Annotated in this window: 40 protein-coding genes and 1 riboswitch; of the genes, 24 read left to right on the forward strand and 16 right to left on the reverse strand. The window is 70.9% G+C overall.

The window, feature by feature from the left end:
- The first annotated feature begins 100 nt into the window (after positions 1–100).
- Positions 101–1171, forward strand: coding sequence for an MBL fold metallo-hydrolase (locus ACFQUZ_RS29955; RefSeq protein ID WP_377448296.1), 1071 nt, complete (start codon positions 101–103; stop codon positions 1169–1171).
- A gap of 129 nt (positions 1172–1300) precedes the next feature.
- Here the strand turns inward: ACFQUZ_RS29955 and ACFQUZ_RS29960 are convergent, their stop codons facing one another.
- Both ACFQUZ_RS29960 and ACFQUZ_RS29965 read right to left on the reverse strand, forming a co-directional pair.
- A complete protein-coding gene (locus ACFQUZ_RS29960) occupies positions 1301–2812 on the reverse strand; it encodes a deoxyguanosinetriphosphate triphosphohydrolase family protein (protein WP_377448229.1) in 1512 nt (503 codons plus the stop codon).
- Between the two features lie 72 nt (positions 2813–2884).
- Entirely contained in the window at positions 2885–4369 is a 1485-nt protein-coding gene (locus ACFQUZ_RS29965; RefSeq protein WP_377448231.1) for an APC family permease, read from the reverse strand.
- 275 nt (positions 4370–4644) lie between these two features.
- On the opposite strand from ACFQUZ_RS29965, the gene ACFQUZ_RS29970 reads away from it, so the two are divergent.
- Together ACFQUZ_RS29970 and ACFQUZ_RS29975 are read left to right on the forward strand one after the other, a co-directional pair.
- Positions 4645–5289 carry a GPP34 family phosphoprotein gene (locus ACFQUZ_RS29970; RefSeq protein WP_377448233.1) on the forward strand — a complete coding sequence of 215 codons (645 nt, stop codon included), beginning with the start codon at positions 4645–4647 and terminating at the stop codon, positions 5287–5289.
- Between the two features lie 132 nt (positions 5290–5421).
- Positions 5422–7908 carry a Tex family protein gene (locus tag ACFQUZ_RS29975; protein ID WP_377448235.1) on the forward strand — a complete coding sequence of 829 codons (2487 nt, stop codon included), beginning with the start codon at positions 5422–5424 and terminating at the stop codon, positions 7906–7908.
- Positions 7909–8002: 94 nt separating this feature from the next.
- Here ACFQUZ_RS29975 and ACFQUZ_RS29980 read toward each other — a convergent pair whose 3' ends face one another.
- The 6 genes from ACFQUZ_RS29980 to ACFQUZ_RS30005 form a co-directional block, all read right to left on the reverse strand.
- Entirely contained in the window at positions 8003–8938 is a 936-nt protein-coding gene (locus ACFQUZ_RS29980; protein WP_377448237.1) for an NAD-dependent epimerase/dehydratase family protein, read from the reverse strand.
- 22 nt (positions 8939–8960) lie between these two features.
- Entirely contained in the window at positions 8961–10079 is a 1119-nt protein-coding gene (gene wecB / locus ACFQUZ_RS29985) for a non-hydrolyzing UDP-N-acetylglucosamine 2-epimerase (protein ID WP_377448239.1), read from the reverse strand.
- A 71-nt stretch (positions 10080–10150) separates the two neighbouring features.
- On the reverse strand, positions 10151–11284 hold the full coding sequence (locus ACFQUZ_RS29990; protein WP_377448241.1) for an NAD-dependent epimerase/dehydratase family protein: 1134 nt from the start codon (positions 11282–11284) through the stop codon (positions 10151–10153).
- Entirely contained in the window at positions 11281–12321 is a 1041-nt protein-coding gene (locus ACFQUZ_RS29995; protein ID WP_377448243.1) for a polysaccharide biosynthesis protein, read from the reverse strand. The genes ACFQUZ_RS29990 and ACFQUZ_RS29995 overlap by 4 nt, the downstream gene beginning before the upstream one ends.
- 116 nt (positions 12322–12437) lie before the next feature.
- Positions 12438–13100: a sugar transferase gene (locus ACFQUZ_RS30000; protein ID WP_377448245.1), complete on the reverse strand. Its 663-nt coding sequence runs from the start codon at positions 13098–13100 to the stop codon at positions 12438–12440.
- Positions 13097–14251, reverse strand: a complete 1155-nt coding sequence (locus ACFQUZ_RS30005) for a DegT/DnrJ/EryC1/StrS family aminotransferase (protein WP_377448247.1) — start codon at positions 14249–14251, stop codon at positions 13097–13099. Before ACFQUZ_RS30005 ends, ACFQUZ_RS30000 begins: the two co-directional genes overlap by 4 nt.
- A 120-nt stretch (positions 14252–14371) precedes the next feature.
- Here ACFQUZ_RS30005 and ACFQUZ_RS30010 point away from each other — a divergent pair, with 120 nt between their 5' ends.
- The 7 genes from ACFQUZ_RS30010 to ACFQUZ_RS30040 all read left to right on the forward strand — a co-directional run bounded on the left by ACFQUZ_RS30010 (position 14372) and on the right by ACFQUZ_RS30040 (position 22847).
- Entirely contained in the window at positions 14372–15625 is a 1254-nt protein-coding gene (locus tag ACFQUZ_RS30010; RefSeq protein WP_377448249.1) for a glycosyltransferase family 4 protein, read from the forward strand.
- On the forward strand, positions 15622–16302 hold the full coding sequence (locus ACFQUZ_RS30015) for a GNAT family N-acetyltransferase (RefSeq protein WP_377448251.1): 681 nt from the start codon (positions 15622–15624) through the stop codon (positions 16300–16302). Before ACFQUZ_RS30010 ends, ACFQUZ_RS30015 begins: the two co-directional genes overlap by 4 nt.
- A gap of 155 nt (positions 16303–16457) precedes the next feature.
- On the forward strand, positions 16458–17792 hold the full coding sequence (locus ACFQUZ_RS30020; protein WP_377448253.1) for a glycosyltransferase family 4 protein: 1335 nt from the start codon (positions 16458–16460) through the stop codon (positions 17790–17792).
- A 135-nt stretch (positions 17793–17927) separates the two neighbouring features.
- A complete protein-coding gene (locus tag ACFQUZ_RS30025; protein ID WP_377448298.1) occupies positions 17928–19745 on the forward strand; it encodes a polysaccharide biosynthesis protein in 1818 nt (605 codons plus the stop codon).
- A gap of 5 nt (positions 19746–19750) precedes the next feature.
- The gene (locus ACFQUZ_RS30030; RefSeq protein WP_377448255.1) at positions 19751–20437 is read left to right on the forward strand and encodes an O-antigen polymerase; all 687 of its coding nucleotides are present in this window, start codon (positions 19751–19753) and stop codon (positions 20435–20437) included.
- Between the two features lie 31 nt (positions 20438–20468).
- On the forward strand, positions 20469–21836 hold the full coding sequence (locus ACFQUZ_RS30035; protein WP_377448257.1) for a lipopolysaccharide biosynthesis protein: 1368 nt from the start codon (positions 20469–20471) through the stop codon (positions 21834–21836).
- A 105-nt stretch (positions 21837–21941) separates the two neighbouring features.
- On the forward strand, positions 21942–22847 hold the full coding sequence (locus tag ACFQUZ_RS30040; protein WP_377448258.1) for an FkbM family methyltransferase: 906 nt from the start codon (positions 21942–21944) through the stop codon (positions 22845–22847).
- A 47-nt stretch (positions 22848–22894) separates the two neighbouring features.
- Here the strand turns inward: ACFQUZ_RS30040 and ACFQUZ_RS30045 are convergent, their stop codons facing one another.
- A complete protein-coding gene (locus ACFQUZ_RS30045) occupies positions 22895–24022 on the reverse strand; it encodes a glycosyltransferase family 4 protein (RefSeq protein WP_377448259.1) in 1128 nt (375 codons plus the stop codon).
- Positions 24023–24132: 110 nt separating this feature from the next.
- Between ACFQUZ_RS30045 and ACFQUZ_RS30050 the strand changes: the two genes are divergently transcribed.
- The 3 genes from ACFQUZ_RS30050 to ACFQUZ_RS30060 are packed head-to-tail and all read left to right on the forward strand — an operon-like array spanning position 24133 to position 26481.
- Positions 24133–24738: a DUF2243 domain-containing protein gene (locus tag ACFQUZ_RS30050; protein ID WP_377448261.1), complete on the forward strand. Its 606-nt coding sequence runs from the start codon at positions 24133–24135 to the stop codon at positions 24736–24738.
- Positions 24735–25553 (forward strand): cytochrome c oxidase assembly protein, encoded by an 819-nt coding sequence (locus tag ACFQUZ_RS30055; RefSeq protein ID WP_377448263.1) that lies wholly within the window; start codon positions 24735–24737, stop codon positions 25551–25553. Before ACFQUZ_RS30050 ends, ACFQUZ_RS30055 begins: the two co-directional genes overlap by 4 nt.
- Positions 25554–25557: 4 nt before the next feature.
- Entirely contained in the window at positions 25558–26481 is a 924-nt protein-coding gene (locus tag ACFQUZ_RS30060; protein WP_377448265.1) for an NAD(+)/NADH kinase, read from the forward strand.
- A gap of 81 nt (positions 26482–26562) precedes the next feature.
- Here ACFQUZ_RS30060 and pgm read toward each other — a convergent pair whose 3' ends face one another.
- Together pgm and glgC are read right to left on the reverse strand one after the other, a co-directional pair.
- A complete protein-coding gene (gene pgm / locus ACFQUZ_RS30065; protein WP_377448267.1) occupies positions 26563–28209 on the reverse strand; it encodes a phosphoglucomutase (alpha-D-glucose-1,6-bisphosphate-dependent) in 1647 nt (548 codons plus the stop codon).
- Positions 28210–28280: 71 nt separating this feature from the next.
- Complete coding sequence (gene glgC / locus ACFQUZ_RS30070; RefSeq protein ID WP_377448269.1) at positions 28281–29513, reverse strand: glucose-1-phosphate adenylyltransferase; 1233 nt, start codon at positions 29511–29513, stop codon at positions 28281–28283.
- Positions 29514–29585: 72 nt separating this feature from the next.
- On the opposite strand from glgC, the gene glgA reads away from it, so the two are divergent.
- Positions 29586–30803, forward strand: a complete 1218-nt coding sequence (glgA, locus tag ACFQUZ_RS30075; protein ID WP_377448271.1) for a glycogen synthase — start codon at positions 29586–29588, stop codon at positions 30801–30803.
- 280 nt (positions 30804–31083) lie between these two features.
- Here glgA and ACFQUZ_RS30080 read toward each other — a convergent pair whose 3' ends face one another.
- Together ACFQUZ_RS30080 and ACFQUZ_RS30085 are read right to left on the reverse strand one after the other, a co-directional pair.
- Positions 31084–31539, reverse strand: a complete 456-nt coding sequence (locus ACFQUZ_RS30080) for a type II toxin-antitoxin system VapC family toxin (protein ID WP_377448273.1) — start codon at positions 31537–31539, stop codon at positions 31084–31086.
- A complete protein-coding gene (locus tag ACFQUZ_RS30085) occupies positions 31529–31768 on the reverse strand; it encodes an AbrB/MazE/SpoVT family DNA-binding domain-containing protein (RefSeq protein ID WP_377448275.1) in 240 nt (79 codons plus the stop codon). Before ACFQUZ_RS30085 ends, ACFQUZ_RS30080 begins: the two co-directional genes overlap by 11 nt.
- Positions 31769–31879: 111 nt before the next feature.
- On the opposite strand from ACFQUZ_RS30085, the gene ACFQUZ_RS30090 reads away from it, so the two are divergent.
- Together ACFQUZ_RS30090 and glgB are read left to right on the forward strand one after the other, a co-directional pair.
- Entirely contained in the window at positions 31880–34000 is a 2121-nt protein-coding gene (locus ACFQUZ_RS30090; RefSeq protein WP_377448276.1) for an alpha-1,4-glucan--maltose-1-phosphate maltosyltransferase, read from the forward strand.
- A complete protein-coding gene (gene glgB / locus ACFQUZ_RS30095) occupies positions 33988–35898 on the forward strand; it encodes a 1,4-alpha-glucan branching protein GlgB (RefSeq protein ID WP_377448278.1) in 1911 nt (636 codons plus the stop codon). The genes ACFQUZ_RS30090 and glgB overlap by 13 nt, the downstream gene beginning before the upstream one ends.
- Positions 35899–36065: 167 nt before the next feature.
- Here glgB and ACFQUZ_RS30100 read toward each other — a convergent pair whose 3' ends face one another.
- Positions 36066–37109: an App1 family protein gene (locus tag ACFQUZ_RS30100; protein WP_377448280.1), complete on the reverse strand. Its 1044-nt coding sequence runs from the start codon at positions 37107–37109 to the stop codon at positions 36066–36068.
- A 153-nt stretch (positions 37110–37262) separates the two neighbouring features.
- On the opposite strand from ACFQUZ_RS30100, the gene ACFQUZ_RS30105 reads away from it, so the two are divergent.
- Complete coding sequence (locus tag ACFQUZ_RS30105) at positions 37263–39044, forward strand: hypothetical protein (RefSeq protein WP_377448282.1); 1782 nt, start codon at positions 37263–37265, stop codon at positions 39042–39044.
- Here ACFQUZ_RS30105 and ACFQUZ_RS30110 read toward each other — a convergent pair.
- Both ACFQUZ_RS30110 and ACFQUZ_RS30115 read right to left on the reverse strand, forming a co-directional pair.
- Positions 38983–39681, reverse strand: coding sequence for a hypothetical protein (locus tag ACFQUZ_RS30110; RefSeq protein WP_377448284.1), 699 nt, complete (start codon positions 39679–39681; stop codon positions 38983–38985). The two genes, ACFQUZ_RS30105 and ACFQUZ_RS30110, sit on opposite strands and share 62 nt — an antisense overlap.
- 228 nt (positions 39682–39909) lie before the next feature.
- Positions 39910–40767, reverse strand: a complete 858-nt coding sequence (locus ACFQUZ_RS30115; protein ID WP_377448300.1) for a C39 family peptidase — start codon at positions 40765–40767, stop codon at positions 39910–39912.
- Between the two features lie 255 nt (positions 40768–41022).
- A riboswitch (cyclic di-AMP (ydaO/yuaA leader) is annotated at positions 41023–41163 on the reverse strand.
- A gap of 441 nt (positions 41164–41604) precedes the next feature.
- Here ACFQUZ_RS30115 and ACFQUZ_RS30120 point away from each other — a divergent pair.
- The 7 genes from ACFQUZ_RS30120 to ACFQUZ_RS30150 all read left to right on the forward strand — a co-directional run bounded on the left by ACFQUZ_RS30120 (position 41605) and on the right by ACFQUZ_RS30150 (position 49061).
- Positions 41605–42687 carry a WD40/YVTN/BNR-like repeat-containing protein gene (locus ACFQUZ_RS30120; protein ID WP_377448286.1) on the forward strand — a complete coding sequence of 361 codons (1083 nt, stop codon included), beginning with the start codon at positions 41605–41607 and terminating at the stop codon, positions 42685–42687.
- A 1-nt stretch (position 42688) separates the two neighbouring features.
- A complete protein-coding gene (locus ACFQUZ_RS30125) occupies positions 42689–42973 on the forward strand; it encodes a MoaD/ThiS family protein (RefSeq protein ID WP_377448288.1) in 285 nt (94 codons plus the stop codon).
- Positions 42970–43587 carry a hypothetical protein gene (locus ACFQUZ_RS30130; RefSeq protein ID WP_377448290.1) on the forward strand — a complete coding sequence of 206 codons (618 nt, stop codon included), beginning with the start codon at positions 42970–42972 and terminating at the stop codon, positions 43585–43587. The genes ACFQUZ_RS30125 and ACFQUZ_RS30130 overlap by 4 nt, the downstream gene beginning before the upstream one ends.
- A 114-nt stretch (positions 43588–43701) precedes the next feature.
- A complete protein-coding gene (locus ACFQUZ_RS30135; RefSeq protein ID WP_377448292.1) occupies positions 43702–45027 on the forward strand; it encodes a uracil-xanthine permease family protein in 1326 nt (441 codons plus the stop codon).
- Positions 45028–45365: 338 nt separating this feature from the next.
- Positions 45366–45890, forward strand: a complete 525-nt coding sequence (locus ACFQUZ_RS30140; RefSeq protein ID WP_377448293.1) for a PadR family transcriptional regulator — start codon at positions 45366–45368, stop codon at positions 45888–45890.
- 35 nt (positions 45891–45925) lie between these two features.
- Positions 45926–46648: an ABC transporter ATP-binding protein gene (locus ACFQUZ_RS30145; protein WP_377448301.1), complete on the forward strand. Its 723-nt coding sequence runs from the start codon at positions 45926–45928 to the stop codon at positions 46646–46648.
- Between the two features lie 136 nt (positions 46649–46784).
- The gene (locus ACFQUZ_RS30150) at positions 46785–49061 is read left to right on the forward strand and encodes an FtsX-like permease family protein (protein ID WP_377448295.1); all 2277 of its coding nucleotides are present in this window, start codon (positions 46785–46787) and stop codon (positions 49059–49061) included.
- Positions 49062–49411: the final 350 nt, after the last annotated feature.

The raw sequence follows: 49411 nt of genomic DNA on the forward strand, positions 1-49411 counted from the left end.
GGGGGGGGGCGGGGGCGGGGGACAGGGGGCGGCGGGGGGCTACGGTTGGTCGGTGAGCGATGTGCGGGCGAGGCGGCGTTGGCGGCGCGGGTTGGTGGCGGTGGCGGCGCTCGGCGTCGCGGCATGGGCCGTGCGGGACGTGCCGGCGGCGTTCGGCGGCCGGGCCACCGGCACCCGCGCCGGCCGGGTCGCCCGGTCCCCGCAGTTCCGGGGTGGCGCCTTCCGCAATCCGGTGGGGACCCGCACGGTGGTCGGAGCCGACGACCGCAGCCTGCTGCGGGAGCTGCTCTTCGGTGACCGGCGGCGGCGCCGGCCCGGCACGGCGGTCCCGGTCCGCCGGCCAGCCACCGGCCCGCGCCCGGAGGGGCTAGGCATCCTCTGGTACGGCCACGCCTCGGCCCTGATCGAGATCGAGGGTCGGCGGGTGCTCGTCGACCCGGTGTGGAGCGACAGGTGTTCGCCGTCCCGGCTGGTGGGCCCGCGCCGCCTGCATCCGCCGCCCGTCCCGCTGGACGAGCTGCCGCCCGTCGACGCGATCCTGATCTCCCACGACCACTACGACCACCTCGACATGGCGACCGTCCGCGGCCTGACCCGTGGCCAGTCGGCGCCGTTCCTGGTGCCACTGGGCGTCGGAGCGCACCTGGAACGCTGGGACGTGCCAGCGGACCGGATCATCGAGCTGGACTGGGACGAGACGATGCCGGTCGCCGGCCTGGAACTCACCCCCACCGCGGCCCGGCACTTCTCCGGCCGTGGCCTGCGCCGCGACCGGACCCTGTGGGCGTCCTGGGTCATCGCCGGCCGCCACCGGCGGGTGTTCTACACCGGTGACTCCGGCTACTTCGACGGGTACGCCGAGATCGGCGCGACGCACGGCCCGTTCGACGCGACGCTGATGCAGATCGGGGCGTACGACGCAGCCTGGCCGGACATCCACATGTTCCCCGAGGAGGCCGTCGCTGCCCACCTCGACCTGCGCGGTGACCTGCTGATCCCGGTACACTGGGGCACCTTCAACCTTGCCCTGCACCCCTGGGACGAGCCGGTGAACCGGCTCTGGCGGGAGGCGAAGGCGCGCGACGTGCGGCTGGCCGTGCCCCGGCCCGGCGAGTGGGTGGACGCCGACGACCCGCCGGCGGTCGACGGCTGGTGGCAGACGGTCGCCTGACCCGTCCAGCGGGCGAAGACGTCGACCCACGACGAGACCACCGCGCGGAGACGTCGACCCACGACGAGACCAGCGGACAAGGGCATCGGTCCGACGAGAGCAGCGGACGAAGGCATCGGCCGGACGAGTTCAGAGGACGAAGGCGTCGGTCCACAGAGCGCCGGAGCGGCCGGACATGGCGTCCAGCAACGCCACCGCCTGACCGTCGGTGAGCGCGGCGACGAAGTCGATCGTCGCCCGGCCGCGAGCCTTGCCGATCCGGTCGGGGGTACGCGGATGCAGTTCCGCCTCGGCCAGCTCCACCAGGTCGTGCAGCCGCTGCGGCAGCCGGGTCGACTCGTCCGGGTCGGCCAGCCACTCCGACAGTGCCTCCACCAGGGCGGCCAGCAGCCGACCCTGGCCGCGCTGGTGCAGGGCCAGGTCGGGCCGGTCCAACACGAACCGGTGGTGCACCAGCTTGAGCACCTGCACCTCGTGCCACTGGGTGGGGCCCAGCAGCACGTGGCCCGAACGGTGCGGCGGGTCGGCGGTCACCGTGATCGCGTCGACCAGCCGCCGGGTCCACCGGGACGAGAACCCGGCCACGTACTGCTCTGCCTCGATCGAACCGTCGAACGGCGCCGCCAGCAGACCATCCACCAGGTCGGCGCGGACGTGCTCGACGGCCTCGGCGAACGCGTCGCCGTCGCCGATCCAGCCGTCCTTGCGGTGCACCTGGCGGCGCAGCCGCTCGATCGACGCGCCGGGCCGCCGCCTCGGCACCGCGAGCGCGGCGTCCGTCAGCCCGCGGAAGGCGCCCCGCTCCCGCTGCCAACCGGTAAGCTCCGCCGCCACCGTGCCCTGCTGGAGCACCCCCACCCGGTGAAAGTCCTCCACGTCGTGGATGGCGTACGCGATGTCGTCGGCGATGTCCATCACCGACGCCTCGACGGTCTGCTGCCATTCGGCGATCCGCCCGGCGAACGGTTCCCGGGCCTGCCGCAGGTCGGCCGTCTCGGTGTCGTACGCGCCGAACTTCGTCGAGCCGCTCTCCGGATCGTCGGCCGGCGCGCCCGCCCCGCGCGGCGGCGGATCGAGCAGCCGGGGATGCGGCTCGGGGAATCCGCGCCGGGTCCACGGGTACTTCAGCATCGCGGCCCGCACCGCCGCGGTCAGGTCCAGCCCGATGGTCGCGGCCTTGCGGATCTCGGTGCTGGTGACGATCCGGTACGACTGGGCGTTGCCCTCGAAGCCGTCGGGCAGGCCGATCCGGTGGCGGGCCACCCGGTCGAGCACGCGCTCGCCGAGGTGCCCGAACGGCGGGTGGCCGAGGTCGTGGGCCAGTGCCGCGGCCTCCACCACGTCCGGGTCGCAGCCGCCGAGGCGGGCCAGGAGATCGGCGTACCGAGGATCCGCAGCCAGCCGTTCGGCAATCGCCCGGCCCACCTGGGCCACCTTGAGGCTGTGCGTGAGCCGGTTGTGCACCAGCAGGCCGGAGCCGCCGGGGCTGACCACCTGGGTGACGCCGGCGAGTCGGGCGAAGAACGGCGAGCTGGCGATCCGGTCCCGGTCGATCCGGTACGGATTGGTGGCCAGGTCGCCGGGCGCGCCGGTGCTGCCGCCGAACAGCCGGCGGGCCCGGGATTCCGCAGGTCCTTGCATGATCACTACGCTAACGCAGGCCGGCGGGTGGCGGAGCCGCGCTCCGCCACCCGCCGCCGACAACCGGCGCGGTCAGGCGCCGACCGGGACGTACTCGTCTTCCCGCGTGTCGACCTGCGTCGCCGAGCGGCCGATGCCCTCGTACACCTCGGGGCGGGTGGTGCGCAGCATGGCGCCCCAGATCAGGCCGACCACGGCGGCCAGGCCGACCAGGCCGGGCAGCACCCAGCGCAGGTAGCTCGGGTTCTCCGGGGCCAGCAGGGCGTTGAAGTTGAACACCAGGATGGCCAGCAGGGCGCCGAGCAGGATGGTGGCGATCACCGGGGCGACAAGCGTCTGGAAGGCGCTCTCCTCGGCCGGGCGGCGGCGGAAGAAGCCGACCACCGAGGCGGAGGTGAGCGTCATCAGCAGCACGAGGCCGACGGCCGAGGTGCCGCTCATCCAGGTGAACAGGTCGGCGACCGGGTCCCGGTTGGCGACCACGAACAGGATCACCACGACCAGCGCGAGGGTGGTCTGGGTCAGCGATCCGGCGACCGGCGCGGCCGAGCGGACGCTGGTGCGGCCGAGGAAGTCGGGCAGCACCCGCTCCCGGCCCAGGGCGAACAGGTAGCGCGCCACGCCGTTGTGGAAGGACAGCTGCGCGGCGAAGATGCTGGTGATGAACAGCACGGTGGCCACGTCGGCGAGCGTCGCGCTGCCGAACTGGGCGAGCGCCCCGAAGATCGCTCCCGGACCCTGCTCGGCCACCACACCCTGCACGTTGGCCGGGCCGTAGAGCACGCTCAGCGCCCATGCGGAGAAGGCGTAGAACAGACCGGTGAAGGCGATCGCGACGAAGGTGGCCCGGGCGACGGTGCGCCGCGGGTCGCGGACCTCCTCACTGTAGATGGCCGCCGACTCGAAGCCGGCGAAGGCCGCGATGCCCAGGGCGAACACCGCGCCGACCCCGGTGGAGAACAGGTTGCCCAGGTTGAGCCCGTCGAAGGCGACGGCGCCGCCGGCCGGGTTGCTGAAGGCGAAGAAGTCGAAGATGCAGACGGCGATGATCTCGGCGATCAGCAGGACGGCGAGAATGGTGGCGTTCAGGTCGACGCGCAGCACGCCGAGCAGGCCGACCAGGGCCAGCGCGCCCAGACCCCAGATGTACCACGGTGCGTCGACGCCGAACTTCGTGTTCATGAAGTCACCGAAGACCGCGCCGAACAGGCCGTACAGGCCGATGTTGATCGTGTTGTAGGCGACCAGCGCGATGAACGATCCGGCGACGCCCGCGGCCCGGCCGAGCCCGTTCGCCAGATACGAGTAGAACGCACCGGCGTTGGAGACGTACCGGCTCATGGCCGCGTACCCGACGGCGAAGGTGGCCAGGATGGCGGCCAGTACGAGGAAGGACACCGGGACACCCGTGTTGCTGGTGACCAGGAAGGTGGTGGTTACGCCACCGCCGAGCACGGTGAGTGGAGCCGACGCGGCGACCGTGAAGAAGACGAGGTGGACGACGCCGAGCCGGCGGCGCGCCAGTCCACTGTGGGAGGGGGGGTGGTTGGTAGACAACGAAGTCTCCGCACGTGAGGGGGTCGGGCTGGAATGACGACAACGGATCGTACGGGTGCAGTCGGTAATGTCTCAAGGTGCAGGCCGATAGGACAAACATTTCATCCGTTCGGCGCAGGAAGCATATGACGAGGGCGTAAAACACCGGTGACGGCGGGAGGCCGGTGCTTGAAAGGGCCGGTGGCATGCCGTAGGTTCTCGGCGGACCGTGCCGTGTCGATCACTGTACGGCTCCGTGCGCGGCCCCCCTCCGCCGGTGTCACCCAAGGAAGGCCATGACCGAATTCCGCCTTGCTGACGAACTGTTCCTGATTGGACATGACGAGTACACCGGCAAGACGCGGGTGAACGAGGAACTGCTGGCCACCGGCCTCGCTGGCGCGGTCCTCGGTGAGCTACTGATCAACCGCCGGATCAGCTGTCTGGGGGGCAAGGTTTCGGTCGTCGACCAGCGTCCCTGGGGCGAGACCGTCAGCGACGCGGCCCTGGGCGAGCTGCAGCGACGGATGGGCAGCTACGTCGTCCGGGCGTGGGTCGAGCACCTGCGCGACAACGCCCGGGAGGCGGTCGGCCGGCGCCTGGTGAACGCCGGCGTCGTCCGGCGTGAGGAGAGCCGCGGCATGCTCGGCCGTCGCAACGGCGTCCGGTTCCCCGGCGTCGAGCCGATGGTCTGCGCGCAACCCCAGGTCAAGCTGGCCTACCAGCTCGAACGTCCCGGCGTCATCCACCCCCAGATGGCCACCCTGGCCGCGTTGCTGCTCGCCGTCGGCCTGGAACACCTCCTGGTGGTCACCATGTCCCGGCAGGAGTGCAAGGAACAGCTCAGCCAGATCACCGCGAGCCTGCCCGAGGAACTGCACACCCTGGTCACCGGGGTGCAGGCGGCGACCGCGGCACTCGCCCTCACCGTCCGCCGCTGATCGGCTCGTTGCCGTCGGCGTAGCCATCGGGCAGTCCCGCCCCAGCAGGCGGCGCCGGCGGGGCGGTGCCGGCGGCGTCACCCCGGACCGGCAGAATGCTCGGCGGACAACCGGCGAGGGGCGGATCGGATCGTGACCCAGGCAGTACACCAGCGGATCGCCGACGAACTCGGCGTACGGGAGCGGCAGGTGCAGGCGGCCGTCGACCTGCTCGACGGCGGGTCGACCGTGCCGTTCATCGCCCGCTACCGGAAAGAGGTCACCGGCGGGCTGGACGACACGCAGCTACGCACCCTGGAGGAGCGGCTGCGCTACCTGCGGGAGTTGGAGGAACGCCGCGCCGCCGTGCTGGAGTCCATCCGCTCGCAGGGCAAGCTCGACGACACGCTCGCCGCGCAGATCCTCGCCGCCGACTCCAAGGCCCGGCTTGAGGACATCTACCTGCCGTACAAGCCGAAACGCCGGACCCGAGCGCAGATCGCGCGGGAGGCGGGCCTGGAACCGCTCGCCGACGGCCTGCTCGCCGACCCGACGGTGGAGCCGCGGTCCGCGGCGGCGGCGTTCGTCGACGCCGAGCGCGGCGTCGCGGACGCCATCGCGGCCCTCGACGGCGCCCGCGCCATCCTCGTCGAACGCTTCGCCGAGGACGCCGACCTCATCGGGTCGCTGCGGGAACGGATGTGGGCGCGGGGCCGGCTGGCCTCCCGGGTACGCGACGGACAGGTTCAGACGGGCGCCAAGTTCGCTGACTACTTCGACTTCGCCGAGCCGTACCCGAAACTGCCGTCGCACCGCATCCTGGCCATGTTCCGCGGCGAGAAGGAGGGCGTGCTCGACCTGACCATGGAGCCGGACGACGGCGCGGTGGACGCGACACAGACCGGACCCAGCGAGTACGAGGTCCAGATCGCCGCCCGGTTCGACGTGGCCGACCGGGGCCGACCCGCCGACCGGTGGCTGCTGGACACCGTGCGCTGGGCCTGGCGTACCCGCATCCTCATCCACCTCGGCGCCGACCTGCGGACGCGGCTGTGGCAGGCGGCCGAGGAGGAGGCCGTCCGGGTGTTCGCCGCCAACCTGCGCGACCTGCTGCTGGCCGCGCCGGCCGGCAGTCGGGCCACCATGGGGCTCGACCCCGGCCTGCGCACCGGGGTCAAGGTGGCGGTCGTCGACGCCACCGGCAAGGTGTGCGCCACCGACACCATCTATCCGCACGAACCGCGCCGGCAGTGGGACGCCTCCATCGACACCCTCGCCCGGCTGGCCGCGGCGCACCGGGTCGACCTGGTGGCGATCGGCAACGGCACCGCCTCCCGGGAAACCGACAAGCTGGCCGCCGAGCTGATCCGCCGGCATCCCGAGCTGAACCTGACCAAGGTGATGGTCTCCGAGGCCGGCGCGTCGGTCTACTCCGCCTCCGCGTATGCCTCCCAGGAACTGCCCGACCTGGACGTCTCACTGCGCGGGGCGGTGTCCATCGCCCGCCGGCTCCAGGACCCGCTCGCCGAACTGGTCAAGATCGACCCGCGTTCCATCGGGGTCGGGCAGTACCAGCACGACCTGTCCGAGATCAAGCTTTCCCGATCGCTGGACGCGGTGGTGGAAGACTGCGTCAACGGCGTCGGGGTGGACGTCAACACCGCCTCCGCGCCGCTGCTCGCCCGGGTCTCCGGCATCGGCTCCGGGCTCGCCGAGAACATCGTCCTGCACCGGGACGCCAACGGCCCGTTCCGGTCCCGGTCCGCGCTCAAGCAGGTGCCCCGGCTGGGCCCCAAGGCGTTCGAACAGTGCGCCGGCTTCCTGCGCATCCGCGACGGCGAGGACCCGCTCGACTCCTCCGGCGTGCACCCCGAGTCATACCCGGTGGTCCGCCGCATCCTCGCGAAGACCGGCGGCGACCTGCGATCGCTGATCGGAAGGAGCGCGATCCTGCGCGGCCTGCGGGCCACCGACTTCGTCGATGAGCGGTTCGGCCTGCCCACCGTCACCGACATCCTCGCCGAGCTGGAGAAGCCGGGCCGGGATCCGCGACCGGCGTTCCAGACCGCCACCTTCGCCGAGGGCGTGGAGAAGCTGACCGACCTCTCCCCCGGCATGCTGCTGGAGGGCGTGGTCACAAACGTCGCCGCGTTCGGCGCGTTCGTCGACGTCGGCGTGCACCAGGACGGGCTGGTGCACGTGTCGGCCATGTCGAACACCTTCGTCAAGGACCCGCGGGACGTGGTCAAGCCCGGTGACGTCGTACGCGTCAAGGTGATGGACGTGGACGTGCCGCGCAAGCGGATCTCCCTCACCCTGCGGCTGGACGACGAAGCTGGCGGTGGCTCGGGTGCCGGCCGGGACGGTGCCGGGTCCGCCGGCGGGCGGGACCGGTCCGCCGGCGGGCGGGACCGGCGCGGCGGCGGGTCCGGGTCCGGTGACTCCGGATCCGGCGGGTCCCGCGCCGACAGATCCGGATCCGGCGGATCCCGGTCGGGTGATTCCGGTACCCGGGCCGGCGGATCCGGCCGGGGCGGACAGCGGCAGGGCCGGGGCTCCGGCGGCTCGGGCTCCGGCGGCGGGGCGATGGCCGACGCGCTGCGGCGGGCCGGCCTGGACAAGGGACTCGACCGGCGCTGACCCTCGCGTTCCTATCGCGATGACGGCGCCGCGGGGCCTTCAGCTTGCCGTCGAAGGCCCCGGCGCGAAACCCCGGAAGTGGCCCATTTGGGGTTTACCCACGGCCGCCCGGCAGGCTGGTCCCCGAATCGCCGGGGACCGGCTCGGTGTCGGCCCAGAGGAACTTCAGGGAGTCGATCAGCTCATACGTCGGACGCCACGCCAACTCGCGCGCGATGGTGGTGATGTCCCCGCGCATCCAGCCGACGCCCGCAGAACGGGCGGCGTGCGCCGAGGGCGTACCTGTGCGCACCTCGCCGGGGAAGCCGCTGACCGTGACGAGCGTTTCCACCGCCTCCCTCAGGGTCACCGTGCGGCCGCTGGCTACGTTGAACACCCGGGAGGAGATGTCGGACGGTGCGAACACCGCCGCCCGAACCGCCGACGCGACGTCCCGCACGTCGACGAAGTCCCGATGTGAGTCGAGCAGGCCGATCTCAACGTAGTCCGAACCCCGTGCCATCGCCCGGCGTAGCGAGTGGGCGGTGTGGCCAAGGAGGCTCGTAGCCGGCAGACCCGCACCCACCGGGTTGAAGACCCGCAGGACGATCGTGTCGACCCGCCCGGACCGTCCGGCGATGTCCGCCAAGTGTGTCGCGGCGAGTTGGCTCACCCCGTATTCGCTGATCGGGACAGCGGTATGGTCCTCGCGGACCACCGCACCGTGCGGCACCCGGCCGTACTCGGCAGCCGAACCGATCCGGAGGAACCTGGCTCCTGGGGCAGCGGCCACCACGGCGTCGATCAGCTTGGCTGTCACGACGGTGTGTGCCTGGATCAGGTCGGAGCCGCTGCCGGAGACGCGTCCGGCGCAGTTGACGATCGCGTCCGGCCGCGCCGCGCGGATGGCCGAGGCCAGCGCGGTGACATCCGAGGCCACCAGGTCACACGCGGAACGGCTGGGACAAACCAGGTCGGCGTGCGGTGCGAGCGACGCCCGGACGTACCGGCCGAGGAACCCCGACGCACCGAAGAGCAGAACCGTCGTCACGGACCCTACCCCCAACCGATACTCATCGGCGTATACCCGCCCACTCGTGGTGCCGACGGACGGTGGACAGGATGAAGTCGACAACGCGTCGGGACGTGTCCGGAACGAGGTAGTCGTCGGGACAGGGCACCCCCTCAACCGCCGCCTGGTCCACGGCGATCCGCACCGCCTCGACCACACCGCCGGGGTCCAGGCCGGACATGATGATCCCGCCGGCGTCCAACGCCTCCGGCCGTTCGATGGACTCCCGCAGGGTGACCGCCGGAAATCCCAGGATCGCCGACTCCTCGCTGATGGTGCCGCTGTCGGACAGGGTGCAGAATGCCTGGGTCTGCAGCCGCACATAGTCGATCAGGCCGAACGGCTCGTGGAACGTCATGCCGTCGAACAGGGTGGCCTCGATCGCCTCGAGGCGTTTCCGGGTACGCGGATGGGTCGAGACGAGGATCGGCAGGTCCCACGTGGAACGCACGGCGGTGAGGCACTCCAGTAGCCGACGCAGTCGGGCCGGATCCTCGACGTTCTCCTCGCGGTGGGCGCTGACCAGGACGTATCGGCCGGGGCTCAGTCCCAGTTGAGTCAGGACCGTGGACCGCTCGATGGCGGGCCGGTAATGCGTCAGCACCTCCCGCATGGGCGACCCGGTGTGCAGGATCCGGCGGGGGTGCAGGCCCTCGGCGAGCAGGTTCCGCCGGGCGTGCTCGGTGTAGACGAGGTTGAAGTCGGAAACGTGGTCGACGAGTCGACGGTTCGTCTCCTCCGGCACGTTGAGGTCGAAGCACCGGTTGCCGGCCTCCATGTGGTACACGGGCACCCGCATTCGCCGGGCCATCAGGGCGGCGATGCAGCTGTTGGTGTCCCCCAGCACCAGCACCGCGTCCGGTCGCAGCTCGGTGATCGCCTGCTCCACCCCGACGAGCACGCCACCCAGCACCGCGCCGAGCGACCGGGTGTCGACCCGGAGGAACCGATCGGGATCCCGCAGGCCGAGTTCGGTGAAGAACACATCCGACAGGTTCCGGTCCCAATTCTGGCCGGTGTGCACGAGCACGTGGTCCACCGTACGGTCCAGCCGGCTCATCACCCGGGACAGTCGGATGATCTCGGGCCTGGTGCCCACCACAGTCATCACCCGGGTCATGCTTATCAGTACTCCACTCGACTCGCGGACGGTCAGTGGTGAGTCGGTCCCACTCCCCCGGACCTCCGGCCTCACGGTGCGGGATGGACAGATTCGACAACCCGCTGATCAACCGGCTCCGGATAAGTGTCGGGTCGGCTCGGGTCGTACAGCTCGTTCGCCCAAAACAAGGTCACCAGATCGGCCGTTCCCGTGTTGGTGATGTGGTGGACCCAACCGGTCGGCATGTCGACGACGACTGGCCGATCCCCCGACACGGGGAATCTGAGGACCTGGTCGTCCTCGACGCGCCGGAGGCTGATCCGGCCCTCGCCACGCAGCACACAGAACCGTTCGACCTTGGCGAGATGGAAATGCTCACCCCGGGTAGCGCCCGCACGGGTGGTGGAACAGTAGGTCTGCCCGGACCCGGCGCGCGTTCTGACCAGCTCGACCAGCTCGCCCCGGGCATCGGAGTGCGGGGTCAACGGCATCGGGTAGTGGTCCGGGAAGCAGTGCGACCGGTACGTGTTGAAAAGCCGAACACTGTGCCGGGAGGTTAGTGGCGGAATGGTCCCGCTCCGGTAGTCGGCCGCGTACTCGTCGAGCCGGTCGGCCAACGCTCGTACACCCACCCGGAGAACGGGCATCGTGCTGTCCCAGGATCCGGTCATCGGTGCCTCGATGAGCCGCGCCGCCGCGTCACCGACGTGCACCAGTTCCAGTGCGCGGTCTTCGTGGACCTCCGGGCTGTCGCCGTTCGCGAGGACCCGGCAAAACGTGGCGACAACCGAGTTGTAGAAGGGCCGACCGTGTTCGCCGTACAGGTTCGGCAACCGGACGTCATCGAGCACGTACCCCACGTCGGCCGCCGCTGCCAGCGTATCGGCCGCCGTTGCTTTCGCGTCTCCGTACGGTGTGCCGTTGCCCGACTGGACCGAGTTGGCAAACACGATCCGTTTGGGCGGGGTGCCGCACCGGCGGAGCCCGGCCGCCAGGTGGGCAGCCGGGTTCACGTTGCCCGCAACAACGTCCGCCGCCGTGCCGCGGTTGGCCCCGGCGAGGTGCAGCACGACGTCCGCTCCGGCCATCGCTTCGCTGACTGTCTTCGGATCAGTCAACGCCTGACGTCCGAGCAGGACCGGAGCGGGCCACCCCAGGGCGCGCATGAGGACCCGGACGTGCCAGCCGAGGAAACCCTCACCACCGGTGATCACGTAACTCACAACGTCACCCTCAGGTCCTCAGCACCGAGCTCGGCGCGGATCTCCGGCAACGCGCGGAGTAAGGCCACGATCTCGGCGACGGCAAGCCTGGGAGCGTTGGCGGAATTGAAGTCCGACAACACGCCACCAGTCCGTTCACCCTCGGACACGTAGAGCGCATAGTTGAGGTCCCGGGCATCGAGGGGCACCCGGAAGAAGTCACCGAAGTCCTCGGCGTGCGAGAGTTCCTCGCGGCTGGCCAGCGTCTCGTCAAGCTTCTCGCCATGCCGCACCCCGATGAGGTCGATCTTGGACGGCCTATCGAAGAGTTCACACAACGCCATCGCCAGGTCGCTGATGGTGCAGGCGCTCGCCTTGCGGATGAAGACGTCACCGGAACGAGCGTGCGCGAACGCGTGTTCGACCAGTTCCACCGAGTCGGTCAAGGACATCAGGAACCGGGTCATCCGCGGGTCGGTCACAGTGGGGTTGCGGCCCGCCTTGAGTTGCTCCACGAAGAGCGGGATGACGGAGCCGCGAGAGTACATGACGTTCCCGTACCGCACACATGACACGGTCGTGGGGCTACGGGGATTGTTACGGGCATGGGCCTGCACGACCTTCTCCATCAGGGCCTTGCTCATGCCCATCGCGTTGACGGGATAGACCGCTTTGTCCGTGCTCAGGGCGACGACCGCCCGGACGCCGTTTCGATCTGCGGCATCGACGACGTTCGAGCTTCCCAGAATGTTGGTGCGGACCGCCTCAAGGGGGAAGAACTCGCAGGAGGGCACCTGCTTGAGCGCTGCGGCGTGGAACACGAGCGACACATCCCGAGTGGCCCGCAGAACGGTGTCGAAGTCCCGGACGTCACCCACGTAGTACCGGACCCGGTCGTCATTGACCGCGCGACGCATCTCGTCCTGTTTGGCCTCGTCCCGGCTCAGGACGCGCACCTCGGCGACATCTTTGTCGAGAAGCCGGCGCAGCATCGTACGACCGAAGGAGCCGGTACCGCCCGTGATAAGAACCCGCTGTCCGACAAAGGAGGAATCCACTGACGCTCCTGGTTGATGGGGACGAAGGCGACCACAGGCTCAACGACCCGCGGCACCGAGAGTCACGGCTCACGCCGCTGGCCAGGAGGCGGATCCCCTAGCCAGCGGCAGCTGGCCTAGACCGACGAATCCCGCAGCGCCGGCTCCCGTACGCCGGCGGCATCCCCCAGCCCGAAGCCGGCCTCTCCTTCTGGGCGAGTGAATATCGCGCGCGCCGTCGCTGCGAGGAGACGCAGGTCACCGAGGAAACTCCGGGTCCTCACATACCGCACGTACAGGTTGACCTTGCGGGGCAGGAGAACACGTCGGTAGTACTCCTCAGGCTGGGCGACCCGGGCCAGCCAGGCTGATTCGTGCCGGAAGGCGAGGATCGCCGGATCGGTGAGCCCTGGCCGCGCCGCCAGGATCACCTCCCGCGCCTCGACCGGCCAGCAGGCGACGTATTCCGGCACCTCTGGCCGCGGTCCGACCAGGCTCATCCTGCCGCACAGAACATCGAGGAACTGTGGCAGTTCGTCGAGTTTGACGAGCCGCAGGAACCGCCCCACCCGGGTGATGCGGGTATCCGAGTCAATGGTGACCGAGAGGCCGGGAGCGTCCCGCATGGTGCGGAACTTACGCATTCGGAATATCCGGCCGTGCCGACCCACCCGCTCGTGCCGAAAGAACACCCGCCCGCCGTCATCGAGCTTGATTGCCACGGCCACCGCCAGGAACACGGGCGCCAACAGGAGAAGCGCCAATGCCGCGACGGTGCCGTCGAAGATCCGCTTGATCACTGCAGGGCCTTCCGAACGACACCGGCGACGAGGTCCACCTGCGCGTCGCTCATGGCGGAGAAGAGCGGCAGGCTGACCACGCGGGAAAACTCGCGGCTGGCCACCGGAAACATCTCATCGGTCAGGGCATAGCGCGTGCGCCAATACGTGAAGGTGTGCAGGGGGATGAAGTGCAGCCCGGTGGACACGCCCATCCGTGACAACTCGTCGACGAACCGGTCGCGGTCGATCGGGGCATCCGGCCGGATCCGCACCTCGAAGATGTGCCAGGCGTGCTGGTCTCCCCCGGGCACCGGAGCGGGCAGATCGAGCGGCAGGTCCGCGAATGCCTCCCGATAACGCTCGGCGATCCATTCCCGGCGAGCCCGCATCTGTTCCGCGCGACGGAGTTGGACCAGGCCGAGGGCGGCCGCCGGATCGGTGAGGTTGTACTTGAACCCGGCCGCCACCACGTCCAACTGCCAGGCCGGGCGCTCACTGCGATACCGAGCATACGCGTCCCGGTCCAGGCCGTGCAGGCGCATGGTCCGCACCCGCGCGGCGAGGGACGCGTCCCGGGTAACCACCATTCCGCCCTCGCCCGTCGTGATCGGCTTGGTGGCGTAGAAGCTGAAGACGGTGGCGGAGCTGTCGCCACCACCCACCGGAACGCCCGCGCTGGCCGCCGGAAACGCGTGGGCCGCGTCCTCGACGACGGCGAGTCCGTGGCTGGCCGCGAACGACCGGAGCGCGGCGCCGGAGATCGGACGGCCAGCGAAGTGCACCGGTATCACCGCCGCGGTGCGGGCCGTCACGGCCGCCGCGGCGGCGTCCAGGTCCAGCGCGAGCGTTTCCGGATCGACATCCACGAACACCGGATCCGCGCCCAGGTGAACGACGATCTCAGCGGAGGCTGTCCAGGTCCATGTCGGAACGAGGACCTCCATTCCCGGGCCGATGGCGAGTGCCTCCAGCGCCAGGTGCAGACCCGCGGTCGCGGAATTGACCGCCACCGCGACGACTCCGGTGCCGCACTGCTCGGCGAACCGTCGTTCGAACTCGGGTACCAGCGGGCCGCTGGACACCCAGCCCGACCGGAGCGCGGTCGTCACCGAGGCAATCTCCTCCTCCCCGATGTCGGGGAGCGAGTACGGCAGGTGTCGGTCACCCATCAGGGTCCTCCTGATCATGGGAACGCCCCCATTGCTGCAAATACTAGGGCATTTATCCCGTCTCATAGCTATCTAATGGAATCAACAGTCGTTTGTACCGGTATGATCGATGTGCCATCCATGAGGCTTGGCCTGCTCACCCAGTGGTTCGCACCGGAACCTGGACCGGCCAGCCTGCCCGCGGTGCTCGCTCGGGAACTGGGCCGCCGAGGACACGACGTGCGGGTGGTCACCGGCTTCCCGAACTACCCAACGGGCCGCGTCATGCCGGGTTACCGGTTGAGCCGCCGAATGGACGAGGTAGTAGACGGCGTCCACATCCGCCGGGTCGCCCTCTACCCCAGCCACGACGCCTCGGCCATCCGCCGACTGACCACATACGGCACGTTCGCGGTCTCGGCGGTCGCCTCCGGAATGGACGCGCTGCACGGCCTGGATGCCCTCTGGGTCAGCAACTCTCCGATCACCACCGCCCTACCGGCGTGGTGGGCGCGTTTCGTGCACCGGATCCCCCTGGTGCTACACGTTCTCGACCTGTGGCCCGACGCCGTGGCCCCGAGCGGTTTCCTCCCCGACGCGTCCACCGGCAGGTCCATCGGCCGGCAGACGATCGAGCGGGCCATGCACGGGTGGTGCGGGGCCATGTACCGCTCCGCCGCCCAGGTCGCGTACATATCGCCGAGCGTTGGCGACCTGCTGGCGGGCCGCGGCGTGCCGAGAGAAAAGTTGGCATACATCCCGATGTGGGCGGACGAGACACCCGTATCGGCGCCCGGTGACCTCCGCACCGAGCTCGGTCTTCGTGACGACCAGATAGTCCTGGTCTATGCCGGGACGCTCGGCGAGACCCAAGGGCTCGACGTCCTGCTCGACGCCTGCGCTCTCGTCGACGACCCCCGGTTGGTGTGCCTGATCGCCGGGTCGGGACTGGCCGAGGATCGGCTACGCACCCGGGCGAAGGAAGCCGGCCTCCGGTCAGTTACCTTCCTCGGCCGGCTGCCGCGAACAGACATGCCCGCGTTGATGGCGGCCGGAGACGCGCACTTCGTCAGCCTCCGGCCAACCGGGATGGCGCCGTACACAATGCCGAGCAAGGTACAGGCGATCCTCGCCGCAGGTCGTGCCCTACTGACCGCCGTGGACGGTGACGTCGCCACCGTGGCCCGCGACAGCGGCGCCGGTATCACGGCCCGCCCGGGAGACGTCAGCTCGATCGCGGACGGCATCCGGGAACTGTGTCAACTCGGCCGCGAGAAACTGCACCTGCTCGGCCGGGCCGGGCGCGACTACTACCGTCGAGAGTTCTCCCTGGCGACCGGGGTACGACGGGTGGAGGCCGCGCTACATGCCGCCGTGATCGGAGGACGCCGGTGAGTGAGACGACCCTCGATCCCAGCGACACCCTCGAACCCGCCGATATCCGCGCCGCGGCGGCCCTGCACACGCGCGCGTTCCCCCACTTCTTCCTGTCCAGCCTCGGAGAGCGATTCCTACGCGAGTTCTACTCGGGGTTTCTCTCCGATCCGGACGCGGTCACGGCCGTGACGCGGACCGCCAACGGTCGGATCCTCGGTGTCGCCGTCGGCACCCTCACGCCGGACCGGTTCTTCCGACGCCTCCTACGCACCCGGGGGCTCCGATTCGCTCTGGCGGGACTGCCGGCCGCCCTGCGTCGGCCACGAACAGCGCTCCGCCTGCTCCGGGCCATCGCCTATCGCGGCACGGTACCGGTCGGAGCCGAGGGAGCACTGCTCAGTTCCATATGTGTCGACCCGACCGCCCAGCACGCCGGCCACGGCCGTTGGTTGATCGAAGCATGGTGGCTCCGGGCACGGGAGCGCGGTGCCCGGAGCGCCTACCTGATCACCGACCGGGTCGACAACGAGGCGGTGAACAACTTCTACCGCCGCGCCGGGTGGACCCCCCGGGGTAGCTACACGACCCCGGAGGGCCGCCCGATGAACTGTTACGTCGTCGCCGACCACACGGCGGGCGGGCCGGGCGCCACCAGCGGGCCGAGGCCACCGGCATGTCGGCCGGAAAGTTCCTAACGACGCCGTCACACGCTGGTTACGGTACGCGGTCGACATGCGGCCCCCAGGTCACGGTCACGCCTTTCATACCGCGACCGTGACGTGGACTCCGTCGTTCTAGAGCCTGACACCGTTGACACGCCGTAGCCCTGTCGAGGCAAGGAAGAGAGTTCATGAGAGCCCTCATCACCGTCGAGTCGCGCTATGTCCGGAGCCCGGACGGCACCGTGTGGACCTACGACAGCTACGCCTACCAGTTCTTCGCTCACTACCTGACGGCCTTCGACGGCGTACGGGTGGTGGCACGGGTCCAGGATGTCCCGAACCCGCCGGCGAAGGCACACCCGGTGGGTGGCCCAGGCGTGACGGTCTGGCCCCTTCCGTACTATCAGGGACCGCGCCAGTATCTGCGGCGTCTGCCTGCCGTCCGCCGCTCGCTGGCCGGGGCGGTGGCGACGGACGACGGGCCGGCCGCAGTGATCCTGCGGGTCCCGTCCTTCATCGGATCGCTGCTGGCCGGGCTGCTGGACCGACAGGGACGTCCATACGCCATGGAGGTCATGGCCGACCCGTACGATGCCTTCGCGCCCGGATCGATGAGCCATCCGCTTCAGCCGCTGGTCCGCCTGCGGTACAGCGCCCGCCTCAAGCAGCTCTGTCGCCGAGCCATCGCGGTGTCCTACGTCACCGACTCCTACCTCCAGCGGAGGTACCCGCCCGGCCGCACCGCGCTCTCGACGGCGTACTCGTGCGTGGACCTGTCCGCGGATGCCTACGTCGCTCGACCACGAGACATCGAGCGGACCAGCACCGCCCGCACGCTGATCTCTGTCGGTTCGCTCGACTGGATCACCAAAGGGGTCGACACGACCATCGCCGCCCTGGCCCGGCTCAACGCCGCCGGTCACCAACTCCGGCTGGTGCACCTGGGAGACGGCCGTTGCCGCCCGCGGCTGGCGGAGTTCGCCGCCCGACTCGGCGTCAGCGACCAGGTCACGTTCGCCGGTCATCTGCCTGCCGGCGAAGCGGTCCGCCGGCAACTCGACGCAGCGGACATGTTCGTGATGCCCTCCCGGGCCGAGGGCATACCCAACGCCATGGTGGAGGCCATGGCCCGCGGGCTGCCTGCCATCGGCAGTCACGTCGGCGGCATTCCGGAAGTGCTCCCCACGAGGTATCTCGTGCCGCCCGACAACGTACCGGCGCTGGCAACCGCCATCGATCGGCTGATTACGGACCCGGAGCTGATGGCCACCGCCTCCGCCGCCAACCTGGGACGGGCGGCGGACTACTCGGCTGAGGTCCTGCTGCCTCGGCGAAGCGCCTTCTACCAGCAGCTCCGCGCGGCAGTGGAGCAAACCACCGGCATCGAGCGCAGCCAGCGACATCATCCTGCCGCCGCCGAGGCCGAGGATCGGCTGGCCACCACCGGAACCCGCACTGGTGTCGCGGCGTCCGGTCCGACCGAGGTGGAGCCGGTGACGAGGCCCGGCAGCGACGGCTCCTGACCCGGTTCGACCTCCGGCTCCGCCGGACACGCGAACAGACAACGCCATGCCCGACCAAGGGAGCCGCACGTGGAGTCCACCGTTCCAGGCACCACACCCGGACCGGCCAGCCACACCAGCCTCGGCAGGGTGGCGATGCGTCGGGCGCCCGTGCTGCTGGGCAGTGACATCGCCGCTTGGACGACCGGCTGCGCCCTGGCAACGTGGGCGACTGACAACTTCCACATCACCGTCGACCAGTTGCTGGTGGCGCTGGGCATAGGCCTTGTCGCCGGCCTGCTCCACGGGCTGGTTCGCCGGATCCTGGACCGGTACCTGGGACGGCACCCGCTGGGCAGCCTTCCGGAAGCGCAGTACCTGGTCCTCACCAGCGCCGGGACGGCGACCCTCGGATTGGCCGTGCTGCTGGCCACTCCCGCTCCGCAGGTGCCCGCCAACACCCCGCTCGTCGGCGCCGCCATCGCTGTCGTCCTGATGCTGGAGGCACGCTGGATCCTCCGCAGGGTCGGTGACCGCCGGCTTCGACCAAATGCCGGTTCGGCCACCCCTGTCCTGCTGTTCGGACTGGGAGTGGCCGGGCAAGGGTTGCTCCGGGCGCTCCTCAGTGACCCGGACAGCCGGTACCTCCCGGTCGGCCTGCTTGACGACGATCCCGACCGGCGGCGACTGCGGTTCAGCGGACTGCGGATGCTCGGTGGTCGGGACGACATCGCTGACGCGGTGGCCCGGACGGGAGCCACCACCCTAATCTTCGCGGTGGCGAGCGCCGACGCCGAACTGGTCCGGGACATCCGGACCCGAACCTTGGCCGCGGGAGCGGACTTCAAGGTCCTGCCGCCGGTACGGGAGTTGGTGGACGATCGGATCCGGGTCGCGGACGTCCGCAGTCCCGAGATATCGGATCTGCTGGGACGCCGCCATGTCGTGGCCGACCTGGTGACCAATGCCACCGGGCTCACCGGCCGGCGGGTGCTCGTCACGGGAGCCGGTGGGTCCATCGGCTCGGAGTTGTGCCGGCAGATCATGCGCGCTGGACCCAACGAGCTGATGATGCTCGACCGGGACGAATCAGCCTTGCATGCCCTGCAACTGTCCCTCTCCGGCCGGGCCCTGCTCGACGGCCCCGAACTCATCCTCGCCGACATCCGCGACGCCGAGGGAATCCGACGGATCTTCGCCGAGCGGAGACCGGAGATCGTGTTTCACGCAGCCGCCCTCAAACACCTCACCCTGCTGCAACGGCACCCCGGCGAGGCCGTCAAAACCAACATCCGAGGCACCCAGAACGTCCTCGACGCCTGCCACGATGTGGCGAAGTTCGTCAACATCTCCACCGACAAGGCGGCGAATCCCACAAGCGTGCTCGGATACTCGAAACGCATCACGGAACGGCTGGCCGCACACGCGGCGGGTGTACTCGACGGCACGTTCCTCAGCGTCCGGTTCGGCAACGTGCTGGGTAGCCGGGGCTCGGTGGTGAACGCCTTCCAGGCGCAGATCGACGCGGGACTGCCGATCACGGTCACCCATCCGGACGTCACCAGGTACCTGATGACCGTGCAGGAGGCGGTCCACCTCGTCCTGCAGGCCACCGCCATCGGGCGTGACGGCGAGGCGTTGGTGTTGGACATGGGAGAGCCGGTCCGGATCGACGATCTCGCGCGTCAGCTCCGTGCCCACGCCGGGACGTCGGTCGACATCGTCTACACCGGCTTGCGCCCCGGCGAGAAGCTCCACGAGGAGCTTCTGGGCGCGAGCGAAGCCGACGTTCGACCACTCCACCCATTGATCTCCCACGTCACCGTTCCGTCACTGGATCCGACGGAGGTGGCGACGCTGGATCCGTTCGAGGATCCCGCGAAGGTGATCGACCGGATGATCTGGCTCTGCGGGCAGCCCCACCACACCGGCGCCCCGTCGACGGCAGCCACGACCGCCATGCCATGGGAGTAGTCAACATGTTGTCGGCGGGTGACGTCCCGCTGGCACTTCCGGTGGCCGCCGCAGTTACCCTGACGCGCGCGACCGGGCCCCTCGCCCTGTGGATCTGGGGCCAACCGAACGATACGGGCGCGTTTCATTTCCGGACGCTCATCGGTATGACGAACGACGGTCAGGGATGGGGCTACAGCATCCCGGCCGAGGGTGCGTTGAACTTCGGGTTGCCCGGTGTCCTGCTGCTCCCGTTCGTGTACGGGCTGGCGCTCGCCTGGCTCTACGCCCGGTTCTCCGCGGCACCCACCCGAGCCTTGGAGCTGATCTACAGCATCGCCGCCGCCTCGGTGCCCTTCGCCTTCCGTTCTGACGTCCACGGCGCGGTCAAACTAGGGCCTGCTTCCTGGATCTCGGTGGCGCGAGGCGGAGTCCAGGCGGCGATCCGGCAAGGCGGCGGTTCGTCCGTATACCGGTGTTGTATCCGGACGAACCGCCAACGCCGCCGGGCGTCGTCTGGGCCCGCCGCAGCCCGCCAGAGATCCAGGAGACAGGCCCTAGCGCTCTACCCGGCGATCGGGCTGGTGTTCGCGTTCGGTATCGCGGCATGGGAGAAACGGACTGCGGCCAGCACGCGCACACTCGACCACCTGGGAGTCGTCCTGTGGAAACCTCCGGCAGCGCTACCGCGAACCCCACCCCAAGGTGGTTGACCGGCACACCGACCACTTCGGTGGGTCTCCGGTGATTCGTCGCCCCACGGCGGGGCGCCGGGGCGGCGGAGAAGGTTCGAAGGGCACCACCGTTCCCACCCAGCCGTCGGGCGCACCGGTCCGGGTCCGCCTGCAGACCGCGGCCACCTCCTCCGCCACCCTGCTGGCCGGCGTCGTCAATGCCGCGATCCTCGCGCTGAGCGCCCGCTTCGGCCAGACGGAGGAAATCGGGGCGTACACGGTCATGACGGCCGCACTCGCCTGGGTTTCGATCATCTTGGTCGGTGGATCTTCGATGCTGTACCTGAGCGGATCCGAAGCGGAGCGCCACGCCGTTCGTAGTCAACGGTTGCTGGTCGCCGTCCCGGTCCTGGCCGCGGCAACGATGGTCGTGGCGGTCGCCTACAGCGGCCGGGGCTACAGTCTGTTCGCGCTGGTGGCGGCGGGAGTGACGGCCATCGGCAACAACCTCTTCGAGCTTCAGTCGGCGGACCTGGCCCGGCAACTGCGATCCGCGTGGGCGGCCTTGGTCATGTGTGTCACGAAGCTCCTGGCACTCGTGATGGTGCTCGCCGGGCTTCCGCTGACCGCGGCCCTCGCGATCGCCACGCTCGTACTACTCGCCGCTGCGGAGGCGCTGTGTTGCCGGGGAGCCGCCGGTCGCCGGCCGCTGTGGCGCAACCTCTCAGCAAGGTCCGGGCTGGCGGCCTTCCGCCTCAACCGACAGCTCTTCGTATACAGCGGTGCGGAAGCATTCGTCAGTCGAGTTCCCACCCTGATGCTGTCCCTCGTGAGCACCCCCGTGGTGATGGGATGCTTCGGCGCGGTGGTCGGCATCTACCAGGCGCTCGCCTCGGTGCCCTACAGCGGTCTGCGGACGTCGGCGGCGATGCGCGCCCGACACCGACATGATCCGGAAATGCGGTCGACGCAGGGGTACGAGGGGGAGATCCTGATGGCCGCGGTGGCAGCGATCATCGCCATCGGCACGGTGCTGACCGCACCGTGGGTCACGGAACTGCTACGGCTGCCCATGGCCGACTCGACGTTGTGGCTGCGCCTACTGATCCTGGCGATGCCGTTCCTCGTCATCACCCGGGCCGTCTCGTTGAACCTCATCGTCAGCGGTGACCACCGCAGCGCCGTCCGGAACGCGGTCCTCGTCGCCGTCCTGACCGGACTGGCCCTCGCGGCCCAACTGCCGGGACTCACGCCGACCGAGGCGGCGGCCACCACGCTGGCCGTGGAGATGACGAACCTACCGGTGCTCGTCGCCGTCACCGTACTCGCGCGTCGGCGCAAGCGTCGAGGCCCGCCCACCCCCCGAGGTCGGCACCGGACGGGGACCGCGACGACGCCTGTGAACGCTGCTCCGTCCGTGCCCACGAGCTTCTCCTGATCGCCCAGCGGGCGCCAACGGCTATCTCCCTGCCGGATCCAGCGCATGCCATGAATCGTTGAGATACACGGATGAACCCTTCCTTCCCAATAGAGGAGATCGTGCGTGCGCGCGCTAACGAACACGGCGAAGGTCCTGACGTTCGTCTGGCAGCATCCCGCGAACCGGGGGGGCCGGCTGCGCGCTGTGGGCCGGGCGGCCACCTTCCAGCTTCGGGGACGACTCGGTCTGCCCACCGTCACCCGGATCGGCACCAGCGCGAGCCTGGTTGCCGAGCTCCACCAGCACGGGGCGTCCATAGTGGTCTATGCCAATCCGCCGGACTGGTGCGAGATGGTGGCGTGGCGTCGCCTACTCGGTCCGGGGGCGCTCTTCATCGACGTGGGGAGCAACGTCGGCGCGTACGCGTTATGGGCGGGAGAAACGGGCGCCCGGGTCATCGCCGTCGAACCGGATCCGGACGCCGCCGGACGACTCCGGCGGAACATCGCACTCAACACCATGGCGATCGAGGTTCTCGAGTGCGCACTGGCCGACCGCCCTGGTGAGCTGAGCCTCAGCGTCGGCCAGGACAGCATGAACCACCTCGTCCTGGAGGGAACCGAACCAAGTCGGACAGTGCCGGTACGGACACTCGACGAGGTGATCGGGGATCGCGATGTAGCCGGTGTGAAGGTCGATGTCGAGGGGGCAGAACGGCTGGTCCTGGAGGGCGCCCGGCACGCTCTGGCCGACCAGCGCATCCGGGTGCTGCAACTCGAATGGAACCAGCAGAGCGAGCGCACGCTCGGTGAGGACCGGGCACCAGTCGCGGATCTGCTTCGCGGGTACGGGTACCACCTGATGCGCCCGGACGAGGCTGGCCGGCTACACCCCACCGAGGCTGCCGGCTACGGCTCCGACATGTTCGCCGTCGCCGATCCCGCCATCGGTGAGTCCAGCGAGCGGGTAACCGTCGCCCACCAGCGGCAATCGCGGCAGGCGACAGCTCAGTCGTTCGACGGCTGCTGACCGCAGGACAGTGGCGCCGGGCCGGCCTGCGGCCACCCGACACACTGTCAGTCGAGAAGGATCTTCGGTCGTCCGGGAGCCTCCACACCGACGACCGACCGTAACCGGTCGGCAATGTCGGCTGCCGTGTCACGTGGCGGCAGGCGTGGTGCCGCACGCGGACCCAGCTCGTACTCCGAACGCATGGCCTCAGCCAGTCCCGCCGCGTCCGACACCGGGCACCGACGGCCGGTCTCCTCCCTACCGTGGTCGTCGGCCGCAGCCACCGCGTCGGAGGCGACCACCCTGGTGCCGAACCCGAGAGCCTCGTTGACCACCCAGCACCACGTCTCGCTGAGAGACGGGATGACCACGCAGTCGGCGGCGACATACACCGCGCCGAGTCGGCTCTGAGGCAGCGCACCGAGATAGTGGCAGTCGTCATGGCTGCTCGCGTAGTCGCGCACCAGTGGTTCGAGAGAACCAGAGCCGGTGATCATGAGTGCCGTCGAGTGCGGCGGCAGCGAGGCCCGTACCTGGTCGTACGCGTTGAGCAGGTCCGCCAGGCCCTTGATGGGCTCCAACCGGCCCACAAAGGCGAAGACGAAGCGCCCGGCGAGGTCGAGTTGCCGACGCAACGCCGGTGCGCCGTCGGCACCATCGGGTAGGCGGGCAAGGCTGTACGGGATGAGGTGGTGCCGCCGCTGCCCCAGCGTGGCCCACCAGGCGGCGTTCGATGTCCCGATGACCCAGATCTCCGGTTGACCCAGTATCGCCCGCAGATACCACCGCTTGGCGAGGCGGCGCAGCCGGCTACGGGCCAACTCGTCCCGAACGTTGCCGGTGACCCGCAGGAAGACAGGAGTCGCCCGAAGCCGGGCGATGAGGCTGGCGCCGATCCGCGGAAGGTCCCGGTAACCGTAGAGGCAGACCGCGGCCAGGTCACTCGACAGCAGCGCCCGCGCCAGCGCGACCCGGGCGCGGACGTCGCTCAGCACCTCGTACCGATGGGAGATCACCACGTCCCCCCAGCCACGATCATCCTGTGGTGCCGGCTCCAGGTAGAAGACGGTGAGATCCAGCCCGAACTCGTCCGCGAGTCGGTTGAAGGTGGGGGTGTGTTGGGGCGTCGGGCACTGCACGAGGAAAAGAATCATGACGTATGGCCGTTCGTCGGGGCAGGTCCACTGCTCCAACGAGCGATCCCTGCCGGCAGGCACGCGCCGGGCGCGGATCCGGACAGGTGTAACGGCTCCGCATAGGGGCAGTAGCACGGCGACCGAGCACCGGATCGCGGAGTGTGACCATGACAGACCAGAGGGTACGCCAGGAGCGTTCCGTCTCCGTCCGGCTGCCGGGGATCATCCTGGGGGTGGGCCTCGGTGGCTTCGTCGACGGGATCTTCCTGCACCAGGTGTTCCAGTGGCACCACATGCTCAGCTCGGCCGGCTCGGACAACATCGGACTGCGGCCGTATCCGACGGACACCGTGTACGGCCTGGAGATCAACACGTTGTGGGACGGGCTCTTCCACGTCGTGACGTGGGTCTGCGTGCTGGCCGGCCTGGCGCTGCTGTACGCCCGGGTCACCCACGCCCGGGGCCGGCTCGTCACATCCCCGGTGCTCTGGGGCTGGATCCTCGTCGGTTGGGGGTTGTTCAACCTCGTCGAGGGCATCATCGACCACCATCTGCTGGCGGTGCATCACGTCCGGCCCGGGCCCGACCAGCTCTGGTGGGACCTGGGCTTCCTGCTGCTGGGGGCGGTCCTCGTGGTAGTCGGCTGGCTGCTCGCGACCCGGTCCGCCAGGTCAGGGTTCGACCGGTCGGGCACCGGGTCGGGCTCCAACCGAAGGGGCACCCGGTCGGATGCCGGCCGGAGGGGCACCGATTCGGACGCCGGCCGGTCGTGACCGCCGGACACGACCATGCCGCCGGGGCCGGGGCAGCGCTGGGTCCGCTGCTCGCGCTGGTGGTGCTGGCCGCGTACCTGGAAATGGTGGCCGGGCAACGCCGACCCGGACGGCGCGGGTGGAGCCTGTGGCGGGCGGCGAGCTTCACGCTCGGCATGCTGCTGATCGTCGTGGCTCTCACCGACCCGGTGGCCAGCATCGGGACGGCCACCGGACACATGCTCCAGCACCTGCTGATCGGGATGCTGGCCCCGTTGGCGCTGGTGCTGGGCGCCCCGATGACCCTACTGCTGCGCTCGTCGGCGCCGGCGGGACGGCGGGTCATCGGCCGGCTGCTGCACAGCCGACCGGCGCGGGTGGTCGGCCATCCGGTCACCGCGCTGCTGCTCGGCACCGGTGGGCTCTACCTGCTCTACGTCACCCCGCTGTACGCGGCCACCACCCGGGACCCCGCGCTGCACACCCTGGTACACCTGCACTTCCTGGCGAGTGGCTACCTGTTCGCCTGGGTGGTGGCGGGGCCGGATCCGGCCCCGCGCCGGCCCGGCGTACCCGCCCGCCTGGTGGTGCTCGGCGTCTCGGTGGCCGCGCACGCGGTGCTGTCCCAGCTCATGTACGCCGGCGTGACGGCCGTTCCGGCGCAGCCGGCCGATCTGCGGGCCGCGGCGACGCTCATGTACTACGGCGGTGATCTCGCGGAGATCGCGCTGGCGGTGGCGCTGCTCGCCACCTGGCGACCGGGCCGGAGCGCCCGCGCGGTGCAGGCCCGGCAGCACGGGTTGGCTCCCGCCGCCGGCGCCGTCGTGCTGAGGTAGGGGCATGCGAAGCGTCGGTCTGGTGCTGCACCCCACGCGGGACGTCACCGAGGTGGCGTCGACCGTGCTGGACTGGGCGTGGCGGCAGCGGGTCGAGGTCCTGGTCGACCGGGCGGACGGGCACCGGTTGCCGCCCGGCACCACGGCGGTGGACCCGCGCCGGCTGGCGGAGGACTGCGAGGCGCTGGTCAGCATCGGCGGGGACGGCACCATGCTGGGGGCGCTGCGGCTGACCGTCGACCGGCCGAAGCCGGTGCTCGGGGTACACCTGGGGCGGCTCGGCTTCCTGGTCGAGGTGGATCCGCCCGACCTGCCGCGCGCCCTGGACCGGCTGGCCGCCCGGGACTTCACCATCGAGCCCCGGAGCTGCCTACGCTGTGTGGTGTGCGACGAGCGGGTGGTCGCCTTCAACGACATCGCGGTGACCCGGTATCCGGGCACCGGCCTGGTGGACGCCACGCTGGCCGTCGACGACCAGCAGTACGGCTACTACCGCTGCGACACGCTGGTGTTCAGCACCCCGGCCGGGTCGACGGCGTACAGCTACGCGGCCGGCGGTCCGCTGGTCTCCCCCGCCACCGAGGCGGTGGTGTTGACCCCGGCGGCGCCGATGGCCGGGATCAGCCGTTCGGTGGTGCTCTCCCCCACCGAGCGGATCCGGGTGGACCTGCGGCCCGGCAGCGGCACGGTGGCCGTGGAGATCGATGGGCACGTCGCCAAGGAGGTCGAGGGCGGTGGCGCGCTGGAGGTCCGGTTCCAGCGTGGTGCCGGCCAGGTGGTGCGCTTCGACCCGCGCCGCTACCGGCAGCGCAGCCAGCTCAAGCTGAGCCTGCTGGACCTGCCACTGCTGCCGGAGCAGTGGCGCGAACTGCTGCCCGACGAAATACGGCGGGAGGTGGACCACCGATACGGGAGGCTGTCCGAGTGAACGGTGCTGACCAGGGTCCCGCACGCTCAGGCGGACGCCACGGCCCGTGCTCGCCCCGCCACACCCCGGCTCCGGCTGCGCTCAGGCGCCCTTGAGGACCTCGCCGACAAGTGACCGGGCCTCCTCCTGGATCCGGGTCAGGTGCTCGGTGCCCCGGAACGACTCGGCGTAGATCTTGTAGACGTCCTCGGTGCCGGACGGCCGGGCGGCGAACCAGCCGGACTCGGTGGTCACCTTCAGCCCGCCGATGGCCGCGTCGTTGCCCGGCGCCCGGGTGAGCGTCGCCGTGATCGGCTCGCCGGCCAGCTCGGACGCCGTGACCTGCTCCGGCGACAGCTTGCCGAGCACCGCCTTTTCGTCCCGGCTGGCCGGGGCGTCGATCCGGGCGTACGCCGGGTCGCCGAACCGGCCGACCAGGTCGGCGTAGTGCTCGCTGGGGGTCCGGCCGGTCACCGCGATGATCTCGGAGGCGAGCAGGCAGAGCAGGATGCCGTCCTTGTCGGTGGTCCAGGTGCTGCCGTCGCGGCGCAGGAACGACGCGCCGGCGCTCTCCTCACCGCCGAAGCCGACGGACCCGTCGAGCAGCCCGGGCACGAACCACTTGAATCCGACGGGCACCTCCACGAGCCGGCGGCCAAGGTCGGCCGCCACCCGGTCGATCATCGACGACGAGACAAGCGTCTTGCCGATCCCCGCCTGCGGCGACCAGCCGTCCCGGTGGGCGAACAGGTACGAGATGGCCACCGCGAGGTAGTGGTTGGGATTCATCAGGCCGGCGTCCGGGGTGACGATGCCGTGCCGGTCGGCGTCGGCGTCGTTGCCGGTGGCCACCTGGAACCGGGACTTCTGCTCGATGAGCGATGCCATCGCGTTGGGCGACGAGCAGTCCATACGGATCTTGCCGTCGGTGTCCAGGGTCATGAACCGCCAGGTCGGGTCGACAAGCGGGTTGACCACGGTCAGGTCCAGCCGGTGCCGGTCGGCGATCTCGCCCCAGTAGGCGACGCTCGCGCCGCCCAGCGGGTCGGCGCCGATCCGTACCCCGGCGGAGCGGATGGCGTCGATGTCGAGTGCGGCCGGCAGGTCGTCGACGTAGCGGCCGAGGAAATCGTACGAGCCGGTGGTGTCGGCGGCCCGGGCCCGGGCGTACGGGACGCGCCGGACCTCGGCGAGGTCGGCGGCGATCAGCGCGTTGGCCCGGTCCTGGATCCACCGGGTGGCGTCGGTGTCGGCCGGGCCGCCGTTTGTCGGGTTGTACTTGTAGCCGCCGTCAGCGGGCGGGTTGTGCGACGGGGTGATCACCACGCCGTCGGCGAGCCCGGCGTCGCGGCCCCGGTTGTGGGTGAGGATGGCGTGCGACAGGGCCGGGGTCGGGGTGTAGCCGTCCCGGCTGTCCAGCAGCACGGTGACCCCGTTGGCGGCGAACACCTCGACGGCGCTGACCAGGGCCGGCTCGGAGAGCGCGTGGCTGTCCTTGGCCAGGAACAGCGGCCCGTCGACGCCGTGCGCCGCCCGGTAGTCGCAGACCGCCTGGGTGATGGCGAGGATGTGCCGCTCGTTGAAGGCCCCGTTCAGGCTCGATCCGCGGTGCCCGGAGGTCCCGAAGGAGACCTGCTGCGCCGGGTCGGCCGGGTCGGGTTGTTCGGCGTAGTACGCGGTGACCAGGCGGGGCACGTCGACGAGGTCGTTCGGCTGGGCGGGCTGACCGGCGCGGGGATGGGCCGACATGCGGGGTTACCTCCTCGTCTGGGCGCGGATGCGCAGGGTACCCCGCCGCCGGGCGGGTCATGCCTGACCGGCTACGGCTCGATCCGCTGGCCCTTGCCGATGACCACGATGCCGTTCTTGGACACGGTGTACCGCTCGCGGTCCTTCTCCAGGTCGACGCCGATCTCGGCGCCCTCCGGGACGGAGACGTTCTTGTCGAGGATGGCGTTGCGGACCACCGCGTGCCGGCCGATGTCGACGCCCTCCATCAGCACCGAACCCTCGACGTGCGCCCACGAGTGCACCCGCACGTTGGGCGACACCACCGAGTTCTCCACAAGCGATCCGGAGATCACCACGCCCGGGGAGACCATCGAGCCGACGGCCCGGCCGACCCGTTCCTGCCAGCCGTGCACGAACTTGGCCGGGGGCCACGGCGGGTAGTCGGTGTAGATGGGCCATTCGGTGTTGTAGAGGTTGAACACGGGGTGGATGGAGATCAGGTCCATGTGCGCGTCGTAGAACGAGTCGAGCGTCCCGACGTCGCGCCAGTAGCCCCGGTCGCGGTCGGTGCTGCCCGGCACGTCGTTGTCGCGGAAGTCGTAGACGGTGGCCTCGCCCCGTTCCACAAGCATCGGGATGATGCTGCCGCCCATGTCGTGCTTGCTGGTCTTGTCGTCGGCGTCCCGCTCGACCGCTTCGCAGAGCACCTTCGTGGAGAAGATGTAGTTGCCCATCGAGGCGTAGATCTCGTCCGGGGCGTCGGGCAGCCCGATCGCGTCGGTGGGCTTCTCCCGGAACGCCCGGATCTGCTGCGGGTCGGCTCCCATCTCGATGACGCCGAACTGGTCGGCCTGGTTGAGCGGCTGGCGGATGCCGGCGACGGTGACGCCGGCGCCGGTGTCGATGTGGTGTTGCAGCATCTGCCGGGGGTCCATCCGGTAGATGTGGTCGGCTCCGAAGACGATCACGTAGTCGGGCTGCTCGTCGTTGATCAGGTTGAAGCTCTGGTAGATCGCGTCGGCCGATCCGGCGAACCACCACGGGCCGCGCCGCTGCTGGGCCGGCACCGGGGCGACGTAGTTGCCGAGCAGGTTGGACATCCGCCAGGTCTTGGTGACGTGCCGGTCGAGGGAGTGGGATTTGTACTGGGTGAGTACGACGATCTTGAGGAAGCCGGCGTTCGCCAGATTCGACAGCACGAAATCGATCATGCGGTACATGCCGCCGAACGGGACGGCCGGCTTCGCGCGATCGGCGGTGAGGGGCATCAATCGCTTCCCCTCCCCGCCGGCGAGGACGATCGCGAGAACCTTGGGAGCCATGTACCGACGCTAACCACCCCGCCGCAGGTTCACCACTCGTACGGGCAACCAGTTACGGCTAGGCTCCGCGAGGTGACCGACTCCACCGCCCCGGCCAGCAGTCTCCGCGTCGACCTGCTCACCCGGGAATACCCGCCCGAGGTGTACGGCGGCGCCGGGGTGCACGTCGAGTACCTGGCCCGTGAGCTGCGCGGGCTGGCCGACGTCCGGGTGCACTGCTTCGGCGGCGCCCGCACCGAGCCGGGCGTCACCGCGTACGCCGAACTGGCGGGGCTGGCCGGGGCGAACGCCGCGCTGCGGACCATGGGCATCGACCTGGCGATGGCCGCCGGCTGTGCCGGCACCGACGTGGTGCACAGCCACACCTGGTACGCGAACCTGGCCGGCCACACCGCGAAGCTGCTGCACGGGGTGCCGCACGTGGTGACCACGCACAGCCTGGAGCCGCTGCGCCCGTGGAAGGCCGAGCAGCTCGGCGGCGGCTACGCCCTCTCGTCCTGGTGCGAGCGGACGGCGTTGGAGGCCGCCGACGCGGTGATCGCGGTCAGCGAGGGGATGCGCCGGGACGTGCTGGCCGCGTACCCGGGGGTGGATCCCGGGCGGATCCGGGTGGTGCACAACGGGATCGACACCCGGCAGTACGCCCCGGATCGGGGCACCGACGTGCTGACCCGGCTGGGCATCGACCCGGACCGGCCGTCGGTCACCTACGTGGGCCGGATCACCCGGCAGAAGGGCCTGCCCTACCTGCTGCGCGCGGCCCGGTCGCTGCCGCCGGACACCCAACTCGTGCTGCTCGCCGGCGCCCCGGACACGCCGGAGATCGCGGCCGAGGTGGCGGGTCTGGTCGGCGAGCTGCGGGCCGGCCGTACCGGGGTGGTGTGGGTGCCGGAGATGCTGCCGAAGCCGGAGGTCATCCAGATCCTGACGCACAGCACGGTGTTCGTCTGCCCGTCGGTCTACGAGCCGATGGGGATCGTCAACCTGGAGGCGATGGCCTGCGAGACGGCGGTGGTGGCGACCGCCACCGGCGGCATCCCCGAGGTGGTGGCCGACGGTCAGACCGGCCTGCTGGTGCCGATCGAGCAGGCCGCCGACGGCACCGGCACGCCGCTGGAGCCGGAGAAGTTCGTCGCCGACCTCGCGGCCGCCCTCGGCGAACTGCTGGCCGACCCGGACCGCACCGCCGAGCTGGGCCGGGCCGGCCGGCGGCGGGCCGTGGAGCACTTCTCCTGGGACGCCATCGCCGAACGCACCATGGACGTCTACCGCGCCACGCTGCGCGCCTGACCGGTTCCTCGCGGCGATATCGGTAGGATCAAAGTATGACCGTCAAGCTAGCATCAGCGTGCCGGATGACGTCGCCGCGTACCTCCAGGGACAGGACAACGCCTCGGCCGCGGTGACCGACGCCGTGCGCCGTGTCTCACGGTGTCGTGCAAATCGTCGACCGCGGTGCGCTACGGGACAACCATGGCTTCGTCTCGCACACCACGATGAATACCGTCGAGGACGCCCTCCGGGAATTCGTCGAGCTGCCTTGATGCGGCCGCCAAGCGTCCGCCAGCGCTCAGTCGTCCGGCGTGATCAACGCCAGCCTCGGGAAGTACGTCCGGTACCGGGCAGCGTCGCGGGTCAGCAACCGATAGCCGCAGACCGCGGCGTGCGCCCCGATATAGAAGTGGGCGATCGGCGAACGCTTGGCGCCGCCCCGCGCGCGATAGTTCAGGTACGCCTTACCGGCGAGGAAGCCGGCCGGATAGGGCAGTTCCTCGCGAAGGAAGTCCACGGCGGGAAGGACCTCGTCGAGTTCCTCCACGGTGGCGAACCGCACCGACGCCTCGGCGTAGATGATCGGGTTGATGACCAGTACACCTGCGTCCCGAGCCGCGGCGAGAGCGTCGGCCGACCAGTCGGCCCACTTGGGGTCGTCGACCAAAACGTCAAGGAGCACATTGGTGTCGACGAGCGTGGGGACAACGTCGTCGGTCCGGGCGGCCACCGGGCGGAGCCGTTCACTCGCCACGCAGCAACTCCATCAGCTCATCCGTGGACATTCCTTGCGTCTCCTTGGCGCCACCGCGGCCACGCATATGGCGCACCAGACGCTGACCTCTGCTCTCAGCTCCAGTCACCCGGACGATCCGCAGCGCCCCACCGTCTTCGACGACGTCGACCTCGTCCCCCTCGTGCAATCCGTACCGGGCGCGCAGCGCGGCCGGGATGGTTACCTGACCCTTGCTGTTCAACCTCATCACACGATCCCTCCTACGTAATACAGATGATACGTGTCGCAGTGGCCCCCCGTGCCGGGCGCACCGGTGCCACCCGAGCGAAGAGCGATCTCGGACAGTAGGTTGGCAGGCGTGACTGGACGGTTTCCCATCGAAGACGTCTCCCCCTCGGTGGACGGCGGCCGGTACCCCGCGAAGGCCGTCGTCGGGGAACTCGTACCGGTGTCCGCCCTGTCCTACCGGGAGGGGCACCACGCGCTCGGCTGCACGGTGACCTGGAGCGGACCGGACGCAGTGCCCCGACCGCCCGTCCGGATGCGACCCGGTGAGCCCGGCCTGGACCGGTGGCACGCCACCATCCGGCCGGACGCCGTGGGCTCCTGGAGCTTCGCCGTCGAGGCGTTCGACGACCCGTACCTGACCTGGCGGGACGCCGTCACCAAGAAGATCGCCGCCGGCCAGGGCGCGGAGGATCTCGCCAACGACCTGGCCGAGGGCGCCGCGGTGCTGGAGGAGGCGCGGCCCGGCGTACCCAAGAAGGAGCGCAACCGGGTCAGGGCCGCGGCCACCGCGTTGCGCGACCCCGCGCGGACGCCGGCCGAGCGGGTCGCCCCGGCCCTGGACCTGGCCGAGCTGCTCTGGGAGCATCCGGTCCGCCGGATGGTCACCCGGTCCGAGCCGTACGAGCTGTGGGTGGACCGGCCCCGGGCGCTGTTCTCCGCGTGGTACGAGTTCTTCCCGCGGTCCGAGGGCGCGGTGCCGGCCACCGTCGACGCGCCCGCCCGTTCCGGCACCTTCGCGACCGCGACCGACCGGCTGCCGGCGGTGGCCGCGATGGGCTTCGACGTGCTCTACCTGCCGCCGATCCACCCGATCGGCCGGGTCAACCGCAAGGGCCCCAACAACACGCTTGTCGCCGGCCCGGACGACGTCGGCTCGCCGTGGGCCATCGGGGCGGCCGAGGGCGGCCACGACGCCATCCACCCGGATCTGGGTACGCCGGAGGACTTCCGCGCGTTCGTCGCCGCCGCCGCCGACGTCGGCCTGGAGGTGGCGATGGACCTGGCGTTGCAGTGCGCGCCGGACCATCCGTGGGTCACCGAGCACCCGGAGTGGTTCACCATCCGGGCGGACGGCTCGGTGGCGTACGCGGAGAACCCGCCGAAGAAGTACCAGGACATCTATCCGTTGAACTTCGACACCGATCCGGAGGGGATCCGGGCCGAGGTGCTGCGCGTGGTGCTGCACTGGGTGGGCCAGGGCATCAAGATCTTCCGGGTGGACAACCCGCACACCAAGCCGTTCGACTTCTGGCACTGGTTGATCGGCGAGGTGAAGCGGGTAGACCCGGACGTGCTGTTCCTTGCCGAGGCGTTCACCCGACCGGCGATCATGCACGGCCTCGGCAAGATCGGATTCACCCAGTCATACACGTACTTCACGTGGCGTACCAGCGCCCAGGAGATGCGCGAGTACTGCACTGAACTGGTCGCCGCGGCCGACTACATGCGGCCCAACTTCTGGCCGAACACGCCGGACATCCTGCACGAGTCGTTGCAGCACGGCGGGCCGCCGATGTTCAAGATCCGGGCGGTGCTGGCCAGCATGCTCACCCCGTCCTGGGGCCTGTACGCCGGCTACGAACTGTTCGAGCACGTGGCCCGGCCGGGCGCCGAGGAATATCTCGACAACGAGAAGTACGAGTTGAGGCCCCGGGACTGGGCGACCGCCGAGGCGGAGGGCCGCTCGCTGGCCCCGTTCCTGACCAGGCTGAACGCCATCCGCAACGCCAACCCGGCCCTGCGCTGGCTGCGCAACCTGCGGTTCCACGAGATCGACAACTCGGCGTTGCTGTGCTGGTCGAAGCGCGACCCGGACACCGGCAACACGGTGCTGGTCATCTGCTCGTTCGATTCGCAGCACGTCCAGTGGGGCAACACGACGCTGGACATGCCGGCGCTGGGCTTCGACTGGCACGAGCGGTTCACCGTCACCGACGAGCTGACCGGGGTGAGCTACGACTGGGGCCAGCGCAACGCGGTCCGGCTCGACCCGTACCTCTATCCGGCGCACGTCTTCGTGGTCCGACCGCACGGGACGCAGCTTCCCGCCTCCACCGGCTTCCCGGTGGCCGCGGCGGAAGGCCCCGGCGCCACCGCCGCCGGCACCGGACGGACCGCCGCCCGGCGGTCGGACACCGGACGGACCACCATGCCGACGCCCCGAGCCGAGGGGAACCGATGGACGAGTTGATCACAGATGTTTCGCGGGACCCGGACCGCTTCCCGCCCAGTCTGGGTGACCTCGACCTGCACCTGATCTCCGAGGGCCGACACGAGCGGCTCTGGGAGGTTCTCGGCGCCCGGGTCCGGACGATCGGCGACACGGCGGGTGTCTCGTTCGCGGTGTGGGCGCCGAACGCGCGGGAGGTCCGGGTGGTCGGTGACTTCACCGGCTGGGGTCCGCACGACGGTTGGCCGATGCGGTCGCTCGGCGGCAGCGGCGTCTGGGAGGTCTTCGTCCCCGCGGCGGCGGCCGGTCACCGGTACAAGTTCCGCCTGCTGGGGCCGGACGGGGCGTGGCGGGAGAAGGCCGACCCGCTCGCCCGGTGCACCGAGACACCGCCGGCCACCGCGTCGGTGGTGCACTCCTCGCGGTACGAGTGGTCGGACGGCGAGTGGATGGCCCGGCGCGGCCGGCGGCCGGTACACGAGGCGCCGATGAGCGTGTACGAGGTGCACCTGGGTTCCTGGCGACCCGGCCTGTCCTACCGGGAACTGGCGGATCAGCTCACCGAGTACGTGGTGGACATGGGCTTCACCCATGTCGAGTTCCTGCCGGTGATGGAGCATCCGTACGGCGGTTCGTGGGGTTACCAGGTCACCGGGTACTACGCGCCGACCGCGCGGTTCGGGGATCCGGACGATTTCCGGCACCTGGTGGACCGGCTGCACGCCGCCGGCGTCGGGGTGCTGCTGGACTGGGTGCCGGCGCACTTCCCCCGCGACGCGTGGGCCCTCGCCCGGTTCGACGGAACCCCGCTGTACGAGCATCCCGACCCGCGCCGTGGCGAGCACCCTGACTGGGGGACGCTGGTCTTCGACTTCGATCGCCGGGAGGTGCGCAACTTCCTGGTCGCCAACGCGCTCTACTGGTGCGACGAGTTCCACGTCGACGGGCTGCGGGTCGACGCGGTGGCCTCCATGCTCTACCTGGACTACTCCCGCGACGCGGGCCAGTGGGCGCCCAACCAGCACGGCGGGCGGGAGAACCTGGAGGCCCTCGCCCTGCTCCAGGAGGTCAACGCCACCGTCTACCGGCACCACCCGGGCGTGGTGATGGTGGCCGAGGAGTCGACCGCGTGGCCGGGGGTGACCCGGTCGACGGACGCGGGCGGGCTGGGCTTCGGCTTCAAGTGGAACATGGGCTGGATGCACGACACGCTGAGTTACCTGTCGAAGGAGCCGATCCACCGCCAGTACCACCACCACCAGCTCACCTTCTCCCTGGCGTACGCGTGGAGCGAGAACTACCTGCTGCCGATCAGCCACGACGAGGTGGTGCACGGCAAGGGTTCGCTGGTCGGGAAGATGCCGGGTGACACCTGGCAGAAGCTTGCCAATACCCGGGCCCTGCTCGCGTTCATGTGGGCCCATCCGGGCAAGCAGTTGCTGTTCATGGGTTGCGAGCTGGCCGACGAGCGGGAGTGGAGCGAGAGCCGCGGGCTGGACTGGTATCTCCCCCACGACCCGGCGCGGGCCGGCGTGCAGCGGCTGGTGCGGGACCTGAACCGGACCTACCGGGGCTGCCCGGCGCTGTGGTCGCAGGACACCTCCCCCGCCGGCTTCCGGTGGATCGTGCCGGACGACCAGGCGAAGAACGTGGCGGCGTTCGTCCGGATCGCGCTGGACGGCTCGCCGCTGGTCTGCGTGCTGAACTTCTCCGCCGTCCCGCACGATGACTACCGGATCGGCCTGCCGCTCGGCGGCCGGTGGACCGAGGTGCTGAACACCGACGCCGGCGGGTACGGCGGATCCGGCGTGGGCAACCTCGGCGCGGTGCGGGCGGAGAGCATCCCGTGGAACGGCCTGCCCGCCTCCGCGGCCCTACGCCTACCCCCCCTGGCCGCCCTCTGGCTCCGCCCAGCCTGAACCCCACCCCGGCCACCCTCCCCCGCTTCCCCTCCCCCGCTCCCCCTCCGCCCTGCCTCGTTGATCAAGAGGTTTGGGGCGCTGGGAATGCTCCCAAACCCCGCCAACCTCTTGATCGACAGACGACAGGGGACGGGACCGGTGGGGGGTGCGGGTGGGTGGACGGGTTAGACCAGGTCGGCGCGGTGTAGGAGCTTGTAGAGGCCGGCGCCGTCCGGCGCGGAGAGCCACCGCTGGCCGTCCGGTCCGGTGTCCGACGGGTCGCCGGACGGCGCGGGAAAGGCGCCGGCCAGCACCGCCTGGGTGGGTGAGAGTCGCCGGATCGCCACGCCGGCCACGCTTGTCGGGTGCGCCGCCGCGAACTCGGCGTAGATCTCCTGGTCGTGCTGGCCGTCGTCGCCGATCAGCAGCCACCGCACGTCGGGGAACTCCCGGGCCAGCCGGGCCAGGGTGGCCCGCTTGTGTTCCTGACCGCTGCGGAACCACCGGTCGTGGGTCGGTCCCCAATCGGTGAGCAGCAGCGGACCCGCCGGGTACAGGTGCCGGGACAGGAAGCGGGTGAGCGCGGGGGCGACGTTCCAGGCACCGGTCGACAGGTAGAAGACGGGGGCGCCGGGGTGGGCGGCGACCAGCCGCTCGTACAGCACCGCCATCCCCGGTACGGCGGCCCGGGCGTGCTCGTCGAGGACGAACGTGTTCCAGGCGGCGAGCAGCGGCCGGGGCAGCGCGGTGACCATCACCGTGTCGTCGATGTCGGAGATGATGCCGAACCGGACGGCGGGGTCGAGAATGCGCACCGGCGCGTCGACCGGGTCGGCGTCGGCGCAGCTCACCCGCACCGCTCCCCAGCCGGGGGTGAGGTCGGCGTCGACCGTGATGTCGATGAAGCCGCTGCGGTCGGTCCGGGCCTCGTGCCGCCGACCACCGGCCTCGATCACCACCGGCGTGTGCTTGGCCGGCAGCGTGGTGAAGCTGCGCCAGCCGCGGACCTTCTCCGGGCGCCGGGTGGATCGGGCGTCGTGGCGGCTCAGCAGCACCCGCGCCATCACCCGGGTCCAGCCCGGTGCCCCGTACCCGGTGTAGGCGACGATCGCCGGCCGCCAACCCCGCCGTCGCAGGCGGCGCTCGACCACCTGGTGGATCGCGTCCTCGATCCGCGCGGCGCGATGCAGGGGTCTCGCCACTGCCTGGCCTACGGGAATGAGCGACACGCTGCCACCTTGCCACACCCCGCCGGGGCCGGCACGTCGCGGTGATCAGCACCGCCGTGGTTGGGGTTGTTCGCGAAAAAGATCCGGTTCGTACGCTGAAATGAGACGCTTTCGGATGGATGACGTGGGCGGGAACACGGGGGTGTGGCACGGGTGCTGAGCAGGTCGACCACCGGGCCCGGCCGCGGTCGCCGCCGCGGTCGCCCAGCTCCGGGCCGGCGGTGGATCGACCGGCCGGCCGCGGTGGCCGTCGTCCTCGGCGTGGCCGGCTTCGGCTACCGGCTGGTCCTGCTGCTGGCTACCGTGCCGGGATCGAACAGCGACGAGGCGACGTTCGGCCTGGTCGCCATGCACATCGCCGAGGGGCGGCACTTTCCGATCTTCCTGTACGGGCAGCGCTACATGGGCACTGTCGAGTCCTACCTGGCGGCGCCGCTGTTCGCGGTCGCCGGCGCGGGTTGGGTCACCCTCCGGCTGCCGCTGCTCGTACTGTGGGCGGCCTTCGTGGTCCTGACGTACCGCCTCACCCGGCGGGCCTTCTCCCCCTGGCTGGCCACGTTCACCGTCGGTCTGCTCGCCCTCGGTTCCGAGCGGGTGATCCGGGACCAGTTGACGGCCGTCGGCGGCCGCCCCGAGGTCAAGCCGGCGATCATCCTGCTGCTGCTCGCCGCGCTGGGGCTGGGCGAGCGCCGGATCCGGCACCGATCGTTGACGTACGCCGTCTTCGGACTGGTCACCGGGCTGGTGTTGTGGGACGACTGGCTGGCCGTTCCGTACCTCACGGTCGCGGTGCTGGCGCTGCTGGTGGCGGCCGGGCGGGAGGTGGTCGGCCGGGCCGGTGTCCTGCTGACCGGTGGGTTCCTGGTCGGCCTGCTGCCGCTGCTCGCGGACAACCTGCGTGCCCCGCCGGGCCACGACTCCTGGTCGGTGTTCCGGGAACTGAGCAACGGCGTGAGCGCGCCCGCCACCCTCGGCCAGCGGCTGCACGGCACCGTCGAGGTCGGCATCCCGCTGGCCACCGGCCTCTGCCCGCCGGACCGCTGCGTGCCGACCCAGGTCTGGTGGGGGCTGGCGTACCCGGTGCTGCTCGGCGCGGCCACCGTGCTCGCGCTTGTCGACCTGCGCCGGTCCCGGACCGGCAGGGTGGTGACCGCGGTGCGGCTCGCGCTTGTCTGCGGGGCGGCGCTGACCCTTGTCGGATACGTCCGTAACGACCTGGCCGGCACCGCCCCGGTGGCGACCGCCCGCTACCTGTCGATGCTGCAGATCTCGCTTCCGGTGGTGTTGTGGCCGCTCTGGCGGGCCACCGCCCGGCTGGCCCCGATCGACCTTCCCGGGCAACGACCGGACCGGGCTGCCGGACCGCGCGCCGGACCGCGCGCGGCTGGCGCACGCGAGGCCGGCGCACGCGGGCCCGGCGCACGCGGGGCCGGCCAAGGCGGGACCGGCCAGGACGGGACCGGCACGCGGTCGGCGCGGCCACGGTTCGGTGCCTTGCTCGCCGGACTACCGGCCGCCGCGCTCGCCGCACTTGTCGTGGGCATGCTGTGGGGCAGCGTCGACCTAGTGCGCCGGGCCGACCCCATGCGGGCCGAGGAAGGCGAGGCCAGGGCGCTCGCGGCGGCCATCGATCGGGCCGGGATCCGACACGTCTACGCCGAATACTGGACCTGCAACCGGCTCGTCTTCAACACCCGGGAACGGGTGGTCTGCGCGGTCCTCGGGCCCGACCTGCGGCCGGGCCAGGACCGCTACGGGGCCTACCGCGCCCGGGTCGCGGCCGCGGCGGATCCGGCGTACGTGTTCGTCGCGGACGGGCCGGCCGACCGGGCGTTCCGCGACCGGCTGCGGCGGCGACAGACAATCCCCGCGGTCAGCGCGATCGGTTCCTACCGGATCTATCGGCCGACCGCCGGCGTCCGTCCGTGGCGGTAGGCCGTTCCGCCCACTCGTCGGCGGGCTGCGATCGGCGGTTCACGTCGTGCGAGAAGACCACGGGGGCGACCGGCCGGCTGCTCGCCGCCCGCCGCGCCGGTTGGTCGTCCACCGGACCTGACCAGTTCGGGGTGCTTGCCGCCAGCGAGGCGTCCACGGGAATCGGATCGGGCGGGACGCTCGGGATTGTCGGGACAGCCGAGCCGTTCGATGCCTCCGGCCGATGTTCGCCGGTGGCGACCAGCAGTTCGTACGCCCGCTCAACCGGCAGCACCCCGGTCGCGATGGCCAGCTTCAGCGGGACGGAAGCCCGACCGACGGTCGTCGGCAGGTCCAGTACCTCCGGCGGCACCCGCCGCTCCGCGAGGTAGGCGGCCGCGGCCGGCGGCACATCCGACCACGCCCGCACCGCATCGGCCGTGCTGAAGCCGTACGCCGACCAGCGGTCCGCCTCGTCGGTCACCCGCTGCGCCACGTGCCTGGGGACCTCCGCACGCCCTCCGAGATCGTCACTGAGCAACGCACGGGCGAGCGGCGCCAGCGACGCGACCGGCACCCACCGTGGCTCGGGACCGCCCGCCGCCGACTCGGACCGGCGCCGGCGTCCCGGCTGGTCGGAACCACGCTGAACAGGCATACCAGTATCCAAGCATGATCCGCCGCGCCGGTCCTGGCCAGGGGTGAGACCGCCGTCGCGTAGGTTGGGTCGCATGCGTGTCGTTATCGCCGGAGGCCACGGGAAGATCGCCCTACGGCTGACCGCCCTGCTCGCCGGCCACTGACCGGCCCAGCTCGGTCCGGCCCCGGGTCGCTGGCGTCGCCCGCCCCGGAACCGAACTCCCGAGGCGGGCCGAGCCGGTCGGCGTCAGGTGGAGTAACCGCGGGTGGCCATCCACTTCGCCAGGTCGATCGTGGTAATCCAGTACGAACTCTGCCCGTTCACGAAGGCCGGGTCTGCGATCTTGAGTAGTCGGCCCTGGTCCCGGTAGCCGACGACAGTGACATAGTGCCCGCCCGGGTAGTCGTGCCAGCCGCCCTCGGTGTCCACCTGGCTGCCGACGATGTTCGCCACGATCGGGCGCCCGCCGCCGATGGCACGTACCGCGTCGGCCTGCAACCGGTCCATCTGGGCGGGGCTGGGTGCGCCCGGCAGTTCCCGGGTGACGTAGTCGGCGCCCTTGCCCAGGCCGTTCAGCACCCGGGTGGTGTCGGCCGCCGAGTCGGTGCCAAGTTCCGACGTGTTCAGCCGGCGGGCGAGGTCATCCTGGCTTGGCGTACGACCCATCGCCGACAGCGCGATACGGGTGGCCGCCGGGCCACAGTAGTAGAACGTGGTCTGCGCCTGGTAGTCGTAGGCCAGCGACTTCGTCGCGGGCGGCTTCGGCGGCGCCTGGGTGGTCGGCGCGGCGGCGGACCGGGACGCCGCCGACGACGCCGGGTCACTCGGCGAAGCGTCGCCCGGCGCCGGGGCGCTGGTCGGCGCGGCCGGGCTGCTGGCATCGGGGGCGAGTGCGGCCGCGGCGACGCCGGCCGGCGCGGTGCGGTCGGCCGGTTCCGGTGGCTGGTTGACCACCATGGTGACCATCCCGGCCGCGGCCACCGTCGCGACGCCGGCGACACCGAGGCGGTACGGGGGCCGGGTGGACAGCCGGCGGATGTGCTGGGCCGGATGGTTGATCAATCGGCGTATCTGTTCAACGACATGCTGCACGGGATCCTCCAGGGGGATTCCGGCTCCGGCCGCGAAGGGTCCCGGAGCCGGCGGGTCCGCCAGCGGTTCGGTACGGGTGACCGGCCCGGCTCCTCGCCGGGCAGGGCAGAGCGACGCGCCCCGGGGCCGGACGGCACCGGCGGGACGGTCGCGCGTGGCGAACCTACGGCTGGCTGACGACGGTCAGGGCGCCACCGGGGTGGGCGCGGGGGCGGACGGGTTGACGGGACGCGGGAGGATCCGCGGGGAGAAACGGCGCACGAGGGGATCTCCTTCCACAACCGCTTGCCGGGTTAGCTGACGGATTCGGACGGGAAAGGTCGCCCTACCACGGACCTGACATCCGCGGATTCACCCCTGGAACGATGGGTCCCCGGCTCGCTATCAACGATTCAGCGGGTCCACGCCGACGCCACCCATTTGGTGACAACAGCCGGCGGGACGGGACGACACTACTGGCGCTACCACCCGTTCGCCAACCCCTGTTCACCTGGAGAAACAGCGATGCGGCTCGCCTCACAAAACGCCTACGGTCCGGATTCGTCCACGCTGACCGAAACGATTTCGGACGCCCCGGACCGACGTCGGATAACGGCAACTGACGGGCGACCACGACGGTTTCCACGTTCGCGCGACGATTGGTGATGACCATTCAGCCGATCAAGGGCGGAACGCTATCTCCCAGGGGATCAGACGGTTGTCGTCGATCAGTTCGTCGCCGCCAACCCGATGTCGGCGGTCGACCGGCCACGCGTGTGCCCGGCACGGCACGCCCGGTCGGGTGATGGCTCGATGTCGGTGCCGGTGGGCATACTGCCGGACGGGGCGCGGAGGAGCTTGGAGGACGCCATGACGATCCTGCTGGCCATCGGGACGGCCAAGGGCCTGTTCCTGGCCACCGGCGCGGACGACGGACGCTGGGAGCTGTCGGGGCCACACTTCGCGATGACCGGCGTGTACGCCGTGGCCATCGACAAGCGGTCGGCCCGCCCCCGGTTGCTCGCCGGGATGACGAGTTCCCACTACGGCCCCAGCGTGGCCACCAGCGACGATCTCGGCGCGTCGTGGCACGAGCCGGACCACGCCCCGGTCGCCTTCCCGGAGGAGACCGGCGCCAGCCTGGGACGGGTGTGGCAGCTCGCTCCCGGCGCCGCCGACCAACCCGGACTGGTCTACGCCGGCACCGAACCCTCAGCACTGTTCCGCTCCACCGACGGCGGCGGGACCTTCGACCTGGTCCGGTCGCTGTGGGACCACCCGCACCGGAAACAGTGGGGAGCCGGGTTCGGCGGCCAGGCCATCCACACCGTGCTGCCGCACCCCACCGATGCGGCTCGGGTGCTGGTGGCCATGTCGACCGGCGGGGTCTACCGGACGACGGACGGCGGCGCCTCGTGGACCGCCGGCAACACCGGAATCCGGGCCTACTTCCTACCGGACGAGTGGCCCGAGTTCGGCCAGTGCGTACACAAGGTGGCTCGCGACGGTTCCGATCCGGAGCGGCTGTACGCGCAGAACCATCACGGCGTCTACCGCTCCGACGACGACGGCGGCACCTGGTCGTCGATCGCCGCGGGGCTGCCCAGCGATTTCGGCTTCCCGATGGTGGCGCACCCCCGCCGGCCTGGCGTGATCTACACGTTCCCGCTGGTCGCCGACAGCGAGCGGTTCCCAGTCGACAGGCGGTGCCGGGTGTTCCGGTCCGTCGATGCCGGCGACACGTGGGAGCCGTTGAGCCGCGGCCTGCCGAGCGACCCGTTCTATCCGGCGGTGCTGCGGGACGCCATGTGCGTCGACGACGCCAGTTCCACCGGTGTCTACTTCGGCACCCGCTCCGGGGAGGTCTACGCCAGCCGCGACGAGGGTGACTCGTGGTCGCCAGTGGCGACCCACCTGCCGGACGTGCTCTGCGTCCGCGCCGTGGCGGTCTGAGGTGGTCACCGTCCTGATTCCCGCCGCCCTCCGGCCGGACTCCGGTGGCGAGCGCCGGTTGGACCTGCCGGTCGGCGCCGGCACCCTGGCCGCGGTGCTCGACCAGCTCGCCGCCGGGTGGCCACGCCTGCACCGCCGGCTCCGGGACGAGCAGGGCCAACTCCGCCGGTACGTCAACATCTACGTCGACGGTGAGGACTGCCGGCGGGTCGGCGGGCTGGCCACGCCGGTGCCGGCCGACGCGGAGGTGCAGATCCTCCCGTCGGTGGCCGGGGGTTCCGGATGACCGGAGACGGTCGTCCGGCGTCGGCTCGGGACCATCCCGCCCCGACCCAGCGTCGCCCGGCGTCACCCGGAGCCTCCCCTCCACCACCGGCCGGCGACGACGCGGGCCGGATCCGCGACTCGCTGGCCGCCTGGCTGGCCGGGGTCACCTTCCTGGACCGGACGGCCGACCAGGTGAGCGCGCTGCTGGTGGACGCGGTGGTGCGGTGGGGCAGGGACCAGGGCTGGCGGGTGTACCGGCGCGCGGCAAGCGTGTTCCCGCTGCCCCCGCCGTACCAGCACCAGCACTCGTGGGTGGACGCGGCGTGCGCCCGGGCGGACGGCGCGCCGGTGGTGATCGAGGTCGACCGGGGGGCGCGCCGTCGGACGGCGGAGAAGCTGCTCGCTGAGGCGGCGGCCGGGCGTACCGCGATCTGGGTGCGCTGGGGCGAGCGGGCGATAGACCCGGCCTCGGCACCCGTCCCACTGGTGGGGGTCCGGGTGACCGGGCGCCGCGCGGTGGGCGGTGACCGGCTCTACTCGCGGACGCCGGACCCGGACCGCCCGCCGCCGGCGCACACCGGTCCGGCCCTCAGCGGTGGTGAGCAGGTCGACCTGTTCGAGGCGCCTGGCTGATTCCCCAGATCGCATCGGGCCGGGCCGGATGATCGAGAGCGGCCCGCGTCTGGTACAAACGTGCCCGGGTTGTCCGCGCCCCGACCGGTTCGACCAGAAGGGTGCGTGTTCCCCATGACCGAGCATCCCACCGAGACAGCGACCCGTCCGTTCGGCTGGACGGTGCACGGGGACGGCCGGTCGATCCGGCCCGGTGGCGTCGTTCGTCCGCACGAGCGGCTGTCCTGGCCGCGTACGCTCGGCGTCGGCGTGCAGCATGTGGTGGCGATGTTCGGCGCCACCTTCACCGTCCCGCTCATCACCGGCTTCCCGCCGGCCACCACGTTGTTCTTCTCCGGCCTCGGCACCCTGATCTTCCTGCTGATCACCCGGAACCGGGTGCCGTCCTACCTGGGTTCGTCGTTCGCGTTCATCGCGCCGGTGCTGGCGGCCAAGGCCGGCGGGGACATCGCCCCGGCGCTCGGCGGCATCGTGGTCGCCGGTGCCCTGCTCGCCGCGGTCGGGCTCGTCGTCCAGGCGGTGGGCTCCAGGTGGATCGACGCGCTGATGCCGCCGGTGGTGACCGGCGCGATCGTCGCGTTGATCGGCCTCAACCTGGCGCCGACGGCGTGGCACGGCGGTGGCGAGGGCGGGGTACGCGCACAGCCGGTCATCGCGGTGCTGACGCTCGCCGCGATCCTGCTGGCCACGGTGGTGTTCCGAGGCTTCCTCGGTCGGCTGTCCATCCTGCTGGGCGTCGCCGTCGGCTGGCTCGTGGCGGCGCTGACGAGCGGTCTCGATCCGGTGGCCACTCGCAGGCTGGCCGACGCCCGCTGGGTTGGCCTGCCCGACTTCACGGCACCGACGTTCAGCTGGCATGCCATCGCGCTGATCGCCCCGGTGGTCCTGGTGCTGATGGCCGAGAACGCCGGACACGTCAAGGCGGTCGCGGCGATGACGGGTCGCAACCTCGATCCGGAAATGGGTCGGGCGTTCCTGGGCGACGGTCTGGCGACGGCGTTCGCTGGCGCCGGCGGCGGGTCGGGCACCACGACGTACGCGGAGAACATCGGCGTGATGGCCGCGACCCGGGTGTATTCGACGGCTGCCTACTGGGTGGCCGGCGCTGCGGCGGTGCTGCTCGGCCTGAGCCCGAAGTTCGGCGCCCTGATCCAGACCGTGCCCGCGGGCGTCCTCGGTGGCGCCACCACCGTGCTGTACGGGCTGATCGCCGTCCTCGGCGCCCGGATCTGGATCGAGAACCGGGTCGACTTCCACGATCCGGTGAACCTGATGACCGCCGCGGTGGCGGTCATCATCGGCGCCGCCGACTACACGCTGTCCGCCGGTGACCTGTCGTTCAACGGCATCGCGCTCGGCTCGGCCGCCGCCATCGTGGTCTATCACGTGATGCGGCTGGTGGTCCGGCTGCGCGAGGGTCGGACCGCCGCTGACGGGTGAGGGTTCGACGCGGAGAGGCGCCACGGATGGCGAGCAGGATCGAACAGTTGTGGGCCGAGGGTCTCGCTACATATGCGGCGGCGAGGGAGCCCATGGTTCGGAGGGCTTCTTCGCCCGGCTGGACAAAGACCGCAACCTCATGTGGATCGTGGCGTCGACCGACTCCAACCCATTCGAGGCGGTGGAGGTGCGGGCCCACGTCGCCACGATCACTAATAATCTGGGCAATTCGGTAACCGTTCGCCTCGACCATCCCGATTTCGCCTGAGCAACCGCCCGAGCATCCGACCCACAACCGGCTATACGCGACGCGTATACATGCTGTGTATAGTCGTGCCATGTCGATCGGTCAGACGTTCCTCGCCCTGCTCGAAGCGGGCCCCCGGCACGGGTACGACCTCAAGCGTTCCTACGACGACCGTTTCGGTCACGCCCGGCCGCTGGCCTACGGCCAGGTGTACGCGACCCTCTCCCGGCTGCTCCGGGCCGGACTGGTCGAGGTGGAGGCCATCGAGCCGGGCGAGGGACCGGACCGGAAGCGGTACGCGATCACCCACGCCGGGGTGACCGATGTCGAGCGCTGGCTGTCCACGCCGGAGAAGCCCGAGCCATACCTGCAGAACGTCCTGTTCACCAAGGTGGTGCTGGCGCTGCTGACCGGTCGCCCCGCGTCCGATCTGCTGGACGTCCAGCGGGCCGAGCACCTGCGGTTGATGCGCGAGCTGACCCGGCGCAAGACCGGCGGCGACCTGGCCGACCAGCTCGTCTGTGATCACGCGCTGTTCCACCTGGAGGCGGACCTGCGCTGGCTGGAACTGACCGCGGCCCGGCTGGACCACCTGGCGGCGGAGGTGCGCCGGTGACCGGCGCGGGTGCGGCCCGTGCCGCCGGTCCAACGATTACCGGCCCGGGCGCCACGGGGCCCGGCGAGGGCCCGGGGGCGACCACTCCCCTGCTGAGCGCCGAGAACCTGCGCAAGTCGTTCGGTGCGACTCCCGCCCTGCGGGACGCGTCGCTGGCGGTGACGGCCGGTGAACTGGTGGCTGTGATGGGCCCGTCCGGCTCGGGCAAGTCCACCCTGCTGCACTGCCTGGCCGGCATCGTCCGACCGGACGCGGGCTCGGTGCGCTATGCCGGCCACGACATCACCACGATGTCCGACGCCGGGCGTAGCGCGCTGCGCCGCCGCGACTTCGGCTTCGTCTTCCAGTTCGGGCAGCTCGTGCCCGAGCTGACCTGCCTGGAGAACGTGGCCCTGCCGCTACGCCTGGAACGGGCGCGCCGCCGGGCCGCCGAGGAACGGGCCGCCGCCTGGCTGGACCGGTTGGAGGTGGCCGACGTGGCCGGCAAGCGTCCGGGCGAGCTTTCCGGTGGTCAGGCCCAACGGGTCGCCGTGGCCCGGGCGTTGGTCACCGGACCCCGCGCGATCTTCGCCGACGAGCCGACCGGCGCGCTCGACTCGCTCAACGGCGAACGGGTGATGCGCCTGCTCACCGATGCGGCCCGGGAGTCCGGCGCCGCCGTGGTGCTGGTGACCCACGAAACGCGGGTGGCCGCGTACGCGGATCGTGAGGTGGTGGTGCGCGACGGCCGCACCCGCGAGCACGTGGCGGCACCGTGAGCGCGAGGAGTGAGCCGGGTTTGCGAGCCCCGCAGTCGCGAACAGTGGGTGTTTCCGTGAGCGCGAGGAGTGAGCCGGGTTTGCGAGCCCCGCAGTCGCGAACAGTGGGTGTTTCCGTGAGCGCGCGGAGGGTTCTGTGAGAGAGCTTCTGTTCGGGGCCCGGATGGCTGTCGCGGGCGGGCGGGACGGCTGGCTCCGCACGGCGCTGACCGCGCTGGGGGTGGGCGTCGGTGTGACGTTGCTGCTGTTCGCCGCCTCCGTACCCGGTGCCGTGGCGGCCCGCGAGGCACGGACGGACGCCCGCGATCCGACGCCGGTCTTCCAGGAGCGTCCGCCCGGCCCGGACACCCTGCTCGTGGCGACCGCCGACACCACTTTCCGGGACCGCGCCGTGCGGGGGATGCTGCTGCGTCCGGAGGGACCGGACGCGCCCCGCCCACCCGGCCTGGCGGCCCTGCCCGCGGCCGGCGAGGTGGTGGTGTCGCCCGCGCTGGCCCGGCTGCTCGACTCGCCGGACGGCGCGCTGTTCGCACCCCGGCTGGGCGGTGCCCGGATGGTCGGCACCATCGGCCGGGACGGCCTCACCGGCCCGAGCGAGCTGGCCTTCTACGCAGGCAGCGAAACGCTGCAGGCCAGCCGGTCCCAGCGGGTCACCGCGTTCGGCGGCGGCCCACCGGGCGAGGAGTTCGGCCCGATTCTCGGACTGCTGGTTGTCATCATCTTCGTCGTCCTGCTGCTGCCCATCGTGGTGTTCCTCGGTGCGGCCGTACGCTTCGGTGGTGAGCGCCGGGACCGGCGACTCGCCGCGCTGCGCCTCGTCGGCGCCGACGCGCGGATGACGCGGCGGATCGCCGCGGGCGAGGCGGCGGTCGGCGCCATGCTCGGTCTGGTGGTGGGCGGCCTGCTGTTCGCGGTCGGCCGCCAGCTCGCCCCGCTGGTCACCGTCGGGACGATCAACGTCTACGCCGACGACGTACGTCCGCTGCCGACGGCGGTCGGGTTGATCGCGATCGCCGTACCCACCCTGGCGGTCGTCGTCGGCCTGGCGGCCCTGCGTGGCGTCGTGGTGGAACCGCTGGGAGTGAGCCGCCGCGCCGGCACCGCCCGGCGCCGGCTGTGGTGGCGGTTGCTGCTGCCGGCCACCGGTCTGGTCCTGCTGTATCCGCTGGTGGACGGCTTCCGGGCGGGCTATGACGCGGGAACCGGCTACCAGGTCGCCCTCGGTGCGATCCTGCTGCTCGTCGGTACCGTCACGCTGCTGCCCTGGCTGGTCGACGTCGTCGTCCGCCGCCTGCGCGGTGGCCCCGTCGCCTGGCAGCTCGCCGTTCGCCGGTTGCAGGCCGACGGAGCGGGCTCGACCCGACTGGTGAACGGGATCTCGGTGGCCGTGGCCGGGGCCATCGGGTTGCAGTTGCTCTTCGCCGTGGTGCAGGCCCAGTCCACCATCCGGACCGGCGTCGACACGAGCCGGGCCACCGTGAGCGCGTACGTCTACGAGGTCGCCGATCCGTCCGGAGCGTTGGACCGGCTGGCAGCCACCCCGGGGCTGAGCCGTGTTGTGGGGACGCTGTCGGCGCATGCCGGCACCGGCGGTCCGGATGGAGCCGGGGCGCCGGTGCGGATCGGGGACTGTGCCGCCCTCGCCGAGTTCGCGGCGCTGGACCGGTGCGCCGACGGTGACGTGTTCCTGCTGGACGGGCCACCGGCGGAGGGAAACCCGCCGCCGATGCCGACTCCGGGCACGCGCCTGCTGGTCGGTGCGGGTGAGGTGCCGTGGACCCTGCCCGCCGACGCGCGCCGGGTCCCGGCCCGTCCCGACCCCACCGGCTGGCCGCGACGCGGGGTACTCATCACGCCCGGAGCGATCGACGTGCCCCGGCTCGGCGCGCTGTCCGTCGACCTGTTCGCGCTCACCGCGCCCGACGACCCGGACGCGATCGAGCGGCTGCGCAATGTCGCGGCCCAGATCGACCCGACGGGATCGGTGCAGGCCCAGTCCGCGACCCTGGAGGACGACCGGTTCACCTCGATCCGGCGAGGCCTGTACGCGGGCATTGTGGTGACCCTGCTGCTGATTGGCACCAGCATGCTGGTCGGGGTGCTGGAACAGTTGCGGGAACGGCGCCGGCTGCTGGCGATGCTTGCGGCGGTCGGCACCCGGCGGGGGACCCTCGGCTGGTCGGTGGTGTGGCAGGCGACGGTCCCCGTGGTGATCGGCTTGGTCCTCGCGGTCTGCTTCGGCCTGGCGCTCGGCGCCGTGCTGCTGCGCATGGTGGGTGCGCCGTTCTCGATCGGCTGGTCGGCGGTCGGCGTCTCCACCGGGCTCGGCGCGGCGACTGTCCTGCTGGTGACCGTGCTGAGCCTGCCCGCGTTGTGGCGGCTGGTGGGCCCGGACGGCCTCCGCACCGAGTGAGTGCGCGGGCCGGGGCTCTTCTCGGAAAGAGTCCCGGCCCGCGAGCGCTGTCCCCGGTTGATCAAGAGGTTTGCGTCACCAGGGTGCGCTTCCGGTGACGCGAACCTCTTGATCAACCCAGAAAAGGGGTGGGTGGGGGTCGGGGGAGTGCCAGCGGTCTCCCGATTTGTGCGATCGATCGGTCAGGGGTAGGCAGTTCTCAACGGCCATCGATCATCCGGAGGCTTCGATGCGGATCCGACGACGGTTCTCGCTAGTGCCGTGACCACCAACGTTCGGGGTGTTGGGTTCAGGCTGCGCGGGTGGCGGGTTGGCCCCATCGTCGTTGTCGTTCGCTGCGGATGCGGGCG

The sequence above is a fragment of the Plantactinospora sp. GCM10030261 genome, assembly GCF_042666615.1.
GTDB lineage: Bacteria > Actinomycetota > Actinomycetes > Mycobacteriales > Micromonosporaceae > KBS50.

What these genes read in the sequence shown, in the direction of transcription:
- pgm (WP_377448267.1), bottom strand. Translation starts at nt 28,209, where the DNA reads ATGTCGGCCCATCCCCGCGCCGGTCAGCCCGCCCAGCCGAACGACCTC.
- ACFQUZ_RS30020 (WP_377448253.1), top strand. Translation starts at nt 16,458, where the DNA reads ATGAGAGCCCTCATCACCGTCGAGTCGCGCTATGTCCGGAGCCCGGAC.
- wecB (WP_377448239.1), bottom strand. Translation starts at nt 10,079, where the DNA reads ATGACCCGGGTGATGACTGTGGTGGGCACCAGGCCCGAGATCATCCGA.
- ACFQUZ_RS30120 (WP_377448286.1), top strand. Translation starts at nt 41,605, where the DNA reads ATGACGATCCTGCTGGCCATCGGGACGGCCAAGGGCCTGTTCCTGGCC.
- ACFQUZ_RS30130 (WP_377448290.1), top strand. Translation starts at nt 42,970, where the DNA reads ATGACCGGAGACGGTCGTCCGGCGTCGGCTCGGGACCATCCCGCCCCG.
- ACFQUZ_RS30005 (WP_377448247.1), bottom strand. Translation starts at nt 14,251, where the DNA reads ATGGGTGACCGACACCTGCCGTACTCGCTCCCCGACATCGGGGAGGAG.
- glgC (WP_377448269.1), bottom strand. Translation starts at nt 29,513, where the DNA reads ATGGCTCCCAAGGTTCTCGCGATCGTCCTCGCCGGCGGGGAGGGGAAG.
- ACFQUZ_RS30025 (WP_377448298.1), top strand. Translation starts at nt 17,928, where the DNA reads ATGCGTCGGGCGCCCGTGCTGCTGGGCAGTGACATCGCCGCTTGGACG.
- ACFQUZ_RS29960 (WP_377448229.1), bottom strand. Translation starts at nt 2,812, where the DNA reads ATGCAAGGACCTGCGGAATCCCGGGCCCGCCGGCTGTTCGGCGGCAGC.
- ACFQUZ_RS30140 (WP_377448293.1), top strand. Translation starts at nt 45,366, where the DNA reads ATGTCGATCGGTCAGACGTTCCTCGCCCTGCTCGAAGCGGGCCCCCGG.
- ACFQUZ_RS30010 (WP_377448249.1), top strand. Translation starts at nt 14,372, where the DNA reads ATGAGGCTTGGCCTGCTCACCCAGTGGTTCGCACCGGAACCTGGACCG.
- ACFQUZ_RS30135 (WP_377448292.1), top strand. Translation starts at nt 43,702, where the DNA reads ATGACCGAGCATCCCACCGAGACAGCGACCCGTCCGTTCGGCTGGACG.
- glgB (WP_377448278.1), top strand. Translation starts at nt 33,988, where the DNA reads ATGGACGAGTTGATCACAGATGTTTCGCGGGACCCGGACCGCTTCCCG.
- ACFQUZ_RS30060 (WP_377448265.1), top strand. Translation starts at nt 25,558, where the DNA reads ATGCGAAGCGTCGGTCTGGTGCTGCACCCCACGCGGGACGTCACCGAG.
- ACFQUZ_RS29970 (WP_377448233.1), top strand. Translation starts at nt 4,645, where the DNA reads ATGACCGAATTCCGCCTTGCTGACGAACTGTTCCTGATTGGACATGAC.
- ACFQUZ_RS30085 (WP_377448275.1), bottom strand. Translation starts at nt 31,768, where the DNA reads ATGAGGTTGAACAGCAAGGGTCAGGTAACCATCCCGGCCGCGCTGCGC.
- ACFQUZ_RS30030 (WP_377448255.1), top strand. Translation starts at nt 19,751, where the DNA reads ATGTTGTCGGCGGGTGACGTCCCGCTGGCACTTCCGGTGGCCGCCGCA.
- ACFQUZ_RS30110 (WP_377448284.1), bottom strand. Translation starts at nt 39,681, where the DNA reads ATGCCTGTTCAGCGTGGTTCCGACCAGCCGGGACGCCGGCGCCGGTCC.
- ACFQUZ_RS30050 (WP_377448261.1), top strand. Translation starts at nt 24,133, where the DNA reads ATGACAGACCAGAGGGTACGCCAGGAGCGTTCCGTCTCCGTCCGGCTG.